Here is a 54,125-nt window from a genome sequence, read left to right on the forward strand (position 1 = left end):
GGGGCGATGAGGTGGTATCGGATTGGCCCACGGCACAGCCGCCTCTCGCATCGGGGGGAGGGAGTCCACCCCGACAGTGCCGCAGCCCGGGCTGGTCCCTTCACCCCGAAACACCCTCCGAGCTGCGCCCTCACCCGAACGGTGGCAGCGGCTCACGGCATGTGGGCCCGCCCCAGAATGCCCGGAACGGGCCCGCCCGGCGGGGGCGACGTCGGCCGGGACGCCGGTGACGGCGGTCGGTGGCGGCGGTCTGCTCGTGCTCGGCCATCAGGCCCGCACCTCGGCGAGGTGGCGGAACTTGCGGGCGTCGTTGGCCAGGTCGTCCGTGTCGAGCGTGACGTCGTCGCCGTGCTCTCCGTAGACGGCCCACATGCTGCCGTCGGCCCAGACGCAGAAGGCCATGTCCTGCGGCTTCCCCGCCTTCTTCATGCCGCTGGTGTGGCCGCACTTCATGACGCCGCCGCGTTCACCCGGGTCGACGGTGCGCACGCTCTCGACGTGCAAGCCGGTGGTCGACTCGGTGATCACCGTGTCGACCGTGGCCGAGGGCGAGACGATGGGCAGCTCGCGGACGGTGACGGCGACGGTGCGCGACCTGTCCGAGGTCTGGTAACCGGTGACCTTCACGCCCCTGGCGACCGTCGACGCCTTGGGGATCTGCCCTGCGGGGAGGCGCGGCAGCCCCAGGAACTCCTCCGGCGGGTTGTAGCGGTACGCGCCGAGGCTGGCCGTGTCGTGGGCGAAGGCAAGCGCGAGGGCGATGAAGGCGGCGAACCCGAAGGCGCCCAGGGTCAGCCAGAGCCGCTGGCGTGAGCCCGGCGATGGGGCCACGGTCGGGACGGGGGCGACGGGGGTCATGTCCACCAGGACGTCGACGTCCTGGTGTTGATCTTGATCGGGCACTGGCATATCCGAGCAGGTCGAAGCCGTCGGCGCAAGGGATTTGACGGCGGTCCCGACGGACCGTTCCCCGGACGTTCATCCGACCGGCACGCGGAACTCACCGGGGAGCGGCAAGCTCCTCGAGAGGTGAAGTTGGCTGTACAACTCAGCCCAGGAGGAGACCCATGACCCAGCAACCGCCGCCCTACTGGCTGCGCGACAACTGCCCGTGCGGCGAGTGCCGGGACCCGCGCAACGGGCAGAAGCTGTTCCAGATCAGCGATCTGCCGCCGGACCTCGCCATCGCCGCGAGCAAGGAGCTCGACGGCAACCTGGAAGTCCTCTGGTCCGACGGCCACCGCTCCCGCTACCCGCTCACCTGGCTGCACGACACGGACGAGGCGGGCGACGGCCGCACCGAGCAGGGCAAGCGGCTCTGGACGGCCGCCGACTTCGCGCGCGGCATCCCCGGGGCCGACTGGGAGGCGTACCTGACCGACCCCGCCGAGCAGGCCGCCGTCCTCGCCGCCGTACGGCGCAGCGGCTTCGCGCTGCTGCGCGGGGTGCCGACGGTGGAGCGCCAGGTGCTGCGGGTGGCCGAGAGCTTCGGCTACGTCCGGGTCACCAACTACGGCGAGCTGTTCGACGTCCGGATCGAGCCCGACCCGAACAACCTCGCCTTCACGAACAGGGCCATCACCCCGCACACCGACAACCCCTACCGGGACCCGGTCCCCACCCTCCAACTGCTGCACTGCCTGGAGAACTCGGCGACCGGCGGCGACTCCGGCCTGGTGGACGGCTTCAAGGCGGCCGCGGCCCTCCGCGACGAAGCCCCCGAGGACTTCGAGACCCTCACCCGCACTCCCGTCCCCTTCGTCTTCCGGGACCGCCGCACCGAACTGCGCGCCGACCGCCCGCTGATCGACGTGGACCCGCTCGGCCGGATCCGCGAGGTCCGCTTCAACAACCGCTCGCTCGGCACCCTCCGAGCGGACGACGTGGAGGCCTTCTACGCCGCCTACCGCCGCTTCGCCGCGATCACCCTGCGCCCCGAGCTCCGGCTCACCTTCCGCCTGGGCCCCGGCGACTGCCTGGTCTTCGACAACACCCGCCTGCTGCACGCCCGTACCGCCTTCCAGCAGGACGGCCGGCGCCATCTCCAGGGCTGCTACGCCGACCTGGACGCCCTGCACAGCACCCTCGCCGTCCTGCACCGCCGCACCGCCGCCCTGGACGAGCTGGCCGAGCTGTTCACGGGCGAGGGAGCCGGGGAGTACCTGGGCGAGGCGGTCACCATGGCCGAGCACATGCTGCAGGCCGCCGCCGCTGCCGAGGCCGCCGGGGCTCCCGACCACCTCATCGCCGCCGCACTGCTGCACGACGTCGGACACTTCCAAGGTGCCGTGCGCGGGCGCGACTTGATGCAGGGACAGGACAACCATCACAGCGACAGCGGCGCCGACTGGCTGGCCCGCTGGTTCGGCCCGGAGGTCACCGAGCCGGTGCGGCTGCACGTGGCCGCCAAGCGCTACCTGTGCGCCGCCGAGCCCGGCTACCGCGCCGAGCTGTCCGCCGCCTCCGAGTACACCCTCACCGTCCAGGGCGGCCCGATGGACGACCGCGAGGCGGCCGACTTCGCCCGACTCCCGGGCGCCGTCGACGCGGTGGCCGTCCGCCGCTGGGACGAGCAGGCCAAGACGGCCGGCGCGAAGACGCCGGACTTCGAGCACTACCGCCCGCTGCTCGCGGCACTGATGAAGTGACCGAACAACGCCCGGGAGCTCAGTCCAGCTCCCGGGCGTGCCGCGAAAGCGCCGAAGTCGCCAGCGAGTTGTGCACGCTGAACGCCACCGTCCCGGGCAGGTAGCGGTCCTGCGACCACTCCACCGGCGTGCCGGTCGGGTCGGTCGTGCGGCGCCGCTCGCGCAGCAGTGGGCCGCCGCGGCGGCAGCCGAGCAGCCGGGCGTCCTCGGCGTTGGCCGCGACGATGTCGATGGTGTGGTCGGCGTCGGTGAACAGGATGCCGTGCTCGCGCAGCACCTCGGTGTGGGAGACGACGTCCGGCGGCAGCTCCGCGACGATCTCGCCGACCCGCGGCGGGTAGATGGTCCGCTCGACCATCACCGGTGTGCCGGACAGGGTCCGCAGCCGGACCGTCACGTACACCTCGGCGCCCGGCTCCAGGCGCAGTTGGTCGCGTTCGGCGGCGTCGGCCGGGCGGCGCACCAGTGAGTCCAGGATGCCGCCGGGCTCCTCGCCCATCGAGTACGCCCAGTGGGTGAAGCTGAGCAGTTCGGAGAAGCTCTGCACCCGGGCGCCGCCGAGCACCACCCTCCGGGTGCCTCGGCGGGAGGTGACCAGCCCGTCGGAGCGCAGCACGGCGAGGGCCTGGCGGACGGTGCCGCGGGAGACCCCGTACTGCTCGGCGAGGGCGCCTTCGGCGGGCAGCCGGCCCGCCTCGCCGTACGCGCCGGTGGTGATGGCCTCGCGCAGGTCGGCGGCGACCTTGCGGTACAGGGCGCCGGTCGCACGCTCGCCGGTCGCACGCTCGACGGGGCGCCCGGACTCTACTGCCACGTCAGTCAATGTCCCTCCTGGGGCGGTGTCCAGCGCAGCCGTGCCGGCGCGGACAGCCCGACCCTATCCCGCTGCGCGGTTCGAGCATCGCATCGAACGGATCACGCTCCGATGGCCGGATTCCACCGTTCCCGCAGCCGACCCCGGTTCTGGGCCGTCCGTTCACCTTCCCGTCACCGGACTTCGGGTTACTTACCCCCGTCAGCGAAGTTGGCTAGTCAACTCGGACGGTTCCGAACTCTCCTCGGACGGCTCCGGACCGCGCCACCCGGCTGATCCCCCGTTCAAGACACCCGCTTGCAGTTCCCCCGTCTCAGGAGACTGACCCGTGTCCCTGCACCGCGCCCGCTCCGCCGCCTTCGCGGCCGTTCTGACCGCCGCCGCGCTGTCCCTCACCGCCTGCGGTTCCGCCGGCTCCTCCTCCGCGAAGGCCGGCAGCAACGACCTCGCGGGCGGCAAGAGCGCCAAGACCGCCACCTCGGTCGCCGACTTCGGCGGCATGGACGCGCTGGTCGCCGCCGCCAAGAAGGAGGGCAAGCTGCACGTCATCACGCTGCCCCGCGACTGGGCGAACTACGGCAAGCTGATGGACGACTTCAAGGCGAAGTACGGCATCGACATCGAGGACGAGAACCCGGACGGCTCCAGCCAGGACGAGATCAACGCGATCACCTCCCGCAAGGGCCAGGACCGCGCCCCCGACGTCGTCGACCTCGGCTCGGCCTTCGCGATCAGCGCCGGCAAGCAGGGCCTGCTCGCCCCGTACAAGGTGACCGACTTCGACAAGATCCCGGCCACCATGAAGGACGCCAACGGCCTGAGCTACAACGACTACGGCGGCTACATGTCGATCGGCTGCGACGCCAAGAAGGTGTCCGCCTGCCCGAAGACCTTCGCCGACCTGCTCAAGCCCGACTACAAGGGCATGGTCGCCCTGAACGGCAACCCGACCAAGGCCGGTGCCGCCTTCGGCGCCGTCTACGCGGCCGCGCTCGCCAACGGCGGCTCGCTGGACAACATCCAGCCCGGCATCGACTTCTTCGGCAAGGTCAAGCAGGCCGGCAACTTCAACCCGGTCGAGGTCACCCCGGCGACCATCGAGAAGGGCGAGACCCCGATCAGCATCGACTGGTCGTACCTGAACGCCGGCTACAGCGACAAGTTCAAGGACAAGGGCATCGACTGGCAGGTGTCCATCCCCTCGGACGGCTCCTACGCCCAGTACTACAACCAGGCGATCAACAAGGACGCCCCGCACCCGGCCGCCGCGCGCCTGTGGGAGGAGTACCTCTACAGCGCCCAGGGGCAGAACGGCTTCCTCGGCGGCTACGCCACCCCCGCCCTGTTCGACGCCATGAAGACCGCCGGCACCCTGGACGCGACCGCCGCCGCCAAGCTGCCGACCGTCGAGAAGCCCTTCACCACCTTCCCGACCCAGGACCAGACGGACGCGGCCAAGAAGGTCGTGACCGAGAACTGGGCCAAGGCGATCGCGGGCTGACCTGAGATGACCACGGCTCCCACCCCGGTGCCGGCCACCGCCTCCGCCGCCCAGAGCGGCGGGGGCGCCCCCGGCCCCGCCTCCTCCCCCACCGCCTCGGCCGTCACGGCTGTGCAGACCGGGGCACCCCGCCCGGCCGGACGCCGGGCCCGCGGCAGCCGCGCCTGGCTCGCCGCCCTCCCGCTGGTGCTCTTCTTCGCGATCGGCTTCGGCCTGCCCGCCGTCGCGATCGCCGTCGGCGCCTTCACCACCTCCTCGGACGCCCCCGACGGCGGCGGCACCTTCACCACCGACAACCTCACCGGCTCCCTCCAGGGCGCGTACTGGACGGCCCTGTGGGGCAGCGTGAAGCTCTCCCTGCTGACCGCGCTGATCGCCACCGTGGTCGGCCTGCCGCTGGCCCAGGCCGTGGCGACCTCCCGGTTCCGGGCCTTCCGCGAGGCCGTGATGTCCGCCTCCGGCGTGCTCGCCAACTTCGGCGGCGTCCCGCTGGCCTTCATGTTCGTCGCCACCCTCGGCAACTCCGGCGAGGTCACCAGGAAGCTCGGCCTGACCGAGCACGGCTGGAACCTCTACACCTTCTCCGGCCTGTCGGTGGTCTACCTCTACTTCCTGGTCCCGCTGATGGTCATCACCATCACCCCGGCCCTGGAGGGCCTGAAGGCCCAGTGGCGCGAGGCCGCGTCCAACAACGGCGCCACCTCCCTGCAGTACTGGCGGCACGTGGCCCTGCCCGTCCTGCTGCCCTCGCTGCTCGGCGGCTTCGTGCTGCTGTTCGGCGCCTCGTTCGCCGCGTACGCCACCGCCGAGGCCATGGTGGGCAGTTCGGTGCCGCTGATCTCGATGCAGATCGGCGACGCGCTGTCCGGCAACGTCCTGGTCGGCCAGGGCAACCTCGCCCTCGCCCTCGGACTCGACATGATCGTGGTCGCCTGCCTGGTGATGGCCCTGTACCTGCCCCTTCAGCGCCGGAGTGCCAAGTGGCTCGCCTGATCAATCGCATCCGTTTCGGCCGCGGCCTGGTCCTGCTGGTCTGCGGGATCTACTTCGCGGTGCCGATGGCCGCCTCGCTGTGGTTCAGCGTCGACGACAACAAGGGCGGCACCACCTTCCGCGCCTACACCGAGCTGCTGAACGCCCCCGGCTTCACCGACAGCCTGGTGCTGAGCCTCGAACTGGCGGCCGTCACCGTGGTGGTGCTGCTGCTCCTGCTCGTCCCGGCGGTGCTCGCCGCCCGGCTCGGCGCGCCGAGGCTGCGCCCGGTGATCGAGATCATGTGCTCGATGCCGCTGGTCGTCCCGGTCGTCGCGCTCACCACCGGCATCATCGGCGTGCTGCGCTGGGGCCCGGACTACCTCCAGGACACCCCGTTCTTCCAGACCGTCGTGGCCATCCAGGACCCGAACTTCCCGGTCGTCCTGGTCATCGCGTACGTGCTGATGGCGCTGCCGTTCGCCTACCGGGCGATCGACGCCGGCCTGCGCGGTGTCGACGTGGCCACCCTGGTCGAGGCCGCCCGAAACTGCGGGGCCGGCTGGCTGCGCGCGGTGTTCACCGTCGTCCTGCCCAACCTGCGCAGCTCGCTGCTGAACGCCGCCGTGCTCACCGTCGCCCTGGTGCTCGGCGAGTTCACCACCGCCTCCATCCTCGGCTTCACCCCCTTCTCGGTGTGGATCAACTCCAACGGCAAGAGCGACGGCCAGATGTCCGTCGCGGTCTCGATGCTCAGCCTGCTGATCGTCTGGCTCGTCCTGCTGCTGATGTCCGCCGTCGGCCGCGGCCGCAAGGCCGCCCGGTCCTGAACCACCCACCGCTTTCCAGGAGTTATCAGCCATGACCACGGCCACCGTCCTCGCCGACGGCGCCCCGCTCGCCCCCGGAACCACCTCGGGCAGCGCCACCGTCGAGTTCCGCTCGCTGCGCCGCGCGTTCGGCGCCACCACCGCCCTCGACGGCCTGGACCTGACCGTCCGGCCCGGTGAACTGCTCGCCCTGCTCGGCCCGTCCGGCTGCGGGAAGACCACCGCCCTGCGCATCCTGGCCGGCTTCGAGCAGCACGACTCCGGCGAGGTGCTGGTCGACGGCCAGGACATCACCGCGATCCCCGCCCACAAGCGCGACGCGGGCATGGTGTTCCAGTCGTACAGCCTCTTCCCGCACCTGACCGCGCTGGACAACGTCGCCTTCGGGCTGCGGATGCGCGGCACCGGCAAGGCCGAGCGCCGCAGGCGCGCCCACGAACTGCTGGAGCTGGTCGGCCTGCCGCACCGCGCCGAGCACTACCCGCACCAGATGTCCGGTGGCCAGCAGCAGCGCATCGCCCTCGCCCGCGCGCTCGCCCTCCAGCCGCGCGTGCTGCTGCTGGACGAGCCGCTGTCCGCGCTGGACGCCAAGGTCCGCCTCCAGCTCCGCGAGGAGATCCGCCGCCTCCAGCAGGAGCTGGGCATCACCACCCTGTTCGTCACCCACGACCAGGAGGAGGCGCTGTCGATGGCCGACCGGGTCGCCGTGCTGCGGGCCGGGAAGCTGGAGCAGTGCGCCACCCCGTCCGAGCTGTACGGCCGGCCGGCCACCGCCTTCGTCGCCGAGTTCGTCGGCACCATGAGCCGCATCCCGTGCACCCGCACCTCGGACGGCGTCGAGGTGCTCGGCCGCCGGCACGCGGTCGACGGCGAGGTCCCGGCCGACGGCGAGCTGCAGGTGCTGGTCCGCCCGGAGAACGTCCTGCTCAGCCCGGACGAGGCCGGCCCCGCGCTGGTGGTCACCGCGTCCTTCCTGGGCGCCGTCACCCGGCTCACCGTCCGCCTGGACGACGGCACCGAGGTCAAGGCCGACCTGCCCACCGAGGCCGCCGCCGCCCTGCCGGCCGGCTCACGCGCCGGGCTCACGCTGCCGGAGCGCCCGGTGCTGGTGGACCGCCGCGCCGCCTGAGAACCTCGTCCCCGCACCGACCGAAGAACCACCGAAGGTACCGCCATGCCTGAATCCGTACTGCCCGCCGCCGTCCTCTTCGACATGGACGGCACCCTGGTCGACACCGAGCAACTGTGGTGGCAGGCCGCCGCCGAACTCGCCGAGGAACTGGACCACCCGCTCACCGACCGGGACGCCCCCGAGGTGCTCGGCCAGGCCGTCGAGCACACCGCCGCCCACCTGCACCGGGCCAGCGGCACCACCCGCCCCGAAGCCGAACTCGCCGCCAGGCTGGGCGAGTCCTTCGCCGGAAAGGTCGCCGCCGAGACGGTGCCCCGCCCCGGCGCGCTCGCCCTGCTGGCCGCCCTGCGCGAGGCCCGGGTGCCCACCGCGCTGGTCTCCGCCTCGCCGCGCCAGGTGGTGGACCTCGTCCTCTCCTCCATCGGCCGCGACTGGTTCGCCGTCACCCTGGCCGCCGAGGACACCGCCCGCACCAAGCCCGCGCCGGACCCGTACCTGGCCGCGGCCGAGCGGCTCGGCCTGGACCCGGCCGCCTGCGTCGCCGTCGAGGACACCCCGACCGGGGTCGCCTCCGCCGCCGCGGCCGGCTGCGCGGTGCTCGCCGTGCCGTCCACCGCCGTCCCGATGCCCGACGGCGACCGGATCACCCTGCTGGACAGCCTGGAACGGGCCGACCTCGCGCTGTTGGGGAAGCTCTGCGCCACCCCGGCCGTTTGACAGCGACATGCCCTACGTTCTGCTCGCCCTCGCCATCCTGAGCGAGGTCTGCGCCACCAGCTGCCTCAAACTCACCGAGGGGTTCACCCGCCTCTGGCCCAGCCTGGGGGTGGGCGTCGGCTACGCGCTGTCCTTCTTCCTGCTCGGCCGCGCGCTCAAGCACATCCCGGTCTCGGTCGCGTACGCGGTCTGGTCGGGGGCCGGGACGGCGGCCGTCGCCGGGATCGGCGTGGTCGCCTTCGGCGAGTCGCTGGGGAAGCTGCAGATCCTGGGGATCGCGCTGATCATCGTCGGGGTGGTCGTACTCAACCTCAAGGGCAGTCACTGACGACAGTCACCGACGGATCGTCAGTTCAACTGCCCGGGCCGGATCGGGACGTCGGATGCGCCGACGCCCCGGCCCGGCCCGTTCGCTACCGTGTCCCCATGACGAACCCGCGACCGCACCACTACCGCTTCGCGCACCGCGAACTCCCGCGTCATCTGCTGAAGTTCGGCCCCCAGGTGACCAGCCCGGCGCCGAACGGCGGCAGCCTGGTGCCCGCCTTCACCAAGCTCTGGAACAGCTTCGGCGAAACCCTCCCGCCCGAGGACCGGCTGCCCAGCAACGGCCTCGACTGCCGTCACGTCGAGGTCGAGGGCACCCGCCTGCTCCTGGTCACCCTGCCCACCCCGGCCGGCACCACCGAGGCGTACTTCTGCGCCTCCGTCCTGCCCAAGGGCGCCAACGCCGTCCGGTACCTGACCCTGGAACACGCGATCAACCCGTTCGACGGCAGCCCGGGCACCGTCCTCGGCGAGTGGACCACCGAGAGCCACCTCAACCACGGCCCCGGCCCCTCCCCCGTCGCCGACCTCTTCGTCGCCTCGGTGGTGCAGCTCGTCGCCCCGAAGAAGCGCGGCTTCTGGCGCCGTTGACCCACCCCGGCCACTTCCTCCCCCGCAAGTGTGAGTGCCCCCGCAGTACGGATCGCCCACGTACCGAACGGGGTTATGCTCGGCCGGTCCGACAACCGACGCACCGGGGGAGAAAGTGGCCGATTTCACGGTCAGTCCCGAATTCCTCGCCAAGCTCGCCAAGGACCTCAAGGGCTGCGGGGACGAGCTCGACCAAGGGCTGAAGGCGCTCAAGGAGGCCAGCCGCGACGGGCTCGGCTTCGACTTCCTGGAGGACGCCGGCAAGCACTTCCAGGAGAAGTGGGAGTACGGCCTCAAGAAGGTCCGGGAATGCGTCAAGGTCCTCGACGAGGGCCTGGAGAAGGCGCGGCAGTCCTACGCGGGCACCGAGCAGGACATCGCCAAGGCCCTCACCCCCGCGCGGGGGCGGTCATGACCTCCCCCGAGCCCGCGCCCGACTGGTCCGGCCTCGGCTTCAACCCCACCCCGGGCGACCCCGCCGCCGTGGCCGGCCTCAGCAGCAGCCTGCGCCGGGTCTCCCAGCACCTCACCGGCGTCCACACCACGCTGGCCCAGATCTCCGGCGACCAGGGCCAGTGGACCGGCGAGGCCGCCAAGGCCTTCGCCGCCCGGTTCGGCAAGCTCCCCGGCTACCTCCAGGACGCCGCCGACTCGATCACGGCCGCCTACCAGGCCCTCGACGTCTGGTACCAGGCGCTCACCGAACACCAGCCCAGGGCGGCCGAGTTGGCACGCGCCGCAGTCTCCGCCCGGCAGGACAGGGCACAGGCCGAACAGGCCCACCGCACCGCGGCCGCCGCCCCCGACCTCGCACTGGCCGGCAAGAGCTTCGCCGACGGCACCTCGCTCGCCGCCGCCGAACAGCGCTACAACACCGCCAGGAAGCACCTCGACGCAGCCGCCGAACTCCTCGACAGTGCCACCACCACCCTCACCGGTCTCCGGAGCCAGGCCCACGAACTCGCCGAGGGCCACAGGTCCGACGCCCACAGGACCGCCACCGCCATCCGCAAGGCCGCCGACAGCAAGGCGCCGCCCGAGCCGGGCCGGCTCAGCAAGGTCGGCACCTGGCTGAAGGACCACGGCGCCGACCTGCTCACGGTGGCCGCGGGCGTCTGCGGCGTCGCGGCGATCTTCTTCCCCGCCTTCGCGCTGCCCGCCATCCTGCTGAGCGCCGCGGCCGCGGGCGCGCACGCGCGGCAGTACGGCATCAGCGGGCTGCTGCCCACCAGCATGGCGAACCTGGGCAACGACCTGACCCTGGCCGGCGACCTCCTCGGCGCGATCCCCGGCGGGGCCGTCCTCAAGGGCGGGTTCACCGCGTTCAGGACCGCCCGGGCCGCCGGGACCGGCGTGAGGGCATCGGTAGGCGTCGGCGCCACCGAGGTCCGTGCCACCGCCAGGGCGATCGACCCGGCCGGGCCTGTCTTCACCACGGCGATCGAGAAACCCGCCGTCAGACTCGGGCTCTCGAAGGCCACCGCGATGAACATCTCCGACGGCGCACAGGCCACCGCTACCGTGGCGCTCACCGCGCCCACCGCGTACGGCCTCACCCAGGACGACGCCGGCCCCGGGCTGACCGCGGCGGTGAACTGCGCCACCGGCGGCGCCAACGTGATCAACGGCACCGGAAGCGCCATTGAGGGCAGTGGCAAGAGCCGGATCGTGGCCGGCCTGCTCGGTGCCGGCAGCGCGGTCGCGACCGGCGTGTGGGGTGCGGGCCGTTGACCGTCGACACCGGTGCCCCGTCGTTCTGGCTGTCCCTGCCCGACGGATTCACCGCCGTCGATCTGGCGGAGGACCCGGGCGACCGGATGTGCCGCATCGTGGACGGGCTCGACGCGCTCACCGACGTGAGCCCCGAACAGAAGCTCAGCATCGCCGTCGCCGCCGAGAGCGCCCTTCAGGCGCAACTGCGTGAGGGCGCGGTCCACGTCTCCAACTGCCTGGTACTGACCGACGGGGGCACGATCGCCCAGGGCGTGCTCAGCCTCTTCCTCCGCCAGGAGGCGCTGGAACCCCGCGGCACGTACCCGCAACGCGCCGCCGAACAGCTCACCGCCGCCTGGCCCGACGCGGAGATCGCCGTCCTCGACTTCACTCCTGGCCGCGCCGCTGTGGTCGCCCGCGACCTGACCGTCCCCGTCTCCGGAGCGGTCTACGGCCTGCCGGGCTCGGGCGCCGTCACCGTCCGTCAGCTCGAAGTGCTGATCCCGCACCCGTGGAGCCCCCATGTGCTGGCGGCCGTTTTCACCACCCGGAACCTCGACCACTGGGAGGGCTGGCTGCCGGTGGTCGGCGCCGCGATCGACGGCATCTCCTTCTACCCACCCCGCAGCGATTCCCGGGACGACCTCCCGCCCGACCAGTGGGACACCATCCGAAAGGCCTTCGGATGACGGTCACCCAGCCCGAGGAGCGGGCGCACGTCAGCCGCGGCCCCTCCGTCGCGCGCTCGCTCCCGGTGCCGTGTCCGCCGGCGTGATCGTCGGCATCACCGCCGTGGACGTGTACGTCAGCGGGGTCCTCGCCGTCTGCTCATCGGCCTCCTCGTGCTCCGGTTCGCCCGGCCCCGGTGCAAGCCCAGTGCACCCCGCGTCCGGCCGGGTCCTGACGGGCCTCCGCTCCCGCCGGACATGAGCCACGTCACACCGCGTCCCTGAAACCCTGTCGGCTGATCCGGCCGTCCTGTCCTTCGCGCTTTCTGAGGAACGGACAGCACGGGGGTTGACTCGATGGCAGATGACGCAGCGAAGGCCGGCGGCCCGGAGTTCAAGATCCGGCCGGGAGAACTGAAGGACGCCGCGCCGACCTTCGAGAACCAGAGCAAGGCACTCAAGGAGGCGCTCGACAAGCTCAGGCACAGCCTCGCCGACGCGGGCAGTCCCTGGGGCAGCGACAAGCAGGGCAACGAGTTCGCGGCGGCCTACAACGGTCCGCACGACCACGTGCTCGCCGGGCTCGACGTCCTGGTCCAGGGGCTCAGCAGCATCCACGACGGCCTGGTCGCGCACGCCGACAACCACACCGACGCGGACAACAAGGCCCGGAAGGACCTCACCTGATGACCGGCATTCCCTGCCGGTCGGAGGTGACGCATGGGTGAGTCCGCGGCCGCGAAGGCCGTGCAGAAGGTCACCGGCATGTGGTGGCCGGACGCCGACCCGGACAAGCTGCGCACGGTGGCCGACGCGTGGGAGGCGATGGCCACCGCCATCGACAACGTCACCGCCCCCACCAACCAGGCCGCCGCCGCCATCGTCGCCAACAACCACGGCCCCGCGATCGACGCCTTCGGCAAGTTCTGGGCCCGGTACTACGGCGGCAAGGACAGCGCGGGCAAGGGCAAGGGCTGGCTGCCCGAGACCGCCGACGCCTGCCGCGCCCTCGCCAAGGCGCTGCGCGACTTCGCCCACGAGGTCGACAAGGCGATCAAGAAGCTGGAGGAGGAGGCCGCGATCGTCGGCGGCACCCTCGTCGTCGGCACCGCCCTGGCCCTCGTCACCTTCAGCATCTCGGCGGACATCGCCGCCGCCACCGCCGCGGGCATCGTCGCCACCGCCGCGGCCGTCGGGGTCACGGTCTCCGAGGCCATCGCCACCATCGCCGCCACCGTGCTGGTCGGTGCCGCCTTCGGCGCGGTGGAGGCCATCACCGTCGACCTCGCGGTTGCTCAGCCCATCCGCGTCGAGCTGTTCGGCGACGGCGGCTACAGCCTCACCGAGGCCGCCGACTCCGCCAAGACCGGCGAAATCATGGGCGCGGCCGGCGGCGGCCTCGGCGCCGGCGCCCGCGTCGTGACCACCGCCGCCGAGACCACCGAGAACGCCTCCGTCGCCCTCACGAGCCTCGCCAAGGTCGCCAACGCCGCCGACACCGTCCCCGGCCGCATGATCACCGGCGCCGGCCTCACCTACGGCTACGACACCGCCTTCAAAACCGGCCCCGTCATGCCCCTCGACCTCATCCTCGGCGCCGTCGGCAGCGCCGCGGCACCAGGAGGGGGATCAAGCCGTCGTCCGGGCCGGACACCGGAGAGCCCGGAGTACCTGCCAAGGACCGGAGGGTCGGACTACATCGACCCGCCTCAATCCGAATCGACCCAACGGAATTACGAGAAAATTCGCCAGACCACTGGCGACACGGAACGAATCGCCGCGAATACGGGATACGATTTGGGTGTCCTGAACAGAATCAAGGCTCACATTTTCGAAAACGTCCACACGGGCGTGTCGGTACCACCGGACGGAAGACCGGCAACCGGACGGTTCGCGCCCATGGACCACATCGCCGACATGTGGTTCAAAGCAGAAGCAGGCACACTCACCCCCGCAGAATCCACCAAGTTCTTCCGGTGGGCCTGCCATGAAGGTATCGAGAGTATACTCATGGCACCCCCGCACAATCTTCCGTATCGACAAGGATACTGGGAGGACGGCGTCCACTGGCCAGAACCCGGCAATTGGGGCGCACATGAGGTTTCGCCGCACGAAACCCGTGAGGATGCGTTCTTCGCCTGGGACAGACTGGGCCTCACCAGGCCCGACTTTCCGATAGCCGGTGATCTGAGTAATCTTGACGAAATTGCAGCCTTGATTCTCGCGCAGAGGAACAAACCATGAACGATACGCGCGCCCTGACCGAGCGACTGACGAACGTCGACTGGGAACCCTCGGAGACGGACCCCCGGCTGCGCATCTCGCTCATGAAGGAGTTCCTCCGGCGTTCGGCACTGTGGGCCGAACGGCTGGGTTCGGACGCCTGGCCCTTCTTCGACGTGGCAGCCCTGATCGACTCGTCCGTTCGTGCCGATCCCGAGCTGGTCGAATTGGTCTTGAAGAGCTGCGCGCTACAGAGCGCGGCCGTTCAGCAGAGTTGTGTGGGAGCGCTGCACTTCGCGGCACTCCAGGAGACTGGCAGGGCCACGCCCCAACTGCCGGACCCGTACGAGCCCATCATCTCCCTGTTCGAGAACGGCGGCGGCTTCACTCTCGACGGCACCGGAATGATCGACATCGATGCCGCCGTGAGCATGAGCCGAGGCAGCTTGGCGGACTGGCTGGGCCGCGCGGCATCGAACTCATGACGCAGCCGGCTGACGGCGTTGCGGCCCGACAGTGTCGGAGCGGTTTGACGCGAATGAGTTCCTCGACTCGGCCACCTGGCACCCCGCCCTGAGGGCGTCAGGGTCCCGGCGTACGCTTCCACCCCGTCGTAGCGAGAACCGGGGGAAGCCATGGCTGGGCCGAAGAGCAGACGCGCGACGATCGGGCTGACAGCCGCGCTGGTGACGGCCGTTCCGGCGGGGACGTTCGGGGTGGTGGCGGTGAGCACGTACGTGGGGTTCGGCGCCGCGCTGCTGCTCGGGCTGGTGGTCGGGGTCGCCTGGATCGTCGGGTTGGTCCGGTTGCTGGGCCCGGTGGGCTGCTGGGTGGCGATCGTGTCGGTCGCGCTGGGGGGCGGTGCGATCGGGGAGGCGGTCTCGGCCCGGGACGCGGTGATCCTCGACGCCCGTGGGGTGACCGTCACCGCGCGGGTCGCCGCCGTCCACGACCACCCCCAGGACAAGCATCCGAACTCGACGTACGACCTGGTCGGCGAGCTCGGGCTGCCGATCCCCAACGGCACGGTGTACGGGAACCTCCACGCGCACGCGGTCGGCGACCGGGTGCTGGTCCGCTACGACCCGGAGGGTGTCGCGGCCGCGTCGGCCCCGGATGACATCGACTTCTCGCAGGACCTGGCGATCGCCGCCGCCCTGGACGCCGTCCTGACGGCCGCGGTCGCCGGCCTCGGAGCGCTCGTGGTCCGCAACGGCCGCCCGCGCCGGGTGCCGTTCCGGCGGGGCACGGTCATCGGGCAGGGCTAACCTCGCAGCACCCGGGCCCGCAGGTAGTTGCGCCGCCCGAAGTTCGGCTCGTCGACCGCCGTCAGCTCCTCGACCTGGAAGCGGTACAGCGCCGCCGCCCCACTTCCGGTGAGGTACTGCCGACGGGTCTCCTCGTCCTGTGCGAAGGAGGGGTAGCGCCCCTGGTAGGCCGCCAGCGCCGCCTCGGCCTGCCGCCCCCAGGCCTCGCTCGCGCTGCCGGTCAGCTGGAGGCCGCGCAGCTGTTCGCCGAAGGCGGGCGGCGGCAGGAAGACGGTGGCGGCGGCCCGGGCCTCTTCGGCGAGGTGGTGGCTGTGCCGGGTGGAGCGCTCGCTGACGAAGTAGAGGACGAGGTCGTCGTCGTGGGCGAAGAAGGCGAGGTTGGCGTGCGGCCCGTGCTCGTGGCCGGCGGTGGCGAGGGTGAGCACCATGGCTTCGGCGAGCAGGCCGTCGACGCCCTTGTGCAGCAGGTCACCCGGCCAGTCCCCCTGCGTGATGTCGAGTCGGTACGGCATTCGGCACTCCCTCCGGTGGCGCCCGGCGCCGCCGCGACCCGAGCGCGGCCCCGGACGCGCCTGAGCACGACTGAGCCGGGCGGGCGCCCCGGTCAGGGGCCCCACGCCCGGCTCACATGCTCCACCCCCTGTCCGGAACCGGACAAGGGGCGGGGCGCTCACGAAATGGGCACTACCGCGCCCGGTGCGAGGCGTATCCGCGGGTCGCCACCGGCACCGTGCCGGGGCCCAGCAGCGGGCGCAGCACGCCGGAGCGCATCCGGTCCACCAGCGGCCCGCAGCGCCCGGCCAGCGGGGCGAGCACCAGCGCGACCACGATGCCGACGAGCGCACCGACGGCCACGTCGTGCGGGTAGTGCACGCCGACCCAGACCCGGGAGGCGGCCATCAGCACCGCGAAGAGGGTGGCGACGGCGCCGAGCCGGCGGCTGACGAACCAGAGCGAGATCGCGGCGGCGAAGGCGATCACCGAGTGGTTGCTCGGGAAGGACCAGTCACCGCTGGTCGCGCTCGGGCAGGTCTCCAGCGAGACGCTGCCGGGGATCTGCGCACACGGCCGGACCTCCTCGACCATGTTCTTGAGGACGGAGTTGACTCCGTACGCGACGACCACGATCACCGGGGAGGCCAGCACCCTGGCCATCACCGCGGAGTCGGCGCCGCGCGCCCGCCACCAGGCGGAGAGCATGAAGAGCGCGAACAGGCCGAGGCCGATCGCCGACCAGACCTTGATCACGTCGTCCAGCCAGTGCGGGGCCGACTGCGCCCACCCGTTGACCCGGGTGTAGAGGCTGCCGTCGATCCCGCTGCCGTCGTAGACGGCCAGGACCCGAGAGGACATCACACGTCACCTCCGTGACGGCGCGCCTTACGGGCGCGGAACAGTTCGAGAACAATGGGGAGCACGGAGACAACTACTACCAGACCGATGATCGGCAGCAGATACTGGTCGATCCCGGGTATCGAGGAACCGAGCCCGTATCCGGCCAGCACGACGCCGACGGTCCAGACCGCGCCGCCGGCCACCTGCCAGAGGGTGAACGAGCGAACCGGCACTTCGAGCACGCCGCAGAGCGGATTCAACACCGTCCGGACCACCGGGATGAAACGGGCGAGCACGATCGCCTTGCCGTGCCCGTACCTGGCCAGCAGTTCCTCGGCCCGCTCGACGCCCTCCAGCAGGCTCTTGCGCTTGGTGCGGCCCAGCAGCGCCCGCCCGCCGCGGCGGCCGATCAGGTAGCCGACCTGGGCCCCGGCGAGCGCGCCGACCAGGGCGGCGGGCAGCACCTGCCACAGGTGCAGCTGCGGCCCCTTGGTGGCGCCGGGGACGCAGAGCAGGCCCGCGGTGAACAGCAGCGAGTCGCCGGGCAGGAAGAAGCCCACCAGCAGACCGGTCTCGGCGAACAGCACCACGGCGATGCCGAGCGCGCCGAAGGCGGCGAGCAGCGAGGACGCGTCCAGCGGGTTGACCGCGAGGTGGGAGGCCACCGCGAGGTGGGGGCCCACGGCGGGGTGGGCGGCCGGATCGGCGGGGAACTGGAGCAAGGCTGGCGGACCTCCCGTACGTTGGGGGGCGGTCGTCGCGACGCGCGGCGAACCCGCCCGGGACCGTCTACAGTGACGTAGACGGTCTACATGACTGTAGACGAAAGCTGGAGGAAGCGCCGCCATGTCCGACGTACCGTCCGCCCGCCGGCCCGCCGGAGAGCTGGAGGCCGAGGTGCTGGCCGCCCTCTGGTCCGCCCGGCAGCCGATGACGCCGCAGGACGTCCAGACGGCGCTCGGCGGGCACCTCGCCCGCACCACCATCGCGACGATCCTGGCCCGGCTGCACGACAAGGGGACGGTCGAGCGCACCCGCGCCGGCCGCGCCTACGCGTACATCCCGACCGTCCAGGACACCGCAGGCCTCGCCGCCCGCCGGATGCACACCGAGCTGGGCCGCGAGGCCGACCGCTCCACCGTGCTCGCCCGCTTCGTCTCCGACCTCTCCGCCGAGGACGAGCAGCTGCTGCGCGAACTGCTCGGCGACGGCGGCCCGGGATCGGCGGGCGCACCGTGATGCTCGCCGTCTGGGTGCCGCTGCTGCTGCCCTTCCTCGCCGTCCCGCTGGCCCGCCGCCTCGCCGAGGCGCTGCCGCCCCGGGCCGCCGCCTGGCTGCTGGCCGGTACCGCCACCGTCCTGGCCGGGGGCACCCTCTGCTCGCTCGGCCTGCTCGCCACCGCCGGACTGCTCCAGCTGCCCCCGGTCGCCGCCCTCGGCCACCTCTCGCTGCCCTGGCTCACCGCCGCCGCGCCCAGCGCGCCGGTCGCGGCCGCCCTGGCCGGCCCGGTGCTCGCTGTGCTCGCCGCCCTGGCGGTCCGTACCGCCCGCCGACGGCACCTGGAACTGCGGGCCGCCCGGGCCGCACTACCCGCAGCGCCCGCACGGCCCGCACTGAGCACGCTGCCCGCCCACGGTACGGACCCGGCCGACGAACGCACCGGTCCGCACCCGGCCCACCGCCCCGCCGGTGTCCAGCATGCGGACATGCGCCCCCTGCGCGCCTCCGTGCGCCGCGCACGCGCCACCCGCTGGCTCCGGTCGTCCCTGACCCTGCTGCGGCAGCCCGTCGGGCACCAGCTCGCCGTGCTCGACGACGAACGCGCCGACGCCTTCGCCCTCCCCGGCCGCCTGCGCCGCCCCGGCCGGATGGGCGAACCCGGCCGGATCGTGGTCACCTCCGGGATGCTGCGCGCCCTCAGCGGCCCCGAGCGCGCCGCCCTGCTCGCCCACGAACGCGCCCACCTCACCGGCCGCCACCACGTCTTCCTCGCCCTCGCCGAGCACGCCGCCGACCTCCACCCGGCGCTGCGCCCGCTGCGCGCGCCCCTCGGGTACCACCTCGAGCGCTGGGCCGACGAGGTGGCCGCGGCCCGGGTCGGCGACCGCGCCGTGACCGCCCGCGCGGTCGGCCGGGCCGCCCTGGCCGCCAGCCGTTCGCCCTGGCCGGCCCGCCCCCGGCTGGTCGCCGCCGCGCACGCCGGCCCGGTCCCGCGCCGGGTTGCCGCCCTGCTCCAGCCCCGCCCCTCCACCACCCCCGCCACCCGCCTGCGCGCCGTCGCCCTGGCCCTGGCCGCCTGCCTGGCGCTGACCACCGCCGCCACCCTGGAGGCCACCGCCGACCTGCACCGCACCGTCGAGGCGGCCCAGCACGAACCGGGCGCGCCCCGGTAGAAGGGCATCCGCACCGCGCGCTGGTGCACCTCGGAGCGGTTTCGTACCGGGCGGTAGCGGAGTTGGCGGACCCCGTCCCCACACGCCCACCGCACCCGTACGCTTTCGTCAGCGCGTCGACCGGCGCGTCCTCGAACGGCGGCGAGGAGCGACACGAGTGCGGCAGACCGGACGGCAGTCCCGACGACCAGAGCGCCGCACCGCGCCGACCGCGGCGGAGCTGGCCAAGGTCCACGAGCGCACCCTCGCCGACGCCGCCGCCCGCGAGCTCGCCTTCCCCGAGCCCGGCGGAACGGGCGGCCCGGGCAGGTCCGGCGGCCCCGGCGGGCCCAGTGGCCCGAACGGGCCGGGCCTGCTCGAACCGCGCCCCGAGATCGGCGACTCCTGGGCCCGGCTGCGCCGCCTCGGCCTCGACCCCGACGCCGGCGCCGCCGCCGTCCTGCTCGGCCCCGCCGAGCTGGAGCAGCGCCGCCGGTCCAGCGGACTCGACAACGTCATGCCGGTGCTGCGCGAGACCCTGCTCGGGCCGGTCGGCCAGACGCCGCTGATCCTCGCCATCGCCGACGCCGAGGGCCACGTGCTCTGGCAGGAGGGCGAACGCGGCCTGCGCCGCAGCGCCGACCGGATCGGCTTCGTCACCGGCGCCCGCTGGATCGAGGAGAACGTCGGCACCAACGGCATCGCCGTCGCGCTGCGCGCCCAGCGCCCGATGCACGTCCACTCCGCCGAGCACTACCTGCGCAGCCACCACACCTGGACCTGCGTGGCCGCGCCCGTGCACGACCCGGCCACCGGCCGGCTGGTCGGCGCGATCAACCTCAGCGGCCCGGCCCACAACGTCCGCCCGTACCTGCTCCAGCTCACCGCCACCGCCGCCCGGCTCGCCGAGACCGAACTGCGCGCCCACCGGCTGGAGTCGCTCAACCAGCTGCGCACCCTGGCCGCCCCGCTGCTCGCCCGGGTCGGCGGCCCGGCCCTGGTGGTCGACGCGGCCGGCTGGACGGCCGCCTCCGCCGGGCTGCCGCCGCCCAGCCGGCTCCGCATCCCCAGCGAGGGCTGGGTCCCGGCCGCCGTGCACTGGGTGCCCGGGCTGGGCGAGTGCGTGCTGGAGCCGCTCGCGGACGGCTGGCTGGTCCGCCCGGTGTGCCCGCCCGGGACGGACGGCTCCGGCACGGTGAGCGCCGAACAGGCCGAGGGCGCCCGGCTCCTGCTCGACCTGCGCAGGCCGGACCGGCCCGAACTGTCCGTCCGGGGCGCCGCCGACAGCTGGTCGCACCCGGTCAGCCCGCGCCACGCCGAACTGCTGCTGCTGCTCGCCACCACCCGCGAGGGCAGCACCGCGGCGCAGCTCGCCGAGGCGCTGTTCGGTGACGCGGGGCGGACGGTGACGGTCCGGGCCGAGCTGTCCCGGCTGCGCCGCTATCTGGGCGGCCTGCTGGCCCACCGGCCGTACCGCTTCGCCGACTCGGTACTGGTCACCGTGCAGGGGCCGGAGGATCCGTACGACCTGCTGCCCTCCTCCACCGCGCCGGCCGTACGGCGGCTGCGGGCGGAGCTGGCGGCGGACCGGGTCCGGCTGCCGGGCGCCGTGGCGCCGCTTCCCCCTCCGCCGTCCTCGCCGCTGCCCTCACCGCGTTCGAACGGCGGGCCCGGAGATCAGCCGGCCGCGAGCAGCGCGGCCAGCTGGGCGTCGGTGGGGCCGCAGTCGCGTTCCTGCTCGGCCGAGACCAGCGCGTAGGTGCGGTCCAGCCAGGCCCGCACCCGGGGCTTCGAGGCCTCCAGCAGGGCACTGCCGTGCGGGGATTCGAGTGCCAGGTGCAGCGTCGAGCCGTGGCACGGGCAGTACGCCGGCCACAGCTTGACGTCGCCCTGGCCGCTCAGCGTCTGCAGGCCGTCGCGCAGCAGGTCGCGGGAGAACACCCAGTCCGCCTCGTCCGGACGCCCCAGATGGAAGGTCAGCAGGACCTCGTAGGGGCGCGCGACGTCGAAGCGGAACCGGGTGCGCACCTCGCCGACCACTTCGTCGCCCAGCGAGATCCGCAGCGCCAGCACCTCCTCCACCGCCGCCGGAGCGGCGGTGGAGCCGCCCCCATCGCCGCCCGTGGGGGTGGCGGCGAGGGGGGCACTGGAGGCTGCGGACAGCGGGTCGGGCGGCATGACGGTCTCTCCGGGAACGGCGCGGGATGCCATCAGCCTGCGCCACCGCGGCCGGGGCGGGCAAGGGTTGCAAGGGGGTTGCAACAACCCTCCTCCGGTCCGACCGTCCCGCCGTTCGCCGGGTCGGACGGACCGTCAACTTCCGCTCGTCGAACGGATGTCCGGAAAATGGAAGGATCCTGTCCACCCTCCGGCCGCCCGCTGGTACGCTCTCCCCCTCCCGACGCGGGCCCGCAGCGGGACCGGCCCCGGACGGCCGGATCCGGGCCCGTCTCCGGTGCGTGGGAGAATACGGCGACGCGACGGCACTTCGGGGAGGGAGGGGTCCGGTGGCTGTGCGTGGGGAGACCGCGCGGGACGTGCAGCACGAGCCCGCACAGCAGGGTCGGCACGGCCGGCCGCGCCCGTTCGGCGGCCGGCTCCGGCTGCCCACCCTTCGCTTCTCCGGCGCCGCGATGGCGATGTCCACCGTCGTCGGCATCAGCATCGCCACCACCCTCCTGCTGAACGAGCAGCAGGGCATCGGCCGTCGGGCCGGCGTCGCCCGGGTCGGCACCACCCCACCGCCCAGCCCCGGCGCCACCGACCAGGCCGAAGCCGCCTCCGACCGGACCACGGACACTCCCGCGCCGCCCTCCGGCCACCCGCACGGCCCGAAGCCCCCGGAGCACTCCTCGGCCCACCCGTCGGGCCCGGCGAACGCCGCGGCCACGCCCCCGGGCGGACTGCGCGCGGGGACGGCCGCCCCGGTCACACCGTCGACCGGCGGCCAGGCCTCCGCCGGGCACGACCCCCGGTCCGCGGCAGGCACGCCCGCGAACGGCACCGGTACGGGCGGCCAGCCGGGCACCGGAGCCTCGCCCTCGGCGCAGCCGTCCACGCCGTCCCCGTCGTTCACGCCCTCCACCGGGCAGCCCGGTGCGGGCCACGCCGGTGCGGCACAGGCCGGTGCCGGACAGGCCGACGCCGGGCAGTCCCCGCTGTCGCCCGGGCTCCAGCCGACCACCCCGGCCCGGCCCGGTCCCGCCTTCCCCGCGCCCGGCCGCCCGCTGCCGCCGCCGCCCGTCACCGACGCCCCCGACGGTCACGCCCCTGGCACCGGCACGCCCACCACCGGCGCACCTGCGGCCGACGCACCGACCACCGACGCGCCCGCGGCCGACGGCGCCGCCCCGGAGGCCGACCAGGCCCTGACCGGCGCCGGCCTGACCACCGCGGTCGGTCGCGACGGCCTCCGGCACGCGCTCGACCTCACCGTGGCCGAGCCGGTCACCGCCCTTCAGGCCGAATTCCGGCTCGCCCCCGGCCAGTTGGCGCCCGGCAGCGGCGCCGCGTGGACCGACCTGCCGAGCGCCGTGGTGACCGCCCAGCAGGAACGCGGCACCCTGGTCTACCGCTTCACCACCCCGCCCGGCACCGACGTCGAGCCCGGTCGCTACTCCTTCGTGGTGCGCGGCACCCGGCCGGCCGACCAGGCCGGCCCGGTGCGCAAGCCGGGCCCGCAGGAGACCTGGAACGCCGCCGCCTTCGGCATCGACCACCCCCGGGCGGTCGCCGCCCTCGGCGGTTTCGGCCCGCTGCTCCCGCAGTCCGCCCAGCACCTGGCACACCCTCCGCACTGACCGCCCGTCGGCCGACCGCCCGTCGGCCGACCGGCCGGCCGGCCGGTTGATCCGGCCGGATCAACCGGCCCCGGAGGTCCGTCATATCGTCCGACGATCAGGCAGCTCACCGGGCTCATCCCCGCACCGACGTTCGTTACTGTGTGCAGCACCCGGCCCGGCGCCCCACGGGCACCGGTCCGGGCCGTCGTTCCGCACCCGAGGAGGAGTCCTTGTCCACCGTCCTGACCCAAGGCGGCAACGCACCGCTGACCGCCGCGCGGGTGACCGTCGAGGTCACCGCGCCCAAGGCGCTGGACGTCTCCGGCCTGCTGCTGACCGACGCCGGCAAGGTCCGCTCGGACGCCGACTTCGTCTTCTTCAACGCCCCGCACGGGCCCGGCGTCAGCCTCCGCCCGGCCTCCGCCGGAGCACCGGACGCGATCACCGTCGACACCCCGGCCGTCCCGGCCGACATCAGCAAGGTCGTGATCACCGCCAGCCCGGCCGACCAGTCCGCCACCTTCGCCGGGATGGAGCCCACCGCGACCCTGCGGGACGCCGACACCGACGAGGTGCTGGTCACCTTCACCCCGCCCCGGCTGGGCCTGGAGACCGCGCTCATCGTGGTCGAGGTCTACCGGCGGAACGGGGTCTGGAAGGTGCGCGCGGTCGGCCAGGGCTACGCCGACGGCCTGGCGGGCATCGCCACCGACTTCGGCGTCACCGTCGACGACTCCCCCGCACCGACGCCTCAGCCGGCTCCGACCGAGGCCCCTGCCCCTGCCTCAGCTTCGCCGAGCGCGCCGACCGTCCAGATCCACTCCACCTCCGAGGTCGCCCCGCCCGCCCCGCCGCTTCCGGCGACCCCGCCGCTGCCGCCCGTCCCCCCGGCGCCGCCGGCTCCCCCGGTCGACCCCCGGATCGCCCTCGCCACCGTCCCGTCGATGCCCACCATGCCCACGATGCCCACCACACCCCCGGCTCCGGCAGCCCCGGCAGCGGCCCCGGAACCCGCCGAGCGCCCCAAGGTCACCCTGGACAAGGGCCGGGTCAGCCTGGTCAAGGGCAGCTCCGTCTCCCTGGTGAAGAACGGCCGGCCCTTCCTCTCCTCGGTCCGGATGGCCCTCGGCTGGGAGTCCGCCGCCCGCGGCCGGGACATCGACCTGGACGCCTCCTGCCTCGCCTTCGACGCCCGTCACCAGCGCCTGGAGACGGCCTGGTTCATGAAGCTGACCGTCTTCAACGGCGCGATCGCCCACTCCGGCGACAACCTGGTCGGCGGTGACGGCGGCGACGACGAGGCGATCACCGTCCACCTGGAGGGCCTGCCGGCCGAGGTCCACGCGTTGGTGTTCGCGGTCAACTCCTTCTCCGGCCAGAAGTTCACCGAGCTGCGCAACGCCTACTGCCGCCTGGTGGACGTCCGCACCGAGGAGGAGCTGGTCCGCTTCGACCTCACCCAGTCCGAGCCGCGCACCGGCGTGGTGATGTGCAAGCTGGTCCGCCGCCCCTCCGGCGAGTGGGAGATGACGGCGCTCGGCGAGTTCGTCGACGGCAAGACCGCCCGGGCGATGATCGAGCCCTCCGCCGCCCTCCTCTGATCCCCGAGGTCCGACCGCGAGGTCCGCACGGGCCGCAAGGTCCGTGGGCCCCACGGGCCCTGCGGATCCCTCGGAACCAACCCAGTCCCACAACGTCAAAGAGAAGCCAGAGAATTCACCCTCCCGAGACATCAAGTCGCCCACACATCGACTCGATTGACTCTCCGGGGGGTGAATCGCACTCTCCTCCGCACACCCGCACCTGTGCACCCGATGAGGAGAGACCGTGCGCCGCTTCCCGTCCCGCCTGGCCGTCGCCGGCGCCGCCGTCGTCCTCACCGCCGGCCTGATCGCCCCCACCGCCGCCCAGGCAGCCGCCAGGCCCGCCACCCGCGCCGGCACGCTGAAGTGGGCCGCCCTCGGCGACTCCTACACGGCGGGCATCATCGAGGCGACCGGCGCCCTGACCGCACCCCAGGACGGCTGTGCCCGTACCACCGGCTCGTACCCCGAGCTCATCCGCCGCGACCTGGGCTCCGGCGCCGACCTGCGCAACGTCAGCTGCAGCGGCGCCGCCACCCCGGACGTCTACGCGAACAAGCAGAGCCCGAACGGCCGCCCGCTCCCGCCGCTCGGCACCGACCCCAACGCCCCCTACCCGCCCGTCCCGCCGCAGGTCGACGCCGTCGACCCGGACACCCAGGTGATCACCGTCGGCATCGGCGGCAACGACCTCGGTTTCGCCGAGATCCTCAAGGACTGCATCGAACTCGGCGCCGCCCGCCTGGGCCTGGGCACGCCCTGCAAGGACAAGTACGACGCCCAGCTGCCCGGTCGGCTCGACCGGCTGCGCACCGGCTACAACGCCATGCTCGGCGCGCTGCAGACGAAGGCCCCGTCCGCGCGGATCTACACCGTCGGCTACCCGCACCTGATCCCCGAGAACGCCCACCTCTGCCGGTACGGCAGCCTGCCGCAGTTCGCCACCTTCACCGCCGGAGACCTCGTCTGGGCCCGCACCCGCATCCTGGAGCCGCTCAACCTGGTCGTCGAGCAGGCGACCTCGGCCCAGCAGGACACGTACGTGGACCTCTACGCCGGCTCTGCCGGGCACAGCGTCTGCGACGGCGACCACTGGCTGGACGGCGTGCTGACCAGCGTCGTCCCGCTCAGGTACGCCGTGGTGCACCCCAACGCCGAGGGCCAGGCCTTCGCCGCCACCCAGGTCGAGAACACCGTCCTCGGCGGCTGACCGGAACCCTCGGCACGCACCGGAAAACCCCTGGCCGACCGACCGTTCGTCGATCATCCTGGTCCGATGCGCATCCGCGAAGCCACTCCCGAGGACTGGCCGGCCATCTGGCCGTTCTTCCAGACCGTCGTCGCCGCCGGCGAGACCTTCCCCTACCCCCTCGACATGCCGTCCGAGCTGGGCCGGGAGTGGTGGATGCACTCCGCCCCCGACCGCACGGTGGTCGCCGTCGACGAGGACGGTACGGTCCTCGGCACCGCGAACATGAACCGCAACCGCCCCGGCAACGGCGGCCACGTGGCCAGCGCCAGCTACCTGGTCGACCCGGCGCACCACGGCAAGGGCATCGGGCGGGCCCTGGTCGAGTACACCCTCGACTGGGCACGCCGGGCCGGGTTCCGCGCCATGCAGTTCAACGCGGTGGTCGCCAACAACCACCACGCCGTCAAGCTCTACCGGTCACTGGGCTTCGAGATCGTCGGCACCGTCCCCGAGGCCTTCCACCACCCCGTGGACGGCTACGTCGGCCTGCACGTCATGCACCGCCCGCTCTGACCCTCACTCCTCGATCGCCCCGTCGACCGTGCGCAGGTGCTGCCGGAAGCTGTAGTCCGGACGGGCCGCGCGCAGCTCCAGGTACTCGTCGAACCGGGTCTGCCCGCGCAGCGTGTCCCCGGCCGCGATCCGCTCGGCCTGCGCGCGCTCGGTCCGGGCGATCCCGGCGGCGGTCTCCAGCACCTCCTCGACCCGGTCGGCCGGTACGAACAGCACCCCGTCCGCGTCCGCGAACACCACGTCCCCGGCGGTCACCAGGTGCGGCCCGACCCGCGCCGACACCAGCGCCTCCGGCTCCCTCCCGTCCAGCCGCAGCGGCCCCAGCGGCAGCGCGCCGTAGCTGAACACCGGCAGCCCGATCTCCACCAGCTCCGGCGTGTCCCGGTGCAGCCCCCACACCACGATCCCGGCCACCCCGGCGGCCCGCGCCTCCAGCACCGCGAGGTCCCCGATGCAGGCCTCGTCCGTCCGCCCGCCGTTGTCGATCACCAGCACGTCCCCGTCCCGCGCCGCCCCGTACACCTCCAGGAACACGTCCACGCTCCCGTAGTGCCGCACCGGAAGCACCCGCCCCGCCACCCGCGCCCCGGCGGTCACCGCCGCCACCCCCACCGGCGCCACCCGCACCCCCACCCCGAGCCGCACACACGCGTCCGCCACCAACGGCGTGGACAACCCCTCGAACTGCTTCAACATCCCCAACTCCTCTCACCAAGAACCCAGTTGACCAGCACCGGAATCCTACGCCGGGCTCAAACTCACACCATCGAGTGAAAGCCCACCGTGTACTGCACAACCGACCGAAGGGCGAATAGCGTGACGTCCATCCGAAGGAGGGGCATCATGAGTGCTGTGGCGCATGAGCAACCGATCACGAACTCCCCGTCGCAGGCCGACATCCTGCTGGAGAGCTTCCTGAGCCTGCACTCCCCCGAAGGCTTCCGGGCTGAGCTCATCGAGGGAGAAATCATCGTGGCACCACCGCCGGACGGCGATCACGAGGACTACATCGACCTGCTGATCGACCAGGTGAAGGCAAAGTCCAAGGTCCACATGCAAGTGTCCGGCAGCAAGGGTCTTCGTCTGGTGAGCGGCGGCCTCTGCCCGAAGAACCACGTCATCCCGGACGCCACCTTCGCCCCGAGAAGTCTCCGGCTCTTCCGTGGTGCTCCGTCCTGGATGGAACCCGACGGCATTGCGATGGTCGCCGAGATCACCTCGACCAAGCCTGACCTGGACCGCATCGCCAAGCGCCACTGCTACGCACGGGCCGGAATCCCGCTCTACCTGCTCGTCGACCGCGAGAAGTCCCAGATCAGCCTGTTCGGCAAACCCCACCGGGATGAGTACACCGAAGTGCATCTGGCCGCTTTCGGTGAGCCTCTCGCTCTGCCTGCGCCTTTCGAACTCGAGTTGGACACCAAGGACTTCCTCTGAGGAGCCCCTCAACACGCGACGGCCCGCACCCCCCGTCAGGGGTGCGGGCCGTCGCGTTGCCCGGGCGCCCAGGTCAGTTGCGGGTGGCCATGGCGCGCAGGAAGAAGGTGAGGTTGGCGGGGCGCTCGGCGAGGCGGCGCATGAAGTAGCCGTACCACTCCTGGCCGTACGGGAGGTAGACCCGCATGGTGTTGCCCTCGCCGGCGAGGCGCAGCTGCTCCTCGGGGCGGATGCCGTACAGCATCTGGTACTCGAAGGAGTCCCGGGTGCGGTTGTTCCACTGGGCCAGCTGGCCGGCGATCTTGATCATGTTGGGGTCGTGCGAGGCGATCATCGGATAGCCCTCGCCCGCCATCAGGACCTTCAGGGCGCGGACGTACGCGAGGTCGACCTCGTGCTTGCCCTGGAAGGCGACCGACTCGGGCTCCTTGTACGCGCCCTTGCACAGGCGCACGCGCGAGCCGGCGCCGGAGAACTCGCGGCAGTCGGCCTCGGTGCGGCGCAGGTAGGCCTGGAGCACGATGCCCAGCCAGGGGAAGTCCGCCCGCAGCTCCCGCGCGATGGCGAGGGTGGAGTCGGTGGTGGTGTGGTCCTCCATGTCGAGGGTCACCGTGGTGCCCGCGTCGGCGGCGGCCTCGCAGATGCGGCGGGCGTTCTCCAGCGCGATCTTCTCGCCGTCCACCGGCAGGAACTGGCCGACGGCCGACAGCTTGACCGACACCTCGGCGCCGGCGGCGAGGCCCGTCTCCTTGAGGGCCTTGAGCAGGTGCTCGTACGCCTCGGCGGTGCCGGCGGCCTGGGCGGCGTCCTTGGTGTCCTCGCCCAGGTGGTCGAGGGTGACCTTGCGGCCGGTGGCGACCAGGTCGTCGCAGGCGGTGACGGCGTCGTCGAGGACGGCACCGGCGACGAAGCGCTCGACTATCGCGTGGGTCGGGGGGAACTTCTCGACCACGGTGCGGACCTGGGGGGACCGGGAGGCCGCGAGAAGGGCGGAACGGAGCATCGTGACTCCTGGAGCTGGTGTTTCCAAGGGTGGCAGAAAGAGGCCGGGGCGGCGGTACGGGGGTGAGCCGCCGCCCCGGCGGGGCGGCGCCCGGCTGCGGGACCGGGCGTCGCGGGTGACCGATGGCTTCTACAGCGGATCGATCGGCAGCAGGGCCGGTCAGCCCATGTGCGGGTAGCGGTAGTCCGTCGGCGGGACGAAGGTCTCCTTGATGGAGCGGGTCGAGGTCCAGCGCGCCAGGTTCTGCTTGGCACCGGCCTTGTCGTTGGTGCCGGAGGCCCGGCCGCCGCCGAAGGGCTGCTGGCCGACGACGGCGCCGGTCGGCTTGTCGTTGATGTAGAAGTTGCCGGCCGCGAAGCGCAGCTTGTGCATCGCGTCCTGGGCCGCCGCGCGGTCCTGGGAGATGATCGAACCGGTCAGGCCGTAGGCCGACACGGACTCCATCTGCGCCAGCATCTCCTCGTACTTCTCGTCCTCGTAGACGTACACGGCGAGGATGGGGCCGAAGTACTCGTCGCGGAAGTACTCCGAGGCCGGGTCCTGGCAGACCAGGACGGTCGGGCGGACGAAGTAGCCGACCGAGTCGTCGTAGGTGCCGCCGGCCAGGACCTCGACGGTGTCGTCGGCCTGGGCGCGGTCGATGGCGGCCTTGTTCTTGGCGAAGGCGCGCTCGTCGATGACGGCCGACATGAAGTTGGACAGGTCGGTGACGTCGCCCATGGTGAGGCCCTCGACCTCGGCGGCGAACTCGTCCTTGAGGCCGGCCCACAGCGAGGCGGGGACGTAGGCGCGGGAGAGCGCCGAGCACTTCTGGCCCTGGAACTCGAAGGCGCCGCGGGTCATCGCGGTCTTCAGCACGGCCGGGTCGGCGGAGGGGTGGGCGACCAGGAAGTCCTTGCCACCGGTCTCGCCGACGATCCGCGGGTAGGTGCGGTAGCCGGCGATGTTGTTGCCGACCTCGCGCCACAGGTGCTGGAAGGTGGCGGTGGAGCCGGTGAAGTGGATGCCGGCCAGCGCGGGGTGCTTGAGCGCCACGGCGGAGACGTCCAGGCCGTCGCCGGTCACCATGTTGATGACGCCCTTGGGCAGGCCGGCCTCCTCCAGCAGCTGCATCAGCAGGTGCGCGGAGTACTGCTGGGTCGGGGACGGCTTCCACAGCACCACGTTGCCCATCAGCGCGGGCGCGGTCGGCAGGTTGCCGGCGATCGCGGTGAAGTTGAACGGGGTGATCGCGTAGACGAAGCCCTCCAGCGGGCGGTGGTCGCTGCGGTTCCACACGCCGTCCGAGGAGATCGGCTGCTCGGCCATGATCTGGCGGGCGAAGTGCACGTTGAAGCGCAGGAAGTCGACCAGCTCACAGGGCGTGTCGATCTCGGCCTGCTGGGCGGTCTTGGACTGGCCGAGCATGGTGGCGGCGGCCAGGGTCTCGCGCCAGGGGCCGGCCAGCAGGTCGGCGGCCTTGAGGAAGATGGCGGCGCGGGAGTCGAAGGAGAGCGCCTGCCAGGCCGGGGCAGCGGCCAGGGCAGCGTCGATGGCGTCCTGCGCGTCGGCCTGGGTGGCGTTGCGCAGGGTGCCGAGCCGAGCCGCGTGGTTGTGCGGCTGGACGACGTGGATCTCGGTGCCGCCGCCCATCCGGCGCTCACCGTTGATCGTCATGGTCAGCTGGACCGGCTCCTGGCCGCCCAGCTCCTTCAGCTTGGCCTCCAGACGGGCCCGTTCGGGGCTGCCGGGGGCGTAGCTGTGGACCGGCTCGTTCACCGGCGCGGGGACCTGGGTCACAGCGTCCATAGAGCGCACGCTCTCCTTCGTTCATTGCGGGGGGATTGCCTGCGCGGGTCACACGCAGGCCACAGCACGAACGCTATTCCTGCGCGCCCGGCCACTTGATTGGCCGGGCGGCTAAATTCCCCCGTACGGCGTTGTCCGCCCCGACGAATCCGGTCACGCCGCGGTCACGACCGCCCGTCAGGCGGCGCGTCCGGCGCGCCTCACCGGCGTCACCGGGGCCACCCGCCGCTCCCAGTCGATCCGGTACCCGTGCACCGGGCGGAGCATCTTCTCCGGGCTCATGAAGGTCCGCATCATGATCGGCGCGACCAGCCGGAACACCATCCGCCCGACCGGCCCGGAGGCCTTCTGGTTGTTGGTGCGCTCGGCGTCGGCGGCGATCTTCTCCACCCGGGGCCGGCGCATCGCCTCGTACGCGGCGAAGGCCTCGGTGTGGTCGGGCAGGTCGCGCAGGCAGCGGGCGAGTTCGACGGCGCTCTCGACTGCCAGCGAGACGCCCTGTCCGGAGCTGTTGGACGGCGCGTGCACCGAGTCGCCGACCAGCACCATCCGGCCGCGGTGCCAGTGCGGGACGGACGGCATGATCTCCAGCCGGGGGAAGGTCTCGACCGTCCCGGCGTCCGCGACCCGCAGCACCTCACGGGCGGGCAGGTCGTCGGCGTGCAGCTCGCGGCAGCGGCGCAGCCAGTCCTCCGGGCTCACCGCGCGGACCTGCTCGTAGCTCAGCTGCTCGGGCTGCGGGATGTTGCTGAACCAGGCGGTGCCGCTGCCGTCGGCCAGGCCCCAGTAGCCGAAGAAGGCCCGGGCGCCGTTGGCGAAGTGCACGGTCTCGCCGCGTCCGGCCCGGCCGGGCAGCCGGTACGGGCTGTAGCCGCCGACGCCGAGCAGGCCGGTGTACCGGGCGGCGGGTGCGGCCGGGTCGATCAGGGTCCGGACGGTCGACCCGGTGCCGTCGGTGCCGATCAGCAGGTCGCCGGTGGCGCTGGTGCCGTCGGCGAAGTGCGCGGTGATGCCGTCGGCGGTCTCCTCGGCGCCCACCAGCCGTTTGCCGTGGCGCACTTCGAGGCCGGTCTCGCGCAGCCGGCGCTGCAGCACCTCGTACATCTCGGCGCGGCGCATCAGGCGCCCGCGCGGCAGGTCGGGCAGGCCCGCGAACTCGGCCAGCACCCCGCCCTTGCCGTCCTCGATCACCATCGGGCCGACCGGCTGCCCGATCCGGCCGACCTCCGCCTCCAGCCCGACGACGGCGAGGGCGCCGAGCCCGTTGGGGGCGATCATGAAGGTCCCGCCGATGCCCTCGGCGGAGGTCTCGTAGGCCTCGAAGACCTCCGCCTCGATGCCGGCCCTGCGCAGGGCCAGCGCCATCACCGGGCCGGCGATGCCGCCGCCGATGACCAGGGCCTTCTTCCCCGACGTACGCGTGGTGCTCATTCCAGGCTCCTCATGAACTCCTGCAGGGTCCGGTTGAAGTCCGGATCCCCGATCTGTCGGATGAGGTTCTCGGTGTAGCGGCGCTCCGCTTCCAGCAACGCGAGGGCGTACTCCTCCTCGACCACGAACATCGGGTGGACGCCCATGTCCTCGGCCTTGCGCAGCATGGCGCGCGAGGTGTCGATCCGCGCGTCCAGCGCCTCCAGCCGACGGCCGAGCAGCTCGGCCGACTCCTCGGTCGGAAGTACCACCAGCAGGCAGAGGGCCACCCCGAAGGCCGGGTACTCCTCCTGCGGTTCGGCGATCCACTCGCGCATCCAGTCCTGGAGCTCCGCCTGCCCCTCGGGCGTGACGGCGTAGACGGTGCGCTCCGGTCGCTGGGTGTCGCGGACGGTCTCCTGCTCGGCGACGAACCCGGCCTTCCGCAGCTGCTCCACGACCATGTAGAGCGAGCTGCGGTTGTACTTGATGTTGCGGTCCTTGCCGTGCTCCTTGAGCCGTCTGCCCATCTCGTACGGGTGCATCGGTTCGGCTCCGAGTTCGGCCAGGACCGCGAGGGCCAGCGGGTTCGAGACCTTGCGTCGCTTCGCCATGAGAACGTTCCTCATCACTTGGTCATTACTGACTATCCATTCTCGGATAGTCAGAGTCAACTATTCAGGGGTAACCAACACCGGACGGCCCAGAACTCTGTCCACCCGGCTAAAATCAACCACACACCGTTGTCCGAGCGGATGAAGGAGGCCCGGAGTGACCACCCCCGGCCTTCCGCTCCGTGGGCTGCTGATGTCCCTGGGCGAGCCGCTGGTCGAACTCCAGGCCGCCCCACTGGGGTTGGACGTCCCCGTGCGCGACGTCGCGATCCTCGACCCGGAGGACCCGCCCACCGCCGCCGCAGGCGAACTCGTCCTCGCGATCGGCGCCCGCGGCCGCGCCGCCCTCCCCGCCCTGCGCGCGGCCGGCCGGGCCGGCGCCGCCGCCGTCGCCGTCAAGCTGGACGCCCCCGGCCAGGCCGACGCCCTGCGCGAGGCCGCCACCGAGTCGGGCGTCGCCCTGCTCTCGGTGCGCCGCGAGACCCGCTGGGAGCACCTCGACTCGCTGGCCCGGGCGATCATCGCCGGCCCGGACGCCCCCGACTCCCCCGGCGCCCCCGAGCCCAACGCCGGCGACCTCTTCTCCCTCGCCCAGACCGTCGCCGTGCTCACCAACGGCATCGTCTCGATCGAGGACACCTCCAGCCGGGTGCTCGCCTACTCCCGCTCCTCCGACTCCGACGAGGTCGACGACCTGCGCCGGCTGTCCATCCTCGGCTGGCAGGGCCCGGAGCCGTACCTCTCCAAGCTCCGCGAGTGGGGCATCTTCCAGCACCTGCGCAGCTCGGACGCCCCGATCGCGGTCGAGCCGCACCCCGAACTCGGCCTGCGCCGGCGCCTCGCCGTCGGCATCCGGGCCGGGGCGCAGCCGCTCGGAACCATCTGGGTGCAGGAGGGCGCCCAGCCGCTGGCCCCGCTGGCCGAACAGGCCCTGGTCGGCGCGGCCCGGGTGGCCGCCGCCCAACTGGTGCGCCGCCGACGGGAACTGTCCGCCGACGTCCGGCTCACCCAGACCCTGCTGACCGGCCTGCTGGAGGGCTCCACCGGCCCCCAGTCGCTGGCCACCCACCTCGGCCTGGACCTGCGCCGCCCGGCCACCGTGCTGGCCTACAGCGCGCACACCACCGAGGCGCTGCACCGCTCCGACGTCACCGGCCTGATCTCGGTGCACACCGCCGCCCGGCACCGCACGGCGCTGCTCGCCCCGATCGAGTCCCGGGTCTACGTGCTGCTGCCCGAACTCCCGCCGGGCCTGCCGATGACCACCGTGCGCGGCTGGGCCGACGAGGTGGTCACCGCCGCGCGGGAACACCTCGGCGTGCCGCTGCGCGCCGCGATCGGCTCGACCGTCGAAGGCCTCTCCCAGGTGCCGGACTCCCGCGCCCAGGCCGACCGGATCCTGGACGCGATGGGCCGCGGCGGGGTGGACCTGGACGTCGCGGCGCTGATCGACGTCCAGGCCGAGGTGCTGGTCAGCGAGATGCTGGCGCTCCTCCAGGAGCGCGGCGGCCTGCGCGACCCGCGGCTCACCGCGCTCACCGCGTACGACCGCCGGCACGGCACCCGGCTCGCCGAGTCGGTGCTCGCCTGGCTGGACGCGCTGGGCGAGGTCCGGGTCGCCGCCGACGCCCTGCACATCCACCCCAACACCCTGCGCTACCGGGTGCGCCGCGCCGAGCAGTTGACCGGCATCGACCTCGCCCAGCCGCAGCAGCGGCTGCTGGCGATGCTGCAACTGCGGCTTCCCGCGGACGAGTAGGTCCACGGGCAGCCGCCCGTACGCCGGGAAGGATCAGGCGCCGTGGCCCTGGCCCCGGCAAGGCTCAGGCGCGTCCCCGGTTGCGCCGGTCGTCGGTGCGCCCGTCCTTGTGCGCCGCTCAGCCGCGCCCGGCCCGCCACTGCTCCCAGGCCGACAGCCACAGCTGCTCCACCAGCCGCTGCTCCTCCCAGGCCCCCTCCCCGCCGCCGCCCGGCCGCTCCCGCCACAGCTGCTCCCAGGCCCGCTGGGCCGGCAGGCTGGCCACCTCACTGGCGAACACCGTGTACCGGACGACCTCCTCGACCGCCGCCTCCCCCTCCGGCGTGCCGACCAGCCAGTGCGTCTGCTGCGACAGCCGGTTGAGGTGGTTGACCATCGAGGTCACCGCCGCCGCGGCCTCCTCCCGGGTCTCCGTGGCGAGCCGCATCTGCTGGCGCACCGCCGTCTCCCAGCGCTCCGCGCAGACGTCCCCGCGCAGCCCGCGAGGCAGCCTCGGCGTACGCCCGACCCGTACCTGCGCCTCGATCGCGGCGGCCTCCGCGATGCTCTGGGCGATCAGCTCCCGGTGCGCCTCCAGCCCCACGGCGGGCGGCAGTTCGCGTTCCTCGACCGGTACGTACCGGGCCCGTCGGGAGGCGAGGTCGCGCAGCAGCTCGGTGCGCCCGCGCAGGTAGCACTCGAAGTCCCCGATGCCGCCGAGCTCCACGCGGCCGGGGGGCAGCCCGCGCCCGCACACCGTGACGGCCTGCCCGCCGACCCGCAGCCGCCCGGCCCAGACCTGCCCGGCCGACCCGCTGCCGCCCGACGCCACCGGCCGGTCCTCGTGCACCTCGATCGCGCAGTACTCGCCGTCCACGGTGATCCACTCGCGCAGCGCCCGCACCTGGCCCGGCCCGTCGCCCTCGTCGATGCCCAACTGCTCGTAGACCCGGTCGCGTTCGTCCTCGACCACGTCCTCCAGCTCGGGCAGCACCTCGCAGCCGTCGGCCCCCGGCCGGTAGGTGCGCACGGTCACGTACGGTCCGGCCGCGGTGGTCCAGTCACCGACCTGCACCTCGACCCAGCGCAGCTCGCCGCCGCAGGTCTCGAAGGCCGCCAGCGCCTCGCCGCGGCCCGTCGGCCCGGCCACGCCGTACACCGGGAAGTCCACCGCGGCGAGGGTCCGGCGGGAGAACTCCTCCTGGCCGGCGAAACGATCCTGCCCGCCCGGCCCGTCCGGCCCCGACCGCTCGGCGTTCCACTCCCGGGGTTCCTGGGACCTTCCGCCGCTCTCCCGCACCATCCTGTGCCGCACCCCCGAGTCCTCGCGCCCGCACCGCTGACGCCACCTTACGTGGCCGCAGCTGCCGGGTCATCAGCTCGACTGCCGGACGGGGGCGGTGGCCGTGTCAGCGGTGCCGGTTGTCAGCCGCCCTCCCTACGCTGGCGACATGACAGCACAGAACAGCGCAGCCCGGGCCGCCTTCCCCGCCCGGATCAGCATCGTCACCCTCGGTGTCTCCGACCTCGACCGCAGCGCCCGCTTCTACGAGGACCTCGGCTGGAAGCGCTCCTCCGCCTCCAGCCCGGAGATCGTCTGGTTCCGCACCGCCGACTCGGTGCTCGGCCTCTTCCCCAGCGAGGAGCTGGCCGCCGACGCGGGCGTGCCCGCCACCGGCGAACCCTCCTTCCGCGGCGTCACCCTCGCGGTGAACCTGGAGTCCCCCGAGCTGGTGGACGCCGCGCTGCGGACGGCGGTCGAGGCCGGTGCCGTGGTGGTCAAGCCGCCGGTCCCGACCAGCTGGGGCGGCTACTCCGGCTACTTCGAGGACCCGGACGGGCACCTGTGGGAGCTGGCCCACAACCCGTTCTTCCCCTTCACCGAGGACGGCTCCCTGGACCTCCCGTAGGGGCCGAGCCCCCCGGGAACCAGGCGGCTCAGCCCTTGGACCGCGCCTTGAAGGCCGCCTTGCGCGCCTCCTTGGCCACCGCCCGGTCCGTGTGCAGTTCCCCGATCGCCTCCAGGACGTCCGCCGTGTACGGGTGGTCGACCCGCCACAGCTCACCGAACCACGCGGCCGGATCGCCCTTCACCGGCAGGTCGGTGACCAGCTCGCGCAGCAGCGCGGCATCGCCGCCGCTGTCCAGCAGCTGGGCGGCGAAGGTGTCGACCACCGTCCACAGCGCCATCGTCCGGTCCGGCACCGGCACGTCCGTCGCGCCCAGCGCGGACAGCCAGGCCCGGGCCGAACCGCCCAGCTCCGGGTCGTCCAGCACCTCCCGCACGGCGGGCTCGGCCTCCGCCCCCAGCAGGTTCAGCGCCGAGACGCACAGCATCCGGCGCAGCGGACCGTACGCGTCGTCGCCGCGCGCCGCGGCCAGCAGCTCGCGCGCCGCCGGCAGCGGCTCCCGGCCCGCGACCCAGACCCGCAGCTCCTCCTCCGGGAGAACGTTGGCCGACTCGCACACCCCGCGCAGCAGCTCGGCGGCGTCACCCTGGGCCAGGTCCCCGACCAGCGGCGCGTCGTAGCCGTCCTCCAGCAGCCACTGCCGGATGCCGTACTGGCCCAGCGGGGTGAGCCGGACCAGCCCGAAGCGGGCCGACTCCTCCTCGTCCAGCGGCGCCTCGCCGACGACGGGCTCCTCGCCCTCCTCCTCGTCGAACAGCTCCGGGTCGATCGGACGGTAGTCCAGCAGGCCCAGCTCGGCGAGGTCGCCCAGCATCGGGTCCAGCGCGACCATCACGTCCGTGATGTCGCCGAGCAGCTCCTCGCTCGGCTCCTCGCCCTCCGGCACCACCAGCAGCGCGGCCAGCACGCCGAGCGGGACGGTCTCGTTGCCGGGGTCGGCGAAGGCGGTGGTCTCGTACAGCACCTGCAGCGCCTCGTCGAGCAGCTCGGCGGCGGCGTCCCGGGCCTCCTCTACCTCGTTCAGGCCGTCCTCGTCCTCCTCGCCGCCCTCCTCGGGGGTGGGCTCCCCGCCCTCCTCCGCTTCCTCCCCGGCTTCCTCCTCCGGCAGCGAGTCCGCCTCCACCGCCAGCTCCCGGACGATCCCGGCCGCGGTCAGCCACAGCTCCAGGACGGTGTCCGGGTCCCCCTGCTCGGCGGGCTCCAGGTCCGGCCCCGGCACCGCGACGTGCTCGCCGTCCTTGGTCGTGCCCAGCTCCACCAGATCCAGGTCACAGGCCAGCGACCAGGCCCGCAGCGCCTCGACCTCGGCCTCCTCCGGCACCTCGCCCTCGGTGGGGGCCAGCCCCAGCAGCCGGGCCGCGGGCCCCCGGTCCTCCTCGACCAGGTCGCCGAACTCGTCCACCGTCCGGTGCGGGGCCGCCCAGCGGGCCAGCGCCAGCGCGTAGCCGAACATCGGGACGGCCTTGGCCTGCTCGGCCAGCTCCTGCTCCGTGGGCAGCTTCACCGGCGGCACCAGGACCGCCGCGTCGTCCAGGTCCTCGTCGTCGAGGCCGTGCGCGGCGAACGCCCCGTAGAGGTCCTGCAGCTCCACGTCCGCGGGCAGGACCGCCTCGGCCGCGCCCTCCCCCGCCGAAGCCCCACCGTTCTTCCGACGTCGTCCGGCCATCGTTGTGCGCTCTCCCTCAGCCAGCGGTCAGCTCGAACAGCTCCGCGTACCCGATCTACCACCTCAGCGTATAGGCCGGGCACCCCCGATGCCCGGCCGCAAGGGGCGCTCACAGGGGCGCGCGCCGCATCCGTGCGCCCACCCTTTATCCTTCGCAATGGTGTCTGCGCACACCCCGTGCAGTCCCACCGGGCAACGAAGCCCGAATCCTCAGCTCATCCGCTCCACCAGGGAGCCCCGCACCGCGGCCACACCACAGCGCCTCAGGACGGGCGCACCGGCACACCCCGCCGACCCGGTGGTGCCCTGCCACAGGAGACCCCTCACATGGCGGACCTCTCCCCCGCCGGCTCCGGCCTGCGCACCGCGCAGCTCGACGGACGCCGACTGTCGGAGGCCCTGCTCCCCCTGGAGCTCGCGCCGCGCGCCCAGCTCCAGCTCGCCGCGATCAGCCGCTGGAACGCACTGCGCGGAGTCCGCGTCGGCCTGGTCGCCGCCGCCCTGCTGTTCATGCTGATCGGCGCCAACCTGGCGACGCCGATCTATCCGCTCCTCCAGCAGCGCCTCGGACTCGGCCCGCTCGACACCACGATCCTCTTCACGATCTACGTCTTCGCGCTGGTCCCGGTGCTGGCCGTGGTCGGCCACTGGTCCGACCACCTCGGCCGCCGCGCCCTGATCCTGCCCGCCGTCGCGCTGGCCGCCGCGGGCGACGTCGTGTTCGCCACCTCCGGCAGCTTCTGGCAGCTCGCCCTCGGCCGGGCCGTCCAGGGCATCGCCGTCGGCCTGTCCACCGGCGCCGCCGGGGCCGCCCTCGGCGACCTGCTGCCCGACCATCCGACGCTCGCCGCCAAGCTCACCCTGGCCTGCTCGGCGGGCGGCGTCGCCCTCGGCCCGGTCGTCGGCGCCCTGCTGTCCGGCGGCCAGGACCCGCTGATGACCCCGTTCCTGCTGCACGCCATCGCCCTGCTCGCGCTCTGCGTGCCGCTGGCCCTCGTCCACCCCCGCATGCCCGGCCGCAACCGCCCGCCGGCGTCCCCGCCGCGCATCACCACCCCGGCCCACCTGCGCCCCCAGCGCCTGCGGCTGCCGCGCACCGGCCGCCGCGAGTTCCTGCTGGCCTCCTCGGCCGGCTTCATCTCCTACGCGGTCTTCGGCGTCTACCTCAGCCTGGCCCCGGCCTTCGCCGCCAAGCTGCTGCACACCCCCTCCCACCTCGTCGGCGCCATCGTGGCCGCCCTGCTGCTCGGCTCCTCGGCCGCCGCCCAGCTGATCGTGCCCCCGACCTCCGACCGTCTGGTCATCTCCCTCGGCATGACCGGCCTGGCCGCCGGTCTCGCCCTGGTCGTCGCCGCCGGCTACACCGGCACCCCTGCCCTGCTCTTCATCGGCAGCGTCCTCGGCGGCGCCTGCCAGGGCGTGGCGTTCCGCTCCCTCTTCACCACCGCCGTCGCCGCGATGAACCCGGAACGCCGGGGCTCCGAGATGAGCTCCCTGTGGATCATCGTCTACCTCGGCAGCTCCCTCCCCATCGTCGCCGTGGGCGCCCTGGTCAAGAGCTACGGCCTCCTCCCCGCCGTCAGCGGCTTCGCCACCGTCGCCGCCCTCCTCTGCGCGGCCCTCGCAGTGGCCGTCGCCCGCAAGCCCAAGCAGGCCTGACCCGCGTACGACGAAACGCCGCTGCCCGGGACTTCCGAAAAAGTCCCGGGCAGCGGCGTGCGGTACGGCGAAAGCCCTCAGACGTTGAAGCCCAGCGCCCGCAGCTGCTCGCGCCCGTCGTCGGTGATCTTGTCCGGGCCCCACGGCGGCATCCAGACCCAGTTGATGCGCAGGTCCTGCACCAAGCCGTCGGTGGCGGTCTTGGCCTGGTCCTCGATGACGTCGGTCAGCGGGCAGGCCGCCGAGGTGAGCGTCATGTCGATGGTGGCCACGTCGGACTCGTCGATGTGGATGCCGTAGATCAGGCCCAGGTTGACGACGTCGATGCCCAGTTCGGGGTCGACGACGTCCATCAGGGCCTCGGTCAGGTCCTCGACCGAGACGGTGCCGGCCGTGGTGCCGACGATGCCGCCGTTCGGCTGCTCCTCCACTGCGGAGGGGGTTTCGTCACTCATTGGTTCTGTCCTCCTCTGCAGGTCAGTCGTTCACGGCGGGGTTCTGGGCGAGCGCCTGGGCGGTGGCGTCCTTCCAGGCCATCCAGCTGAGCAGGGCGCACTTGACCCGGGCGGGGTACTTGGAGACGCCGGCGAACGCGACGGCGTCCTCCAGCACCTCCTCGTCGCCCTCGCCCTGGCCCTTGCTCTGCATGAGCTCCAGGAAGGCTTCCTGGACGGCCTGCGCCTCGCCGACGGTCTTGCCGACCACCAGGTCGTTCAGCACCGAGGCGCTGGCCTGGCTGATCGAACAGCCCTGGGACTCGTACGAGACGTCGGCGACGTTCGCGCCGTCGAGCTTCACCCGGAGGGTGATCTCGTCGCCGCACGTCGGGTTGACGTGGTGCACCTCGGCGTCGCCGTCCCGCAGCCCCTTGCCGTGCGGGTTGCGGTAGTGGTCCAGGATGATGTCCTGGTACATCGAGTCGAGCTTCATGATCGTCCTGCCCTGTCCCCTCAGCCGAAGAAGTTCCGGACGTGGTGCAGGCCGTCGATCAGCGCGTCGACCTCGCCCGGCGTCGAGTACAGGTAGAACGACGCCCGCGTGGTCGCCGGAATTCCGTACCGCAGGCAGACCGGCCGCGCGCAGTGGTGCCCGACGCGCACGGCGATGCCCTGCTCGTCCAGCACCTGGCCCACGTCGTGCGGGTGGATGTCGCCGAGGGTGAAGGAGATCGCGGCGCCGCGGTCCACGGCCGTGCGGGGACCGATGATCCGCAGGTCCGGGACCTCCAGCAGGCGCTCCACCGCGTACTCGGTGATCGCGTGCTCGTGCGCGGCGATCCTGTCCATGCCGATGGCCGACAGGTAGTCGATGGCCGCGCCCAGCCCGACCGCCTGGGCGATCGGCGGGGTGCCGGCCTCGAACTTGTGCGGCGCCGGGGCGTAGGTGGACGAGCCCATGGTGACGGTCTCGATCATCTCGCCGCCGCCGAGGAACGGCGGGAGGTCCTCCAGCAGCTCCTGGCGGCCCCAGAGCACGCCGATACCGGTGGGGCCCAGCATCTTGTGGCCGGTGAAGGCGACGAAGTCGGCCTCCAGCGCCTGCACGTCCAGCACCATGTGCGGCGCAGCCTGCGAGGCGTCGATGACGACCAGCGCGCCGACGGCCTGGGCCCGGCGGACGATCGCCTCGACCGGGTTGATCGTGCCGAGCAGGTTGGAGACCAGGGTGAAGGAGACGACCTTGGTCTTCTCGGTGATCAGCTCGTCGATGTTCGACAGGTCGAGCCGGCCCTCGTCGGTCAGCCCGAACCACTTGAGCTTCGCACCGGTGCGCTGCGACAGCAGCTGCCACGGCACGATGTTGGAGTGGTGCTCCATCTCCGTGATCACGATCTCGGAGTCGGCGTCCACCTTGTACGGCTCGTCGGCCCAACCGAGCATGTTGGCCACGAGGTTGAGCGACTCGGAGGCGTTCTTGGTGAAGATCACCTCGTTGCGGCTCGGCGCGTTGACGAAGGCCGCGACCTTGTCGCGGGCGCCCTCGTACATCGCCGTGGCCTCCTCGGCGAGCACGTGCACGCCGCGGTGGACGTTGGCGTTGTGCCGCTCGTAGTAGGCGTTCAGCGCCTCCAGCACCTGTCGCGGCTTCTGCGAGGTGGCCGCGTTGTCCAGGTAGACCAGCGGCTTCTCCTCGTGCACCAGACGCTGCAGGACCGGGAAGTCCTTGCGGATCGCGTCGGTGTCGAGCAGACCGGTAAAGGTATGGGTCACTCGGACGCGCCGCCCTTCACATACGCCTCGTAGCCCTCGTTCTCCAGCTTGTCGGCGAGCTCGGCGCCGCCGGACTCGACGATGCGGCCGCCCGCGAAGACGTGGACGTAGTCGGGCTTGATGTACCGCAGGATGCGGGTGTAGTGAGTGACCAGCAGGGTGCCGACCTCGCCGGTCGAGCGGACCCGGTTGATGCCCTCGGAGACGATCCGCAGCGCGTCGACGTCCAGGCCGGAGTCGGTCTCGTCGAGGATCGCGATCTTCGGCTTGAGCAGCTCGAGCTGGAGGATCTCGTGGCGCTTCTTCTCACCGCCGGAGAAGCCCTCGTTGACGTTGCGCTCGGCGAAGGCCGGGTCCATCTGCAGGGCGGCCATCGCCTCCTTGACCTCCTTGACCCACAGCCGCAGCTTGGGGGCCTCGCCGCGGACGGCGGTGGCGGCGGTGCGCAGGAAGTTGGAGACCGAGACGCCCGGGACCTCGACCGGGTACTGCATGGCCAGGAAGACACCGGCCTTGGCACGCTCGTCGACGGACATCTCCAGGACGTCCTCGCCGTCCAGCAGCACCGAGCCGCCGGTCACGGTGTACTTGGGGTGGCCGGCCAGCGAGTAGGCCAGGGTGGACTTGCCGGAGCCGTTCGGACCCATGATGGCGTGGGTCTCGCCCTGCTTCACGGTCAGGTCGACGCCCTTCAGGATCTCGCGCGGGCCGTTCTCGGCCTCGACGGAGACGTGCAGGTCGCGGATTTCAAGGGTTGCCATGTGTACTCAGGACTCCTGGTTGACGGAGACGAGCACATCGTCCCCTTCGATCTTTACGGGGTAGACAGCGACCGGCTTGGTGGCGGGCAGGCCGGAGGGCTTGCCGGTGCGCAGGTCGAAGCTGGAGCCGTGCAGCCAGCACTCGATCATGCAGTCCTCGACCTCGCCCTCGGAGAGCGAGACGTTCGCGTGCGAGCAGGTGTCGTTGATCGCGAACACCCCCTCGCCGGTGCGGACGATCGAGACCGGCACGCCGTTGAGGTCCACGCGCTTGGGCACGTCCTCCTGGAGGTCGCTCAGCGCGCAGGCACGGAGGAAGCTCATCGGGTTCAGACCGCCGCTTCCAGCTCGGCGTCGATCTTCTCCATGAGCTGCTCCTGGACCTCGGCCACACCGATCTGCTGCAGCAGCTCGGCGAAGAAGCCGCGGACCACCAGACGGCGGGCCTCGTCGGCCGGGATGCCGCGGGCCATCAGGTAGAACAGCTGCTCGTCGTCGAAGCGGCCGGTCGCCGAGGCGTGGCCGGCGCCGACGATCTCGCCGGTCTCGATCTCCAGGTTGGGGATCGAGTCGACCCGGGCGCCGTCGGTGAGCACCAGGTTCCGGTTGAGCTCGTAGGTGTCGGTGCCGAGCGCGGCGGCGCGGATCAGCACGTCGCCGACCCAGACCGCGTGGGCGTCCTGACCCTGCAGCGCGCCCTTGTACGCCACGTTCGACCGGCAGTGCGGCGTGTCGTGGTCGATGATCAGGCGGTGCTCCAGGTGCTGGCCGGCGTCGGCGAAGTACAGGCCGAACAGCTCGGCCTCGCCGCCGGGGCCGGCGTAGTTGACCCGCGGGTGCAGGCGGACCAGGTCGCCGCCGAAGGTGACGACCACGGACTTGAACGAGGCGTCCCGGCCGACCAGCGCGTTGTGCTGGGCGACGTGGACGGCGTCCCGCTCCCAGTCCTGCACGGAGACGAAGGTGAGCTTGGCGCCGTCGCCGACCAGGAGTTCGACGTTGGCGGCCCGGGTGCCGGTGCCCACGTGGTTGAGCACCACGACGGCCTCGGCGAACGGCTTGACGTCGATCACCACGTGGGCGAAGCGGACCCCGCCCTCGGCGCGCACGTCGATCTTGACCGGCTCGGTCAGCACCGCGTCCTTGGGGACGGTGACCACGAGCGCCTGCTCGAAGGCGCTGAAGGCCTGCGCGGCGACCCGGTCGACCGGCGTGCCGGCCTTGCCCAGGCGCGCGTCGTCCCGGCCGACGGTCTCGGCGGTGACGCCGTCCGGCAGCGCGAACTCGACCTTGTCCTCACCGCGCTCGGCGGCGGCTGCGGTCCCGTCGTGCAGCCCGCCGAGGCGGTGCAGCGGGGTGAACCGCCAGTCCTCCTCGCGGCCGTGCGGCACCGGGAAGTCGTTCACGTCGAAGGACGGCTTGACCGCGACGCGCGCGTCGATCGGCTGCTGGACCGCGGTCCGGCCGGTGCCGGGGCCGGCGAGCTGCGCGCCCGCGCCGGCGGTGCCGACCTCGATCGAACCGGCGGTGGTGGAGCCGGTGGTGTTCTGCTCAGCCATGGCTGTTCGTAGTGCTCTCTTCCTCGGAAATCAGTGGACGGCGGTGGCGGCCGGGGGTCAGCCGACCGCGCCCTCCATCTGCAGCTCGATCAGCCGGTTGAGCTCCAGCGCGTACTCCATCGGCAGCTCGCGCGCGATCGGCTCGACGAAGCCGCGGACGATCATCGCCATCGCCTCGGTCTCGGTCAGGCCGCGGCTCATCAGGTAGAACAGCTGGTCCTCGCTGACCTTGGAGACGGTCGCCTCGTGGCCCATGGACACGTCGTCCTCTCGGACGTCCACGTAGGGGTAGGTGTCCGAACGGGAGATCGTGTCGACCAGCAGCGCGTCGCACAGCACGTTGGACTTGGCGCCGTGCGAGCCCTCGCCGATCTCGATCAGACCGCGGTAGGAGGTCCGGCCGCCGCCGCGCGCCACCGACTTGGAGACGATGTGCGAGGAGGTGTTCGGCGCCATGTGCACCATCTTGGCGCCGGCGTCCTGGTGCTGGCCCTCGCCCGCGAAGGCGATCGACAGGGTCTCGCCCTTGGCGTGCTCGCCCATCAGGTAGACGGCCGGGTACTTCATGGTGACCTTGGAACCGATGTTGCCGTCGACCCACTCCATGGTCGCGCCCTCGTACGCCACGGCGCGCTTGGTGACCAGGTTGTAGACGTTGTTCGACCAGTTCTGGATGGTCGTGTAGCGGCAGCGGCCGCCCTTCTTGACGATGATCTCGACGACCGCCGAGTGCAGCGAGTCGGAGGAGTAGATCGGCGCGGTGCAGCCCTCGACGTAGTGGACGTAGGCGTCCTCGTCGACGATGATCAGCGTCCGCTCGAACTGGCCCATGTTCTCGGTGTTGATCCGGAAGTAGGCCTGGAGCGGGATGTCGACGTGCACGCCCTTCGGCACGTAGATGAAGGAGCCGCCGGACCACACGGCCGTGTTCAGCGCGGCGAACTTGTTGTCGCCGGCCGGGATGACGGTGCCGAAGTACTCCTTGAACAGCTCCGGGTGCTCGCGCAGCGCGGTGTCGGTGTCCAGGAAGATGACGCCCTGCTCCTCCAGGTCCTCACGGATCTGGTGGTAGACGACCTCGGACTCGTACTGGGCGGCGACACCGGCGACCAGGCGCTGCTTCTCCGCCTCCGGGATGCCCAGCTTGTCGTAGGTGGCCTTGATGTCCGCGGGCAGGTCCTCCCAGGACTCGGCCTGCTTCTCGGTGGAGCGGACGAAGTACTTGATGTTGTCGAAGTCGATGCCGGAGAGGTCGGAACCCCAGGTGGGCATGGGCTTCTTGCCGAACAGCTTCAGGCCCTTGAGCCGCAGGTTCAGCATCCACTCGGACTCGTTCTTCTTCGCGGAGATGTCGCGGACGACCTCCTCGCTGAGCCCGCGCTTGGCCGCGGCACCGGCGGTGTCCGGGTCGGCCCAGCCGTACTCGTAATTGCCCAGGCCCTCGAGCTCCGGGTGCGAAACGGTGTCAGTCATGCGAGCTTCCTAACGCGCGGACGCAGAATCTTCGGTGGACGTACCGGCAGTCGGCACTGCATCGGAGCCGTGGCCCGCGGAACGCTGGGAGGGCGACGATGCGGCACCGGGTGCCGGCACATAGGTGGTGCAGACCCCGTCGCCGTGGGCGATGGTGGCCAGCCGTTGCACATGGGTGCCCAGGAGCTGGGAGAAGACCTCGGTCTCCGCCTCGCAGAGCTGCGGGAACTGCTCGGCGATGTGCGCGACCGGGCAGTGGTGCTGGCAGAGCTGGGCGCCCGCCGGGGCCTTGGCCACGGCCGACGGGACACGCCGCACCGTGGCAGCGTACCCGTCCGCACTCAGCGCCTCGGCGAGGGCCTCGGGACGCTCCCCGGCCTCGGCCCGCCGCAGGGTCTCCCGGTACTTCTCGCCCTGCTTGCCGAACCGGGCGCGTGCGAAGGCGGCGACCGCCTCCTCGCCCGCCTTGCCGCCGCCGACCGAGTCCGAGATCCAGCGCAGCGCGTCGGCCGCGAGCTGGTCGTAGGCCTGGTAGAAGGCGTCCCGGCCGCCGTCGGTGAGAGCGAAGACCTTGGCCGGCCGACCACGGCCCCGGCTGCCGTAGACCCGCTGCTCGCGGGACTCGACCAGGCCGGCGGCGGCCAGTCCGTCGAGGTGGCGGCGGACGGCGGCGGCGGTGAGGCCGAGCCGGTTCGCCAGGTCGGCGGCGGAGGAGGGGCCGTGGTCCAGGATCGACCGGGCGACCCGGTCACGGGTGGCGCGGTGGCCCTCCAGCAGCACCTCGGCCGCCGTCACGGGCACGTCGCAGTGGGAGACCGACTCGGCCTCCTGCTGCTGGGCGTGCTCGCGCATGTTTTTCACAACACCAGTGTTGCGTAATTGCTTCCGCCAGGACAAGCCGTGATCCACGCCTCACCGGTGTCATCTGTCACGCAGGTAAGCCTTACCTGATCAGCGGAAACGATCACCAAGGCCGGTGTCCGGTCCGCCCGTTCGGTCCTCTTAGACTCGCCGGTATGAACCCCGTACCCGCGGTAGAGATCGCCGGGCTGGTCAAGCGCTACGGCGACAAAGCCGCGGTGGACGGCCTCGACCTCACCATCGCCCGCGGCGCGATCACCGCCGTCCTCGGCCCCAACGGCGCCGGCAAGACCACCACCATCGAGACCTGCGAGGGCTACCGCCGCCCCGACGCCGGCACCGTCCGCGTCCTCGGACTCGACCCGGCCACCCAGAGCGCCGCGCTGCGGCCCCGGATCGGCGTCATGCTCCAATCGGGTGGCGTCTACGCGGGCGCGCGCGCCGTCGAGATGCTGCGGCACACCGCCAAGCTGCACGCCCACCCGCTGGACGTCGACGCCCTGGTCGAGCGCCTCGGCCTCGGCTCCTGCGGCCGCACCACCTACCGCCGGCTCTCCGGCGGCCAGCAGCAGCGGCTCGCCCTCGCGATGGCCGTGGTCGGCCGCCCCGAGCTGGTCTTCCTGGACGAGCCCACCGCAGGCCTCGACCCGCAGGCCCGCCGCGCCACCTGGGAGCTGGTCCGCGACCTGCGCCGGGACGGCGTCACCGTGGTCGTCACCACCCACCACATGGACGAGGCCGAGCAGCTCGCCGACCACGTCGCCGTCGTCGACCGCGGCAAGGTCATCGCGAACGGCACCACCGAGGAGCTCTGCCGCGGCGGCGCCGAGGACGCCCTGCGCTTCGACGGCCCGCCCGGACTCGACCTCGGACCGCTGCTCAAGGAACTGCCCGCGGGCGCCACCGCCGCCGAGACCGCCCCCGGCCAGTACCGCGTCGCGGCGCCCGTCGACCCCAGCAGGCTGCTGGCCACCGTCACCGGCTGGTGCGCGGCCTCCGGCATCCTGCCCGAACGGCTGTCCGTCCAGCGCCGCAGCCTCGAAGACGTCTTCCTCGACCTGACCGGACGGGAGCTCCGCTCGTGACCACCGTGGACTACTCCCCGAAGCCGGGGGCGGCGCCGGTCGGCCGGATGCTGCTCGCCCAGACCGCGTTCGAGACCCGGATGCTGCTGCGCAACGGCGAGCAGCTGCTGCTCACCGTGGTCATCCCGACCGTACTGCTGGTGCTGTTCTCCGCCGTCGACGTCGTCGCGGTGGAGGGCCCCGGCAAGCGGGTCGACTTCCTGGCGCCCGGCCTGCTCGCGCTGGCCGTGATGTCCACCGCCTTCACCGGCCAGGCCATCGCCACCGGCTTCGAGCGCCGCTACGGCGTGCTCAAGCGGCTCGGCGCCAGCCCGCTGCCGCGCTGGACGCTGCTGACCGCCAAGACCGGCTGCGTGCTGGTCACCGAGGTGCTGCAGGTCGCCCTGCTGTCGGTGATCGCGCTGGCGCTCGGCTGGTCCCCGCACGGCAACCCGCTGGCCGTCGCCGCCCTGCTGGTCCTGGGCACCGCCGCCTTCTCCGGGCTCGGCCTGCTGATGGCCGGCACCCTCAGGGCCGAGGCGACGCTGGCCGCCGCCAACCTGGTGTTCATCCTGCTGCTGCTGGCCGGCGGGGTGATCGTGCCGCTCGGCAAGTTCCCCGGCGCGGTGCGGTCGGTGCTGGAGCTGCTTCCCATCTCGGCGCTCTCGGACGGGCTGCGCTCCGTGCTCCAGCAGGGTGCCGGGGTGCCCTGGTCGGACCTCGGCGTCCTGGGCGCCTGGGCCGTCCTCGGGCTGGCAGCGGCCGCGCGGTTCTTCCGCTGGGAGTGAGTCCCTCCTCGACGCAACGCGCGACGCCCCCGACCTGTTGAGGCCGGGGGCGTCACGCGTTCGGGCGCGGGTCAGCCCTGGCTGCCGCCGCGGCGCTTGCGGGCGAGCAGCACCAGCGCGCCGCCGACCAGCAGCACGCCGCCGCCGGCCGCCGCGATCATCGGGGTGGCGTCGCTGCTACCGGTCTGGGCGAGCGCCGGGGCGCTGGTGGCGGGGGCCGGCGCCGGAGCGGCCGGGGTCTGGCTGGGGGTGGGGGTCGCCGACGGGGTCCTGCTCGGGGTGGGCGTGGCCGACGGGGTCTGGGTCGGCGTCGGGGTGGGGGTGGGGGTGGGAGTGGGCGTCTTGGTGGGGGTCGGGGTGGGCGTCGGGGTGTGGCACGGCGCGATGGTCTTGGTCTCGTCGACGTTCCAGCCCTTCTCGGCCGGGGTCTCGGTGGTCTTCACCACCAGGTGCGCCGTGACCGGGGCGTCGTGGTCCTTCACCGGGAAGGTGCCGTGGAACTCCGCCGGGAACTCCTTGGCGTCCAGGACCTTCTCGTCGCCGACGGTCAGGCTGACGGTGTTCTTCACGTCAGGCTTGGGGCTGTAGTTGATCAGGTCGATCACGACCTTGTCGCAGGTCACCGACCAAGTCGGCACGTGCGCCGAGGCGTTGGTGGCCAGCGCCAGGGGAAGGAGGAATCCGGCCGCCGCCGTGCCGGCGAGTGCCGTCGCACCGATCCGAATGTGCCGCTGCTGTCGCGCCATTACGCTGTTCCCCTCCGAACGGTCTTGCGCAGCAGGCGCGTTGAGTGGTTCGCGGTGGCCCACTACGACATGTCCGGGGGACTCTACCGGCACTCCCGCACCGCACCACACCCCGCCGTGCGACCGGATTTCGTCTGTCGGTCCGTTCCCGGATGTGCATGACCAGCCCATCACGGCTGCCACCTCGCAGAACGCGGAATCGGCGGACTTGAATGAACTTCGTCACTTTGGCTACAGAACAGTGCCCCCGGTGATCGTGCTCGATCATCGGGGGCACTGCTTCGGTCAGTAGTTTTCTTTCCACCCACGAGTGAATGGTCAAGACCAATGACCGCCTTGCCCGAACAGTCCTCTTTGCGCCCCGGGAGCCACACCCGTGCCCCGCCCCAAGATCGCCCGTAAGGCCGCCTACGATTGACCCCGTGCCTAACCCCTTCTCCTTGCTCGCCGAGCGCTGGCAGCCCTCCGCCGCAATGGTCCGGCGCGCCACGTTCGCCGCGCTGGTGATGAGCGTGGTGATCGTCGTCACCGGCGGCGCCGTCCGGCTCACCGCCTCCGGCCTCGGCTGTACGACCTGGCCCCGCTGCACTGGCGACAGCCTCACGCCCACGCCCGAGATGGGCTTCCACGGCATCGTCGAGTTCACCAACCGGATGCTCACGTATGTGCTGAGCGCGGCCGTTGGCTGGGCGATTCTCGCTGCCCGCTGCCACAGGCCTTGGCGGCGCAGCATGACCAAGCTCGGCTGGGCCCAGTTCTGGCTAGTGATGAGCAATGCCGTGCTCGGTGGCATCACCGTGCTGACGGGACTGAACCCCTACACCGTCGCGGGGCACATGATCGCCGCGATGGCCCTCGTCTGGGTCGCGCTGCTGATGTGGGAGCGCAGCAAGGAAGGCGACGGCCCGGCCAGGCTTTCGGTGGCCCGCCCCATCCACCAGCTCGCCTACGTCCTGGCCACGGTCGTCGGCCTCCTGGTCGCGGCCGGCACCCTGGTCACCGGCGCCGGCCACCACCCGGGCACGCCCCAGGACAACAAGATCGTCCCGCGCATCCCGATCGACTACGACCGCCTCGCGCAGTTCCACGCCGACTTCGCCTTCATCTCCGTCGGTCTGACCATCGCGATGATCTTCGTCTTCGCAGCGATCAAGGCCCCGCAGGCAGCCAAGTCCCGCACCAAGGAACTGCTGGCGGTGCTGCTGCTGCAGGGCGTCCTGGGTTTCATCCAGTACTTCACGGACGCCCCCGAGCTCATGGTCGGCCTCCACATGCTCGGCGCGACGCTGACCTGGATCGCCGCCCTCCGCATCCCCCTCGCCCTCCGCACCCGCGAGGCCGAAGTGGCCCCCGAGCAGCTGCCCGCACAGACCCCGCAGACCGCCGCAGTCTGAGCGTCGCCGAAGGCCCCCATCCCCTCGGATGGGGGCCTTCGGCGTATCACAGCAGTTGTCGCCCGTCGTGGCTCCGAACACTCGGCGCTGCCTCGGCCCGAATTGCGTCCAGGACACGCACCGCATAGACCTCGGCCATGCGCTCCGACACCTCGCCCACCGTGAGCCAGCCGACCTCGACCGACTCATCCGAGAGCCGCACCGCCCCGCCCTCCGGTCGACAGCGAAAGACGAGAGCGACGACCCCACGGCGCAGGTTCTTGTAGACGCCGGTCAGCCGCTCCACGCCAACGCTGATGCCGGTCTCCTCGTAGACCTCCCGGCGCACCCCGTCTTCAACGGACTCCACCAGCTCCAGCACCCCGCCCGGAGGCTCCCAAGCTCCGTTGTCAGCCCGCCGGATCGCCAGCACCCGCCCGTCCTCGCGCACAACCACGCCAGCGACGGACACCGAGTGGAGCGGCGCAGTCGCCCCCTCATTCATGCACGGAAGACCCGAGATAGACCTTCTGCCACTCCAATGAGGTCATTGTGAGCGCAGCCTCGGCCAGTTCCCGGGCGGAGTCGGTCTTCAGGCTGCCAAGGCTGCTGTCGATCCAGGGCTGGACGTTCTGGTAGCCCTGCTCCCGGTACTCGACGGCTTGGAGGAGGCATTCGAGCTTGTCGGCGTCGTGCGCGACAACCACCTCCAGGCTCTCGCCGTTCTCATACTCCGAGATGACGGCGTTGACCCCGGTTACGACAGCGGGGTGGGCGGCGCTGACCTGGTCGGCAGTCACCCGCTCGTTGGAGGCCGCGGTGAGGTATCGGCGGCCGATGTGCGGGATGTCGCCGATACGAGTCTCCTGTGTGTCGTGGAAGAGACACAGCAGGGCGACCTTCGCCGGATCGACACCCTCCATCATCGCGAGGACCGCACCAACGACACCGGTGCGGAAGGAGTGTTCAGCGATCGTCTCGGGGTCCTTCACCCCGGCGATCCACCAGCCCGACCGCTTCGCCCGCTTGAGCATCCCCGCTTCGAACAGATACCCCGCAGTACCCTTCGCCTGCCCGTTCTCTGCCATGGCCGACCTCTCTCAAACGCCGTAACCGCTTGTCCGGAGACCGTAGTACACAGATTCCAACTTGCGCCGGGACTCGGAAGACAGAGTTCCATCGTCGAGCAGAACACCAACTCTTCCAGCCAATTCCTGCGCCACATAAGGATCGGAGTCGAGCAGGTTTCGGCGAGAAAGGATCAGGGCCCAGATGGAATGAACGTACAAATCGGTGTACTCAACGGCCCGGTCGAGCCGCACCGCAAGCTCTCGCAGGAGCGCCGAGGCGTCCCAGGCCGGTCGGTCGCGCTCAGCCATGAAGCAGTCGTCCGTCTGAGGGCGGCGGTCGAGTCCGAGCCAATGCGCCCAGTAGTTCAGGTTGGCCGCCTCTGCCTGGTCATGGTCGGCGATGGATCTGTTGATGAAGTCCCTCAGCAAGGACGGGTCACCCTGACGAGCCAACGATGCCGCCACCGATCTCGCTTCGGCCCACCGTGGAGACCAACCATCGAGATTCGCAGTCAACGCACCCCTTCGGCGCAGCGCATCAAACCAATTCGCAGCATCCCATTGCCGGTCGTACGACGCGAGGTACCAGGCTTGTCGACGCAGAAGAGCCGCTTCCGCTCCAGCCGTCCCTGCCACGTCCGAGGCAGTCCGAACCTTATGGAAGAACCGCTCTCGCAATCCCGGTTCGAGTAGCGGCGACGACGAGACCGGACCCCGTCGCGCGGCCGGAATCGTCGAGTGCGCGGCGACCACTCCGGGGAGGACTCCGCTCACCGCCCAGCCGATCATGTGCGTGGTGTCTCGCGTAAGAACCCATCCTGCGAGCGGATGTTCACGAAGTCGGTCCCTGATCGGCTCCGCTCTGAGAATCTCGCCCAGGAGGAGGTCAGCGTCCATCGCGGTGGAAAGCATGTCCACCACGCCCGGCGGAGCGCCGAGAAGGACCAGTTTGCGGCGCATCGCCACGAGGTTGCCTGCTCTGGTGGACGACAGCGGACGCCGTCCGGACTCCCATCCCTGAAGAGTGCTCTTGTCCACGCCAAGCTCCTCCGCCAACTCCTCCTGAGTTCGCGGGATCTGCTCGCGAATGACCTTGAAGAGATAACCAGCGATGGCACCTTCTGGTTCTCGCTCAAGCGAAGGCTTACTCCCAGTCGGTGTTGTTCCTCGCCTCGTCGGCGATTGAGCAGCCATCGGGACTCCCCCTGGCCTTGATCGGCCGGGTAACTCGTACTGGCGGTCCGTCGGAACGATGCGTCACGCGGCGTAGCGTCGTAGATACGAAGCGGGGTCGCGATGTCGCTCGGAGATCGTAGTTCCGACGAAGCAGCATGCGGCCCTGAAAGCCCGGATCCTCAGCCGAATTAGGTACTCGACCCGTGGCCTGACGGGCCAGTTCACAAGGGAGTTGCCATGCCGCATCCGTTGCTGGAGGCTCATGCGCCTCCGCACGCCAACTCGGTGCCGGTCGCCAGCCTGCTACTGCCCTACCAGCCGGAATCGGTGGCAGCTGCGCGCCGGCTCGTCGGCGCGAAGCTGCGGGACTGGGGGCTCAACGACCTGGTGGACGACGCCGCCTTGATCATCAGCGAGTTGGTCACCAACTCCATCAAGACCGGCTGCCAGACGCGCATGCTCGTCGGCGTCCGCCGTCCGACCGACCGCACCGTCCGCATCCTCGTCGGTGACGGTTCCCGGTCGATGCCCGTGATGGTCCAGGCCAGGCCCGACGCCACGTCGGGCCGTGGCCTGGAAATGGTCCACCGGCTCACTCACGGCCGCTGGGGTGTCACGCCCCTCCCGTTCGGCAAGGTCGTCCACGCCGACCTCGCGACTCCCGCGCCGATCCCCCGGTGAACCGGCAGCCTCCGCAGGACACTTACGCCCCCGACGACGCACCGCCGTCGTCGCCCACCCCCGATCCCACCCGGGTCTGGGCCGCCTACGGCGTATCCGCCGCGGCCGGGCTGCATGTCGTCATCGCGGCCATCGTACTGATCAACCGATCCCGCTGAACTCCCGGTCGCGCCGCCGATCCGGCGGCGCGACCGGGATCACCATCACTCATCAACACACACGGAGGAAACATGGGTTGGGGAACCGACAAGTCCAGCGGCGGCAAGCACGGCGGTAAGAAGGACCCCGGCACGAGCAAGCCGTCCCCCGACGGATCCCGGCCGGCGCCCGAGCCGAAGCGCAAGAAGGACGAGGGCAACAAGTGACGGACCCTGTGCATCGACCGGAGCAGGCCGCCGTGCGCGGCCTGCTCCGGGCCGTCGGCGAAGCGCTCGACGGCCCGGTCCCCCGCGAGTGGCAAGCAGCGATCACAGCAACTCCCCGCCACCGCTTCCTGCCCGAGCGGATCTGGCTGGAGAACGACGAGGGCGGCTACGAGCCGTGCGACCTCTCCACCGACCACGACCGCTGGTTCGAGGCGGCGTACCAGGACACGCCAATCGTCACCCAGATCAACGACGGCCAGGCATCGGCCGCCCCGGCCGATGCCTGGCCCTCCTCCTCCGCCTCCGCCCCCTCGATCGTCGTCCGCATGCTCCGCGACCTCGACGTCCGGCCCGGGATGAACGTCCTGGAGATCGGCACCGGCACCGGCTGGAACGCGGCCCTCCTCGCCCACCGCCTCGGCTCCGGCCACGTCACCTCGATCGAGATCGACTCCGAGGTCTCCGAGCAGGCGTGGGCCGCCCTGAACGCGGCCGCCCTGGACGTGGACCTGATCTGCGGAGACGGATCCCT

General features: G+C 72.0%; 58 protein-coding genes (2 of these 58 cut by a window edge). 32 read left to right on the top strand and 26 right to left on the bottom strand.

Annotated features, from left to right (window positions below; translation table 11 throughout):
* Together BOQ63_RS16045 and BOQ63_RS16050 are read right to left on the bottom strand one after the other, a co-directional pair.
* Positions 1-31, bottom strand: the 5' portion of a protein-coding gene (locus tag BOQ63_RS16045) for an APC family permease (RefSeq protein WP_078938865.1). It extends 1,610 nt beyond the left edge of the window; the window shows 31 of its 1,641 coding nt (coding positions 1-31); its start codon is at positions 29-31; the stop codon falls past the left edge of the window.
* A gap of 236 nt (positions 32-267) precedes the next feature.
* The gene (locus BOQ63_RS16050; protein ID WP_141763899.1) at positions 268-903 is read right to left on the bottom strand and encodes a hypothetical protein; all 636 of its coding nucleotides are present in this window, start codon (positions 901-903) and stop codon (positions 268-270) included.
* 164 nt (positions 904-1,067) lie between these two features.
* Between BOQ63_RS16050 and tmpA the strand changes: the two genes are divergently transcribed.
* Positions 1,068-2,648 carry a 2-trimethylaminoethylphosphonate dioxygenase gene (tmpA, locus tag BOQ63_RS16055; protein WP_072654515.1) on the top strand — a complete coding sequence of 527 codons (1,581 nt, stop codon included), beginning with the start codon at positions 1,068-1,070 and terminating at the stop codon, positions 2,646-2,648.
* Between the two features lie 19 nt (positions 2,649-2,667).
* Here tmpA and BOQ63_RS16060 read toward each other — a convergent pair whose 3' ends face one another.
* Complete coding sequence (locus BOQ63_RS16060; RefSeq protein WP_078867398.1) at positions 2,668-3,462, bottom strand: GntR family transcriptional regulator; 795 nt, start codon at positions 3,460-3,462, stop codon at positions 2,668-2,670.
* A 328-nt stretch (positions 3,463-3,790) separates the two neighbouring features.
* Between BOQ63_RS16060 and BOQ63_RS16065 the strand changes: the two genes are divergently transcribed.
* The 14 genes from BOQ63_RS16065 to BOQ63_RS16130 all read left to right on the top strand — a co-directional run bounded on the left by BOQ63_RS16065 (position 3,791) and on the right by BOQ63_RS16130 (position 15,404).
* Positions 3,791-4,963 (top strand): ABC transporter substrate-binding protein, encoded by a 1,173-nt coding sequence (locus BOQ63_RS16065; protein WP_030285518.1) that lies wholly within the window; start codon positions 3,791-3,793, stop codon positions 4,961-4,963.
* Positions 4,964-4,969: 6 nt separating this feature from the next.
* Positions 4,970-5,956: an ABC transporter permease gene (locus tag BOQ63_RS16070; RefSeq protein WP_078958678.1), complete on the top strand. Its 987-nt coding sequence runs from the start codon at positions 4,970-4,972 to the stop codon at positions 5,954-5,956.
* Complete coding sequence (locus BOQ63_RS16075) at positions 5,956-6,765, top strand: ABC transporter permease (protein ID WP_030285515.1); 810 nt, start codon at positions 5,956-5,958, stop codon at positions 6,763-6,765. Before BOQ63_RS16070 ends, BOQ63_RS16075 begins: the two co-directional genes overlap by 1 nt.
* Before the next feature lie 31 nt (positions 6,766-6,796).
* Complete coding sequence (locus BOQ63_RS16080) at positions 6,797-7,894, top strand: ABC transporter ATP-binding protein (protein ID WP_030557644.1); 1,098 nt, start codon at positions 6,797-6,799, stop codon at positions 7,892-7,894.
* Positions 7,895-7,939: 45 nt separating this feature from the next.
* On the top strand, positions 7,940-8,614 hold the full coding sequence (locus BOQ63_RS16085) for an HAD family hydrolase (RefSeq protein WP_150475937.1): 675 nt from the start codon (positions 7,940-7,942) through the stop codon (positions 8,612-8,614).
* A gap of 7 nt (positions 8,615-8,621) precedes the next feature.
* Positions 8,622-8,942 (top strand): DMT family transporter, encoded by a 321-nt coding sequence (locus BOQ63_RS16090; RefSeq protein WP_030285503.1) that lies wholly within the window; start codon positions 8,622-8,624, stop codon positions 8,940-8,942.
* 98 nt (positions 8,943-9,040) lie between these two features.
* Positions 9,041-9,532: a hypothetical protein gene (locus BOQ63_RS16095; RefSeq protein WP_030285501.1), complete on the top strand. Its 492-nt coding sequence runs from the start codon at positions 9,041-9,043 to the stop codon at positions 9,530-9,532.
* A gap of 115 nt (positions 9,533-9,647) precedes the next feature.
* A complete protein-coding gene (locus BOQ63_RS16100; RefSeq protein ID WP_050366530.1) occupies positions 9,648-9,947 on the top strand; it encodes a WXG100 family type VII secretion target in 300 nt (99 codons plus the stop codon).
* Entirely contained in the window at positions 9,944-11,263 is a 1,320-nt protein-coding gene (locus BOQ63_RS16105) for a putative T7SS-secreted protein (protein ID WP_072654517.1), read from the top strand. Before BOQ63_RS16100 ends, BOQ63_RS16105 begins: the two co-directional genes overlap by 4 nt.
* Positions 11,260-11,934, top strand: coding sequence for a hypothetical protein (locus BOQ63_RS16110; RefSeq protein ID WP_030285496.1), 675 nt, complete (start codon positions 11,260-11,262; stop codon positions 11,932-11,934). The genes BOQ63_RS16105 and BOQ63_RS16110 overlap by 4 nt, the downstream gene beginning before the upstream one ends.
* Positions 11,935-12,270: 336 nt before the next feature.
* Positions 12,271-12,600, top strand: a complete 330-nt coding sequence (locus BOQ63_RS16115; RefSeq protein WP_051746956.1) for a WXG100 family type VII secretion target — start codon at positions 12,271-12,273, stop codon at positions 12,598-12,600.
* Between the two features lie 33 nt (positions 12,601-12,633).
* Positions 12,634-14,157: a WXG100-like domain-containing protein gene (locus BOQ63_RS16120; protein WP_150475939.1), complete on the top strand. Its 1,524-nt coding sequence runs from the start codon at positions 12,634-12,636 to the stop codon at positions 14,155-14,157.
* Entirely contained in the window at positions 14,154-14,621 is a 468-nt protein-coding gene (locus BOQ63_RS16125) for a hypothetical protein (protein WP_046386758.1), read from the top strand. Before BOQ63_RS16120 ends, BOQ63_RS16125 begins: the two co-directional genes overlap by 4 nt.
* A gap of 150 nt (positions 14,622-14,771) precedes the next feature.
* Positions 14,772-15,404: a hypothetical protein gene (locus tag BOQ63_RS16130; RefSeq protein ID WP_143174738.1), complete on the top strand. Its 633-nt coding sequence runs from the start codon at positions 14,772-14,774 to the stop codon at positions 15,402-15,404.
* Here BOQ63_RS16130 and BOQ63_RS16135 read toward each other — a convergent pair.
* The 3 genes from BOQ63_RS16135 to BOQ63_RS16145 all read right to left on the bottom strand — a co-directional run bounded on the left by BOQ63_RS16135 (position 15,401) and on the right by BOQ63_RS16145 (position 17,422).
* A complete protein-coding gene (locus BOQ63_RS16135) occupies positions 15,401-15,916 on the bottom strand; it encodes a pyridoxamine 5'-phosphate oxidase family protein (protein WP_050366533.1) in 516 nt (171 codons plus the stop codon). The two genes, BOQ63_RS16130 and BOQ63_RS16135, sit on opposite strands and share 4 nt — an antisense overlap.
* Positions 15,917-16,088: 172 nt before the next feature.
* The gene (locus BOQ63_RS16140) at positions 16,089-16,757 is read right to left on the bottom strand and encodes a phosphatase PAP2 family protein (protein ID WP_046386757.1); all 669 of its coding nucleotides are present in this window, start codon (positions 16,755-16,757) and stop codon (positions 16,089-16,091) included.
* Positions 16,757-17,422 (bottom strand): DedA family protein, encoded by a 666-nt coding sequence (locus BOQ63_RS16145; protein WP_030290207.1) that lies wholly within the window; start codon positions 17,420-17,422, stop codon positions 16,757-16,759. The genes BOQ63_RS16140 and BOQ63_RS16145 overlap by 1 nt, the downstream gene beginning before the upstream one ends.
* Positions 17,423-17,585: 163 nt before the next feature.
* On the opposite strand from BOQ63_RS16145, the gene BOQ63_RS16150 reads away from it, so the two are divergent.
* The 3 genes from BOQ63_RS16150 (at position 17,586) to BOQ63_RS16160 (ending at position 20,870) form a co-directional block, all read left to right on the top strand.
* Complete coding sequence (locus BOQ63_RS16150) at positions 17,586-17,978, top strand: BlaI/MecI/CopY family transcriptional regulator (protein WP_030290208.1); 393 nt, start codon at positions 17,586-17,588, stop codon at positions 17,976-17,978.
* Positions 17,978-19,132: a M56 family metallopeptidase gene (locus BOQ63_RS16155; protein WP_150475941.1), complete on the top strand. Its 1,155-nt coding sequence runs from the start codon at positions 17,978-17,980 to the stop codon at positions 19,130-19,132. Before BOQ63_RS16150 ends, BOQ63_RS16155 begins: the two co-directional genes overlap by 1 nt.
* A gap of 157 nt (positions 19,133-19,289) precedes the next feature.
* Positions 19,290-20,870: a GAF domain-containing protein gene (locus BOQ63_RS16160; RefSeq protein WP_063756687.1), complete on the top strand. Its 1,581-nt coding sequence runs from the start codon at positions 19,290-19,292 to the stop codon at positions 20,868-20,870.
* On the opposite strand, the gene BOQ63_RS16165 is transcribed toward BOQ63_RS16160, so the two are convergent.
* Entirely contained in the window at positions 20,789-21,322 is a 534-nt protein-coding gene (locus tag BOQ63_RS16165) for an SsgA family sporulation/cell division regulator (protein WP_078867702.1), read from the bottom strand. The two genes, BOQ63_RS16160 and BOQ63_RS16165, sit on opposite strands and share 82 nt — an antisense overlap.
* A gap of 296 nt (positions 21,323-21,618) precedes the next feature.
* Here BOQ63_RS16165 and BOQ63_RS16170 point away from each other — a divergent pair, with 296 nt between their 5' ends.
* The 4 genes from BOQ63_RS16170 to BOQ63_RS16185 all read left to right on the top strand — a co-directional run bounded on the left by BOQ63_RS16170 (position 21,619) and on the right by BOQ63_RS16185 (position 26,241).
* On the top strand, positions 21,619-22,911 hold the full coding sequence (locus BOQ63_RS16170) for a hypothetical protein (RefSeq protein ID WP_150475942.1): 1,293 nt from the start codon (positions 21,619-21,621) through the stop codon (positions 22,909-22,911).
* 212 nt (positions 22,912-23,123) lie between these two features.
* A complete protein-coding gene (locus BOQ63_RS16175) occupies positions 23,124-24,494 on the top strand; it encodes a TerD family protein (protein WP_223885950.1) in 1,371 nt (456 codons plus the stop codon).
* 226 nt (positions 24,495-24,720) lie between these two features.
* Positions 24,721-25,686, top strand: coding sequence for an SGNH/GDSL hydrolase family protein (locus tag BOQ63_RS16180; RefSeq protein ID WP_072654522.1), 966 nt, complete (start codon positions 24,721-24,723; stop codon positions 25,684-25,686).
* Between the two features lie 66 nt (positions 25,687-25,752).
* Positions 25,753-26,241, top strand: a complete 489-nt coding sequence (locus BOQ63_RS16185) for a GNAT family N-acetyltransferase (RefSeq protein ID WP_030290217.1) — start codon at positions 25,753-25,755, stop codon at positions 26,239-26,241.
* 3 nt (positions 26,242-26,244) lie between these two features.
* On the opposite strand, the gene BOQ63_RS16190 is transcribed toward BOQ63_RS16185, so the two are convergent.
* A complete protein-coding gene (locus BOQ63_RS16190; protein WP_072654523.1) occupies positions 26,245-26,937 on the bottom strand; it encodes an RraA family protein in 693 nt (230 codons plus the stop codon).
* Positions 26,938-27,084: 147 nt separating this feature from the next.
* Between BOQ63_RS16190 and BOQ63_RS16195 the strand changes: the two genes are divergently transcribed.
* Complete coding sequence (locus BOQ63_RS16195) at positions 27,085-27,678, top strand: Uma2 family endonuclease (protein WP_030557661.1); 594 nt, start codon at positions 27,085-27,087, stop codon at positions 27,676-27,678.
* A gap of 73 nt (positions 27,679-27,751) precedes the next feature.
* Here the strand turns inward: BOQ63_RS16195 and BOQ63_RS16200 are convergent, their stop codons facing one another.
* The 4 genes from BOQ63_RS16200 to BOQ63_RS16215 all read right to left on the bottom strand — a co-directional run bounded on the left by BOQ63_RS16200 (position 27,752) and on the right by BOQ63_RS16215 (position 32,493).
* The gene (locus BOQ63_RS16200; RefSeq protein ID WP_030290220.1) at positions 27,752-28,681 is read right to left on the bottom strand and encodes a proline dehydrogenase family protein; all 930 of its coding nucleotides are present in this window, start codon (positions 28,679-28,681) and stop codon (positions 27,752-27,754) included.
* Between the two features lie 159 nt (positions 28,682-28,840).
* Entirely contained in the window at positions 28,841-30,469 is a 1,629-nt protein-coding gene (pruA, locus tag BOQ63_RS16205; RefSeq protein WP_030290221.1) for an L-glutamate gamma-semialdehyde dehydrogenase, read from the bottom strand.
* Between the two features lie 177 nt (positions 30,470-30,646).
* Positions 30,647-31,900, bottom strand: coding sequence for an FAD-dependent oxidoreductase (locus BOQ63_RS16210; protein ID WP_030290223.1), 1,254 nt, complete (start codon positions 31,898-31,900; stop codon positions 30,647-30,649).
* On the bottom strand, positions 31,897-32,493 hold the full coding sequence (locus BOQ63_RS16215; RefSeq protein WP_030290224.1) for a PadR family transcriptional regulator: 597 nt from the start codon (positions 32,491-32,493) through the stop codon (positions 31,897-31,899). Before BOQ63_RS16215 ends, BOQ63_RS16210 begins: the two co-directional genes overlap by 4 nt.
* A gap of 157 nt (positions 32,494-32,650) precedes the next feature.
* Between BOQ63_RS16215 and BOQ63_RS16220 the strand changes: the two genes are divergently transcribed.
* A complete protein-coding gene (locus BOQ63_RS16220) occupies positions 32,651-34,252 on the top strand; it encodes a PucR family transcriptional regulator (protein WP_037831397.1) in 1,602 nt (533 codons plus the stop codon).
* Positions 34,253-34,370: 118 nt separating this feature from the next.
* Here the strand turns inward: BOQ63_RS16220 and BOQ63_RS16225 are convergent, their stop codons facing one another.
* Positions 34,371-35,546, bottom strand: coding sequence for a hypothetical protein (locus tag BOQ63_RS16225; RefSeq protein WP_030598934.1), 1,176 nt, complete (start codon positions 35,544-35,546; stop codon positions 34,371-34,373).
* Positions 35,547-35,682: 136 nt separating this feature from the next.
* On the opposite strand from BOQ63_RS16225, the gene BOQ63_RS16230 reads away from it, so the two are divergent.
* Positions 35,683-36,141, top strand: coding sequence for a VOC family protein (locus tag BOQ63_RS16230; RefSeq protein WP_046387349.1), 459 nt, complete (start codon positions 35,683-35,685; stop codon positions 36,139-36,141).
* Between the two features lie 28 nt (positions 36,142-36,169).
* Here BOQ63_RS16230 and BOQ63_RS16235 read toward each other — a convergent pair whose 3' ends face one another.
* Complete coding sequence (locus BOQ63_RS16235; protein WP_107488511.1) at positions 36,170-37,807, bottom strand: hypothetical protein; 1,638 nt, start codon at positions 37,805-37,807, stop codon at positions 36,170-36,172.
* Between the two features lie 327 nt (positions 37,808-38,134).
* On the opposite strand from BOQ63_RS16235, the gene BOQ63_RS16240 reads away from it, so the two are divergent.
* Complete coding sequence (locus tag BOQ63_RS16240) at positions 38,135-39,466, top strand: MFS transporter (protein ID WP_051747299.1); 1,332 nt, start codon at positions 38,135-38,137, stop codon at positions 39,464-39,466.
* Between the two features lie 77 nt (positions 39,467-39,543).
* On the opposite strand, the gene BOQ63_RS16245 is transcribed toward BOQ63_RS16240, so the two are convergent.
* Genes BOQ63_RS16245 through BOQ63_RS16280 form a run of 8 tightly spaced genes read right to left on the bottom strand, consistent with a single transcriptional unit; the run spans position 39,544 to position 46,321 of the window.
* Positions 39,544-39,921, bottom strand: a complete 378-nt coding sequence (locus BOQ63_RS16245; protein ID WP_223885951.1) for a metal-sulfur cluster assembly factor — start codon at positions 39,919-39,921, stop codon at positions 39,544-39,546.
* A 22-nt stretch (positions 39,922-39,943) separates the two neighbouring features.
* Positions 39,944-40,396: a Fe-S cluster assembly sulfur transfer protein SufU gene (sufU, locus tag BOQ63_RS16250; RefSeq protein WP_030290235.1), complete on the bottom strand. Its 453-nt coding sequence runs from the start codon at positions 40,394-40,396 to the stop codon at positions 39,944-39,946.
* Positions 40,397-40,416: 20 nt separating this feature from the next.
* Positions 40,417-41,676 carry a cysteine desulfurase gene (locus BOQ63_RS16255; RefSeq protein ID WP_030557667.1) on the bottom strand — a complete coding sequence of 420 codons (1,260 nt, stop codon included), beginning with the start codon at positions 41,674-41,676 and terminating at the stop codon, positions 40,417-40,419.
* Complete coding sequence (sufC, locus tag BOQ63_RS16260) at positions 41,673-42,437, bottom strand: Fe-S cluster assembly ATPase SufC (RefSeq protein WP_030290237.1); 765 nt, start codon at positions 42,435-42,437, stop codon at positions 41,673-41,675. The genes BOQ63_RS16255 and sufC overlap by 4 nt, the downstream gene beginning before the upstream one ends.
* A gap of 6 nt (positions 42,438-42,443) precedes the next feature.
* A complete protein-coding gene (locus tag BOQ63_RS16265) occupies positions 42,444-42,761 on the bottom strand; it encodes a bifunctional 3-phenylpropionate/cinnamic acid dioxygenase ferredoxin subunit (protein ID WP_030290238.1) in 318 nt (105 codons plus the stop codon).
* Positions 42,762-42,766: 5 nt separating this feature from the next.
* A complete protein-coding gene (gene sufD / locus BOQ63_RS16270) occupies positions 42,767-43,996 on the bottom strand; it encodes a Fe-S cluster assembly protein SufD (RefSeq protein ID WP_030290240.1) in 1,230 nt (409 codons plus the stop codon).
* Between the two features lie 57 nt (positions 43,997-44,053).
* Positions 44,054-45,469 (bottom strand): Fe-S cluster assembly protein SufB, encoded by a 1,416-nt coding sequence (gene sufB / locus BOQ63_RS16275; RefSeq protein WP_030290241.1) that lies wholly within the window; start codon positions 45,467-45,469, stop codon positions 44,054-44,056.
* 9 nt (positions 45,470-45,478) lie between these two features.
* Positions 45,479-46,321 (bottom strand): helix-turn-helix transcriptional regulator, encoded by an 843-nt coding sequence (locus BOQ63_RS16280; protein ID WP_078657135.1) that lies wholly within the window; start codon positions 46,319-46,321, stop codon positions 45,479-45,481.
* A gap of 164 nt (positions 46,322-46,485) precedes the next feature.
* On the opposite strand from BOQ63_RS16280, the gene BOQ63_RS16285 reads away from it, so the two are divergent.
* Together BOQ63_RS16285 and BOQ63_RS16290 are read left to right on the top strand one after the other, a co-directional pair.
* A complete protein-coding gene (locus BOQ63_RS16285; RefSeq protein ID WP_030290243.1) occupies positions 46,486-47,415 on the top strand; it encodes an ABC transporter ATP-binding protein in 930 nt (309 codons plus the stop codon).
* Between the two features lie 47 nt (positions 47,416-47,462).
* Positions 47,463-48,182: an ABC transporter permease gene (locus BOQ63_RS16290; protein WP_046387072.1), complete on the top strand. Its 720-nt coding sequence runs from the start codon at positions 47,463-47,465 to the stop codon at positions 48,180-48,182.
* A 71-nt stretch (positions 48,183-48,253) separates the two neighbouring features.
* Here the strand turns inward: BOQ63_RS16290 and BOQ63_RS16295 are convergent, their stop codons facing one another.
* Positions 48,254-48,928, bottom strand: coding sequence for an LAETG motif-containing sortase-dependent surface protein (locus tag BOQ63_RS16295; protein ID WP_150475943.1), 675 nt, complete (start codon positions 48,926-48,928; stop codon positions 48,254-48,256).
* Between the two features lie 422 nt (positions 48,929-49,350).
* Here BOQ63_RS16295 and BOQ63_RS16300 point away from each other — a divergent pair, with 422 nt between their 5' ends.
* Complete coding sequence (locus BOQ63_RS16300; protein WP_318299364.1) at positions 49,351-50,322, top strand: COX15/CtaA family protein; 972 nt, start codon at positions 49,351-49,353, stop codon at positions 50,320-50,322.
* 46 nt (positions 50,323-50,368) lie between these two features.
* Here BOQ63_RS16300 and BOQ63_RS16305 read toward each other — a convergent pair whose 3' ends face one another.
* The 3 genes from BOQ63_RS16305 to BOQ63_RS16315 are packed head-to-tail and all read right to left on the bottom strand — an operon-like array spanning position 50,369 to position 52,484.
* Positions 50,369-50,806, bottom strand: a complete 438-nt coding sequence (locus tag BOQ63_RS16305; RefSeq protein WP_030288317.1) for an NUDIX domain-containing protein — start codon at positions 50,804-50,806, stop codon at positions 50,369-50,371.
* Positions 50,799-51,389, bottom strand: coding sequence for an HD domain-containing protein (locus tag BOQ63_RS16310; protein ID WP_072654528.1), 591 nt, complete (start codon positions 51,387-51,389; stop codon positions 50,799-50,801). The genes BOQ63_RS16305 and BOQ63_RS16310 overlap by 8 nt, the downstream gene beginning before the upstream one ends.
* A gap of 12 nt (positions 51,390-51,401) precedes the next feature.
* Positions 51,402-52,484: a helix-turn-helix domain-containing protein gene (locus BOQ63_RS16315; RefSeq protein ID WP_223886244.1), complete on the bottom strand. Its 1,083-nt coding sequence runs from the start codon at positions 52,482-52,484 to the stop codon at positions 51,402-51,404.
* 300 nt (positions 52,485-52,784) lie between these two features.
* Between BOQ63_RS16315 and BOQ63_RS16320 the strand changes: the two genes are divergently transcribed.
* From BOQ63_RS16320 to BOQ63_RS16330, 3 genes are all read left to right on the top strand, one after another.
* Entirely contained in the window at positions 52,785-53,228 is a 444-nt protein-coding gene (locus tag BOQ63_RS16320; protein WP_079183633.1) for an ATP-binding protein, read from the top strand.
* 230 nt (positions 53,229-53,458) lie between these two features.
* Entirely contained in the window at positions 53,459-53,593 is a 135-nt protein-coding gene (locus tag BOQ63_RS16325; RefSeq protein WP_318299365.1) for a hypothetical protein, read from the top strand.
* On the top strand, positions 53,590-54,125 hold the beginning of the coding sequence (locus BOQ63_RS16330) for a methyltransferase domain-containing protein (protein WP_072654530.1). 655 nt of this gene lie beyond the right edge of the window; 536 of the gene's 1,191 nt are visible here — the first part of the coding sequence; the start codon lies at positions 53,590-53,592; the stop codon falls past the right edge of the window. The genes BOQ63_RS16325 and BOQ63_RS16330 overlap by 4 nt, the downstream gene beginning before the upstream one ends.

The organism is Streptomyces viridifaciens (assembly GCF_001888885.2).
Taxonomy (GTDB): Bacteria; Actinomycetota; Actinomycetes; order Streptomycetales; family Streptomycetaceae; genus Kitasatospora; species Kitasatospora aureofaciens.

What these genes read in the sequence shown, in the direction of transcription:
- tmpA (WP_072654515.1), top strand. Translation starts at nt 1,068, where the DNA reads ATGACCCAGCAACCGCCGCCCTACTGGCTGCGCGACAACTGCCCGTGC.
- BOQ63_RS16070 (WP_078958678.1), top strand. Translation starts at nt 4,970, where the DNA reads ATGACCACGGCTCCCACCCCGGTGCCGGCCACCGCCTCCGCCGCCCAG.
- BOQ63_RS16080 (WP_030557644.1), top strand. Translation starts at nt 6,797, where the DNA reads ATGACCACGGCCACCGTCCTCGCCGACGGCGCCCCGCTCGCCCCCGGA.
- BOQ63_RS16085 (WP_150475937.1), top strand. Translation starts at nt 7,940, where the DNA reads ATGCCTGAATCCGTACTGCCCGCCGCCGTCCTCTTCGACATGGACGGC.
- BOQ63_RS16090 (WP_030285503.1), top strand. Translation starts at nt 8,622, where the DNA reads ATGCCCTACGTTCTGCTCGCCCTCGCCATCCTGAGCGAGGTCTGCGCC.
- BOQ63_RS16095 (WP_030285501.1), top strand. Translation starts at nt 9,041, where the DNA reads ATGACGAACCCGCGACCGCACCACTACCGCTTCGCGCACCGCGAACTC.
- BOQ63_RS16105 (WP_072654517.1), top strand. Translation starts at nt 9,944, where the DNA reads ATGACCTCCCCCGAGCCCGCGCCCGACTGGTCCGGCCTCGGCTTCAAC.
- BOQ63_RS16115 (WP_051746956.1), top strand. Translation starts at nt 12,271, where the DNA reads ATGGCAGATGACGCAGCGAAGGCCGGCGGCCCGGAGTTCAAGATCCGG.
- BOQ63_RS16120 (WP_150475939.1), top strand. Translation starts at nt 12,634, where the DNA reads ATGGGTGAGTCCGCGGCCGCGAAGGCCGTGCAGAAGGTCACCGGCATG.
- BOQ63_RS16125 (WP_046386758.1), top strand. Translation starts at nt 14,154, where the DNA reads ATGAACGATACGCGCGCCCTGACCGAGCGACTGACGAACGTCGACTGG.
- BOQ63_RS16130 (WP_143174738.1), top strand. Translation starts at nt 14,772, where the DNA reads ATGGCTGGGCCGAAGAGCAGACGCGCGACGATCGGGCTGACAGCCGCG.
- BOQ63_RS16135 (WP_050366533.1), bottom strand. Translation starts at nt 15,916, where the DNA reads ATGCCGTACCGACTCGACATCACGCAGGGGGACTGGCCGGGTGACCTG.
- BOQ63_RS16140 (WP_046386757.1), bottom strand. Translation starts at nt 16,757, where the DNA reads ATGTCCTCTCGGGTCCTGGCCGTCTACGACGGCAGCGGGATCGACGGC.
- BOQ63_RS16150 (WP_030290208.1), top strand. Translation starts at nt 17,586, where the DNA reads ATGTCCGACGTACCGTCCGCCCGCCGGCCCGCCGGAGAGCTGGAGGCC.
- BOQ63_RS16155 (WP_150475941.1), top strand. Translation starts at nt 17,978, where the DNA reads ATGCTCGCCGTCTGGGTGCCGCTGCTGCTGCCCTTCCTCGCCGTCCCG.
- BOQ63_RS16165 (WP_078867702.1), bottom strand. Translation starts at nt 21,322, where the DNA reads ATGGCATCCCGCGCCGTTCCCGGAGAGACCGTCATGCCGCCCGACCCG.
- BOQ63_RS16185 (WP_030290217.1), top strand. Translation starts at nt 25,753, where the DNA reads ATGCGCATCCGCGAAGCCACTCCCGAGGACTGGCCGGCCATCTGGCCG.
- BOQ63_RS16190 (WP_072654523.1), bottom strand. Translation starts at nt 26,937, where the DNA reads ATGTTGAAGCAGTTCGAGGGGTTGTCCACGCCGTTGGTGGCGGACGCG.
- BOQ63_RS16195 (WP_030557661.1), top strand. Translation starts at nt 27,085, where the DNA reads ATGAGTGCTGTGGCGCATGAGCAACCGATCACGAACTCCCCGTCGCAG.
- BOQ63_RS16200 (WP_030290220.1), bottom strand. Translation starts at nt 28,681, where the DNA reads ATGCTCCGTTCCGCCCTTCTCGCGGCCTCCCGGTCCCCCCAGGTCCGC.
- pruA (WP_030290221.1), bottom strand. Translation starts at nt 30,469, where the DNA reads ATGGACGCTGTGACCCAGGTCCCCGCGCCGGTGAACGAGCCGGTCCAC.
- BOQ63_RS16210 (WP_030290223.1), bottom strand. Translation starts at nt 31,900, where the DNA reads ATGAGCACCACGCGTACGTCGGGGAAGAAGGCCCTGGTCATCGGCGGC.
- BOQ63_RS16215 (WP_030290224.1), bottom strand. Translation starts at nt 32,493, where the DNA reads ATGGCGAAGCGACGCAAGGTCTCGAACCCGCTGGCCCTCGCGGTCCTG.
- BOQ63_RS16230 (WP_046387349.1), top strand. Translation starts at nt 35,683, where the DNA reads ATGACAGCACAGAACAGCGCAGCCCGGGCCGCCTTCCCCGCCCGGATC.
- BOQ63_RS16235 (WP_107488511.1), bottom strand. Translation starts at nt 37,807, where the DNA reads ATGGCCGGACGACGTCGGAAGAACGGTGGGGCTTCGGCGGGGGAGGGC.
- BOQ63_RS16240 (WP_051747299.1), top strand. Translation starts at nt 38,135, where the DNA reads ATGGCGGACCTCTCCCCCGCCGGCTCCGGCCTGCGCACCGCGCAGCTC.
- BOQ63_RS16245 (WP_223885951.1), bottom strand. Translation starts at nt 39,921, where the DNA reads ATGAGTGACGAAACCCCCTCCGCAGTGGAGGAGCAGCCGAACGGCGGC.
- sufU (WP_030290235.1), bottom strand. Translation starts at nt 40,396, where the DNA reads ATGAAGCTCGACTCGATGTACCAGGACATCATCCTGGACCACTACCGC.
- sufC (WP_030290237.1), bottom strand. Translation starts at nt 42,437, where the DNA reads ATGGCAACCCTTGAAATCCGCGACCTGCACGTCTCCGTCGAGGCCGAG.
- BOQ63_RS16265 (WP_030290238.1), bottom strand. Translation starts at nt 42,761, where the DNA reads ATGAGCTTCCTCCGTGCCTGCGCGCTGAGCGACCTCCAGGAGGACGTG.
- sufD (WP_030290240.1), bottom strand. Translation starts at nt 43,996, where the DNA reads ATGGCTGAGCAGAACACCACCGGCTCCACCACCGCCGGTTCGATCGAG.
- sufB (WP_030290241.1), bottom strand. Translation starts at nt 45,469, where the DNA reads ATGACTGACACCGTTTCGCACCCGGAGCTCGAGGGCCTGGGCAATTAC.
- BOQ63_RS16280 (WP_078657135.1), bottom strand. Translation starts at nt 46,321, where the DNA reads ATGCGCGAGCACGCCCAGCAGCAGGAGGCCGAGTCGGTCTCCCACTGC.
- BOQ63_RS16285 (WP_030290243.1), top strand. Translation starts at nt 46,486, where the DNA reads ATGAACCCCGTACCCGCGGTAGAGATCGCCGGGCTGGTCAAGCGCTAC.
- BOQ63_RS16290 (WP_046387072.1), top strand. Translation starts at nt 47,463, where the DNA reads ATGCTGCTCGCCCAGACCGCGTTCGAGACCCGGATGCTGCTGCGCAAC.
- BOQ63_RS16295 (WP_150475943.1), bottom strand. Translation starts at nt 48,928, where the DNA reads ATGGCGCGACAGCAGCGGCACATTCGGATCGGTGCGACGGCACTCGCC.
- BOQ63_RS16305 (WP_030288317.1), bottom strand. Translation starts at nt 50,806, where the DNA reads ATGAATGAGGGGGCGACTGCGCCGCTCCACTCGGTGTCCGTCGCTGGC.
- BOQ63_RS16310 (WP_072654528.1), bottom strand. Translation starts at nt 51,389, where the DNA reads ATGGCAGAGAACGGGCAGGCGAAGGGTACTGCGGGGTATCTGTTCGAA.
- BOQ63_RS16320 (WP_079183633.1), top strand. Translation starts at nt 52,785, where the DNA reads ATGCCGCATCCGTTGCTGGAGGCTCATGCGCCTCCGCACGCCAACTCG.
- BOQ63_RS16325 (WP_318299365.1), top strand. Translation starts at nt 53,459, where the DNA reads ATGGGTTGGGGAACCGACAAGTCCAGCGGCGGCAAGCACGGCGGTAAG.